General features: G+C 64.3%; 49 protein-coding genes, 2 tRNA genes and 1 pseudogene. 32 read left to right on the forward strand and 20 right to left on the reverse strand.

Translation table 11 applies throughout. The features are described from left to right. The 10 genes and pseudogenes from GTP77_RS25690 to fliE form a co-directional block, all read right to left on the reverse strand. A pseudogene (locus GTP77_RS25690) lies at positions 1-299 on the reverse strand (hypothetical protein); the annotation flags it as partial. Next, a complete protein-coding gene (locus tag GTP77_RS25695) occupies positions 296-604 on the reverse strand; it encodes a hypothetical protein (protein WP_187358855.1) in 309 nt (102 codons plus the stop codon). The gene GTP77_RS25695 and the pseudogene GTP77_RS25690, both read right to left, overlap by 4 nt. A gap of 31 nt (positions 605-635) precedes the next feature. Then, the gene (fliS, locus tag GTP77_RS25700; RefSeq protein ID WP_161075007.1) at positions 636-1025 is read right to left on the reverse strand and encodes a flagellar export chaperone FliS; all 390 of its coding nucleotides are present in this window, start codon (positions 1023-1025) and stop codon (positions 636-638) included. 27 nt (positions 1026-1052) lie between these two features. Beyond that, the gene (gene fliD / locus GTP77_RS25705) at positions 1053-2465 is read right to left on the reverse strand and encodes a flagellar filament capping protein FliD (RefSeq protein ID WP_161075008.1); all 1413 of its coding nucleotides are present in this window, start codon (positions 2463-2465) and stop codon (positions 1053-1055) included. An 81-nt stretch (positions 2466-2546) separates the two neighbouring features. After that, positions 2547-3002: a flagellar export protein FliJ gene (fliJ, locus tag GTP77_RS25710; protein ID WP_161075009.1), complete on the reverse strand. Its 456-nt coding sequence runs from the start codon at positions 3000-3002 to the stop codon at positions 2547-2549. Beyond that, positions 2999-4309: a flagellar protein export ATPase FliI gene (gene fliI, locus GTP77_RS25715; RefSeq protein WP_161075010.1), complete on the reverse strand. Its 1311-nt coding sequence runs from the start codon at positions 4307-4309 to the stop codon at positions 2999-3001. Before fliI ends, fliJ begins: the two co-directional genes overlap by 4 nt. After that, the gene (fliH, locus tag GTP77_RS25720) at positions 4306-5007 is read right to left on the reverse strand and encodes a flagellar assembly protein FliH (protein ID WP_161075045.1); all 702 of its coding nucleotides are present in this window, start codon (positions 5005-5007) and stop codon (positions 4306-4308) included. Before fliH ends, fliI begins: the two co-directional genes overlap by 4 nt. Then, a complete protein-coding gene (locus GTP77_RS25725) occupies positions 5007-6029 on the reverse strand; it encodes a flagellar motor switch protein FliG (protein ID WP_161075011.1) in 1023 nt (340 codons plus the stop codon). The genes fliH and GTP77_RS25725 overlap by 1 nt, the downstream gene beginning before the upstream one ends. Next, a complete protein-coding gene (gene fliF, locus GTP77_RS25730) occupies positions 6013-7782 on the reverse strand; it encodes a flagellar basal-body MS-ring/collar protein FliF (protein WP_161075012.1) in 1770 nt (589 codons plus the stop codon). Before fliF ends, GTP77_RS25725 begins: the two co-directional genes overlap by 17 nt. A 73-nt stretch (positions 7783-7855) precedes the next feature. After that, a complete protein-coding gene (gene fliE / locus GTP77_RS25735; RefSeq protein WP_161075013.1) occupies positions 7856-8209 on the reverse strand; it encodes a flagellar hook-basal body complex protein FliE in 354 nt (117 codons plus the stop codon). 528 nt (positions 8210-8737) lie between these two features. On the opposite strand from fliE, the gene GTP77_RS25740 reads away from it, so the two are divergent. From GTP77_RS25740 to GTP77_RS25775, 8 genes are all read left to right on the forward strand, one after another. Then, positions 8738-9631 (forward strand): FliM/FliN family flagellar motor switch protein, encoded by an 894-nt coding sequence (locus GTP77_RS25740; protein WP_187358856.1) that lies wholly within the window; start codon positions 8738-8740, stop codon positions 9629-9631. Positions 9632-9635: 4 nt separating this feature from the next. Beyond that, positions 9636-10019 (forward strand): FliM/FliN family flagellar motor switch protein, encoded by a 384-nt coding sequence (locus tag GTP77_RS25745; RefSeq protein WP_161075014.1) that lies wholly within the window; start codon positions 9636-9638, stop codon positions 10017-10019. Continuing rightward, positions 10016-10768, forward strand: coding sequence for a flagellar type III secretion system pore protein FliP (gene fliP, locus GTP77_RS25750; RefSeq protein WP_161075015.1), 753 nt, complete (start codon positions 10016-10018; stop codon positions 10766-10768). The genes GTP77_RS25745 and fliP overlap by 4 nt, the downstream gene beginning before the upstream one ends. 16 nt (positions 10769-10784) lie before the next feature. Beyond that, positions 10785-11057, forward strand: coding sequence for a flagellar biosynthetic protein FliQ (locus GTP77_RS25755; protein ID WP_161075016.1), 273 nt, complete (start codon positions 10785-10787; stop codon positions 11055-11057). Positions 11058-11069: 12 nt separating this feature from the next. Next, positions 11070-11849, forward strand: a complete 780-nt coding sequence (locus GTP77_RS25760) for a flagellar biosynthetic protein FliR (protein ID WP_161075017.1) — start codon at positions 11070-11072, stop codon at positions 11847-11849. After that, positions 11842-12978 (forward strand): EscU/YscU/HrcU family type III secretion system export apparatus switch protein, encoded by a 1137-nt coding sequence (locus GTP77_RS25765; RefSeq protein ID WP_161075018.1) that lies wholly within the window; start codon positions 11842-11844, stop codon positions 12976-12978. Before GTP77_RS25760 ends, GTP77_RS25765 begins: the two co-directional genes overlap by 8 nt. Next, positions 12978-15065, forward strand: coding sequence for a flagellar biosynthesis protein FlhA (locus tag GTP77_RS25770; RefSeq protein WP_161075019.1), 2088 nt, complete (start codon positions 12978-12980; stop codon positions 15063-15065). Before GTP77_RS25765 ends, GTP77_RS25770 begins: the two co-directional genes overlap by 1 nt. A 77-nt stretch (positions 15066-15142) precedes the next feature. Beyond that, positions 15143-16162 (forward strand): Rpn family recombination-promoting nuclease/putative transposase, encoded by a 1020-nt coding sequence (locus GTP77_RS25775; RefSeq protein ID WP_161075020.1) that lies wholly within the window; start codon positions 15143-15145, stop codon positions 16160-16162. A 16-nt stretch (positions 16163-16178) separates the two neighbouring features. Here GTP77_RS25775 and GTP77_RS25780 read toward each other — a convergent pair whose 3' ends face one another. From GTP77_RS25780 to GTP77_RS25790, 3 genes are all read right to left on the reverse strand, one after another. Next, on the reverse strand, positions 16179-17126 hold the full coding sequence (locus tag GTP77_RS25780; RefSeq protein ID WP_187358857.1) for a hypothetical protein: 948 nt from the start codon (positions 17124-17126) through the stop codon (positions 16179-16181). Between the two features lie 98 nt (positions 17127-17224). After that, positions 17225-18118, reverse strand: coding sequence for a flagellin N-terminal helical domain-containing protein (locus tag GTP77_RS25785; RefSeq protein WP_161075021.1), 894 nt, complete (start codon positions 18116-18118; stop codon positions 17225-17227). Between the two features lie 215 nt (positions 18119-18333). After that, entirely contained in the window at positions 18334-20010 is a 1677-nt protein-coding gene (locus tag GTP77_RS25790; RefSeq protein ID WP_187358858.1) for an electron transfer flavoprotein-ubiquinone oxidoreductase, read from the reverse strand. 171 nt (positions 20011-20181) lie between these two features. Here GTP77_RS25790 and GTP77_RS25795 point away from each other — a divergent pair, with 171 nt between their 5' ends. Further along, a complete protein-coding gene (locus GTP77_RS25795) occupies positions 20182-20958 on the forward strand; it encodes an SDR family oxidoreductase (RefSeq protein WP_161075022.1) in 777 nt (258 codons plus the stop codon). Positions 20959-20982: 24 nt separating this feature from the next. Here GTP77_RS25795 and GTP77_RS25800 read toward each other — a convergent pair whose 3' ends face one another. After that, positions 20983-21543, reverse strand: coding sequence for a LuxR C-terminal-related transcriptional regulator (locus tag GTP77_RS25800; RefSeq protein WP_161075023.1), 561 nt, complete (start codon positions 21541-21543; stop codon positions 20983-20985). A gap of 106 nt (positions 21544-21649) precedes the next feature. On the opposite strand from GTP77_RS25800, the gene GTP77_RS25805 reads away from it, so the two are divergent. The 4 genes from GTP77_RS25805 (at position 21650) to GTP77_RS25820 (ending at position 25643) form a co-directional block, all read left to right on the forward strand. Further along, on the forward strand, positions 21650-22348 hold the full coding sequence (locus GTP77_RS25805; protein WP_161075024.1) for a CoA transferase subunit A: 699 nt from the start codon (positions 21650-21652) through the stop codon (positions 22346-22348). A gap of 10 nt (positions 22349-22358) precedes the next feature. Continuing rightward, positions 22359-23006 (forward strand): CoA transferase subunit B, encoded by a 648-nt coding sequence (locus GTP77_RS25810; RefSeq protein WP_161075025.1) that lies wholly within the window; start codon positions 22359-22361, stop codon positions 23004-23006. A 214-nt stretch (positions 23007-23220) separates the two neighbouring features. Then, positions 23221-24957: a rhamnogalacturonan lyase B N-terminal domain-containing protein gene (locus tag GTP77_RS25815; RefSeq protein WP_161075026.1), complete on the forward strand. Its 1737-nt coding sequence runs from the start codon at positions 23221-23223 to the stop codon at positions 24955-24957. Beyond that, positions 24954-25643, forward strand: a complete 690-nt coding sequence (locus GTP77_RS25820; protein WP_161075027.1) for a VPLPA-CTERM sorting domain-containing protein — start codon at positions 24954-24956, stop codon at positions 25641-25643. Before GTP77_RS25815 ends, GTP77_RS25820 begins: the two co-directional genes overlap by 4 nt. Before the next feature lie 3 nt (positions 25644-25646). On the opposite strand, the gene GTP77_RS25825 is transcribed toward GTP77_RS25820, so the two are convergent. Next, positions 25647-26960 (reverse strand): dicarboxylate/amino acid:cation symporter, encoded by a 1314-nt coding sequence (locus GTP77_RS25825; protein ID WP_321170369.1) that lies wholly within the window; start codon positions 26958-26960, stop codon positions 25647-25649. Positions 26961-27099: 139 nt separating this feature from the next. Further along, complete coding sequence (locus GTP77_RS25830; protein ID WP_161075029.1) at positions 27100-27894, reverse strand: 3-hydroxybutyrate dehydrogenase; 795 nt, start codon at positions 27892-27894, stop codon at positions 27100-27102. 115 nt (positions 27895-28009) lie between these two features. Here GTP77_RS25830 and GTP77_RS25835 point away from each other — a divergent pair, with 115 nt between their 5' ends. The 3 genes from GTP77_RS25835 to GTP77_RS25845 all read left to right on the forward strand — a co-directional run bounded on the left by GTP77_RS25835 (position 28010) and on the right by GTP77_RS25845 (position 31572). Continuing rightward, the gene (locus GTP77_RS25835; RefSeq protein ID WP_161075030.1) at positions 28010-28891 is read left to right on the forward strand and encodes an alpha/beta fold hydrolase; all 882 of its coding nucleotides are present in this window, start codon (positions 28010-28012) and stop codon (positions 28889-28891) included. Between the two features lie 19 nt (positions 28892-28910). Continuing rightward, the gene (locus GTP77_RS25840; protein WP_161075031.1) at positions 28911-29261 is read left to right on the forward strand and encodes a RidA family protein; all 351 of its coding nucleotides are present in this window, start codon (positions 28911-28913) and stop codon (positions 29259-29261) included. Between the two features lie 61 nt (positions 29262-29322). Then, complete coding sequence (locus tag GTP77_RS25845) at positions 29323-31572, forward strand: RelA/SpoT family protein (RefSeq protein ID WP_161075032.1); 2250 nt, start codon at positions 29323-29325, stop codon at positions 31570-31572. A gap of 96 nt (positions 31573-31668) precedes the next feature. On the opposite strand, the gene GTP77_RS25850 is transcribed toward GTP77_RS25845, so the two are convergent. Further along, positions 31669-32577, reverse strand: a complete 909-nt coding sequence (locus tag GTP77_RS25850) for a cation diffusion facilitator family transporter (protein WP_161075033.1) — start codon at positions 32575-32577, stop codon at positions 31669-31671. 3 nt (positions 32578-32580) lie between these two features. Next, entirely contained in the window at positions 32581-33027 is a 447-nt protein-coding gene (locus GTP77_RS25855; RefSeq protein ID WP_161075034.1) for a cache domain-containing protein, read from the reverse strand. A gap of 108 nt (positions 33028-33135) precedes the next feature. Here GTP77_RS25855 and GTP77_RS25860 point away from each other — a divergent pair. The 12 genes from GTP77_RS25860 to GTP77_RS25915 all read left to right on the forward strand — a co-directional run bounded on the left by GTP77_RS25860 (position 33136) and on the right by GTP77_RS25915 (position 43663). Beyond that, a tRNA-Val gene (locus tag GTP77_RS25860) sits at positions 33136-33212 on the forward strand. A gap of 52 nt (positions 33213-33264) precedes the next feature. Then, a tRNA-Val gene (locus GTP77_RS25865) sits at positions 33265-33341 on the forward strand. Between the two features lie 199 nt (positions 33342-33540). Then, entirely contained in the window at positions 33541-35448 is a 1908-nt protein-coding gene (gene thrS / locus GTP77_RS25870; protein ID WP_161075049.1) for a threonine--tRNA ligase, read from the forward strand. 29 nt (positions 35449-35477) lie between these two features. After that, positions 35478-36023, forward strand: a complete 546-nt coding sequence (gene infC, locus GTP77_RS25875; protein ID WP_267478653.1) for a translation initiation factor IF-3 — start codon at positions 35478-35480, stop codon at positions 36021-36023. 165 nt (positions 36024-36188) lie between these two features. Beyond that, positions 36189-36386, forward strand: coding sequence for a 50S ribosomal protein L35 (gene rpmI / locus GTP77_RS25880; RefSeq protein ID WP_161075035.1), 198 nt, complete (start codon positions 36189-36191; stop codon positions 36384-36386). A 25-nt stretch (positions 36387-36411) separates the two neighbouring features. Then, positions 36412-36771, forward strand: coding sequence for a 50S ribosomal protein L20 (rplT, locus tag GTP77_RS25885; RefSeq protein ID WP_028833836.1), 360 nt, complete (start codon positions 36412-36414; stop codon positions 36769-36771). A 100-nt stretch (positions 36772-36871) separates the two neighbouring features. Further along, the gene (gene pheS, locus GTP77_RS25890; RefSeq protein ID WP_161075036.1) at positions 36872-37888 is read left to right on the forward strand and encodes a phenylalanine--tRNA ligase subunit alpha; all 1017 of its coding nucleotides are present in this window, start codon (positions 36872-36874) and stop codon (positions 37886-37888) included. 12 nt (positions 37889-37900) lie between these two features. Then, positions 37901-40327, forward strand: coding sequence for a phenylalanine--tRNA ligase subunit beta (gene pheT, locus GTP77_RS25895; RefSeq protein ID WP_161075037.1), 2427 nt, complete (start codon positions 37901-37903; stop codon positions 40325-40327). Between the two features lie 159 nt (positions 40328-40486). After that, on the forward strand, positions 40487-40834 hold the full coding sequence (locus GTP77_RS25900) for an integration host factor subunit alpha (protein ID WP_056391332.1): 348 nt from the start codon (positions 40487-40489) through the stop codon (positions 40832-40834). Between the two features lie 13 nt (positions 40835-40847). Next, positions 40848-41252, forward strand: a complete 405-nt coding sequence (locus tag GTP77_RS25905; protein WP_161075038.1) for a MerR family transcriptional regulator — start codon at positions 40848-40850, stop codon at positions 41250-41252. A 144-nt stretch (positions 41253-41396) separates the two neighbouring features. Continuing rightward, the gene (locus tag GTP77_RS25910; RefSeq protein WP_161075039.1) at positions 41397-42029 is read left to right on the forward strand and encodes a response regulator; all 633 of its coding nucleotides are present in this window, start codon (positions 41397-41399) and stop codon (positions 42027-42029) included. Positions 42030-42151: 122 nt separating this feature from the next. After that, positions 42152-43663, forward strand: coding sequence for a CHASE3 domain-containing protein (locus tag GTP77_RS25915; RefSeq protein ID WP_161075040.1), 1512 nt, complete (start codon positions 42152-42154; stop codon positions 43661-43663). Here the strand turns inward: GTP77_RS25915 and GTP77_RS25920 are convergent. Further along, the gene (locus GTP77_RS25920; protein ID WP_161075041.1) at positions 43566-44378 is read right to left on the reverse strand and encodes a Crp/Fnr family transcriptional regulator; all 813 of its coding nucleotides are present in this window, start codon (positions 44376-44378) and stop codon (positions 43566-43568) included. The genes GTP77_RS25915 and GTP77_RS25920 overlap by 98 nt on opposite strands. Positions 44379-44659: 281 nt before the next feature. Here GTP77_RS25920 and GTP77_RS25925 point away from each other — a divergent pair, with 281 nt between their 5' ends. Continuing rightward, positions 44660-44968, forward strand: coding sequence for a hypothetical protein (locus tag GTP77_RS25925; RefSeq protein WP_223149400.1), 309 nt, complete (start codon positions 44660-44662; stop codon positions 44966-44968). Here the strand turns inward: GTP77_RS25925 and GTP77_RS25930 are convergent. Then, complete coding sequence (locus GTP77_RS25930; protein ID WP_161075042.1) at positions 44965-47019, reverse strand: methyl-accepting chemotaxis protein; 2055 nt, start codon at positions 47017-47019, stop codon at positions 44965-44967. The two genes, GTP77_RS25925 and GTP77_RS25930, sit on opposite strands and share 4 nt — an antisense overlap. Before the next feature lie 226 nt (positions 47020-47245). Here GTP77_RS25930 and GTP77_RS25935 point away from each other — a divergent pair, with 226 nt between their 5' ends. The 3 genes from GTP77_RS25935 to GTP77_RS25945 all read left to right on the forward strand — a co-directional run. Beyond that, complete coding sequence (locus GTP77_RS25935) at positions 47246-47554, forward strand: hypothetical protein (protein ID WP_161075043.1); 309 nt, start codon at positions 47246-47248, stop codon at positions 47552-47554. A gap of 108 nt (positions 47555-47662) precedes the next feature. Continuing rightward, positions 47663-48343, forward strand: coding sequence for a response regulator transcription factor (locus GTP77_RS25940; RefSeq protein ID WP_161075044.1), 681 nt, complete (start codon positions 47663-47665; stop codon positions 48341-48343). Next, on the forward strand, positions 48336-48714 hold a 379-nt coding region (locus tag GTP77_RS25945; RefSeq protein WP_187358860.1), incomplete at its 3' end, for a sensor histidine kinase N-terminal domain-containing protein. The genes GTP77_RS25940 and GTP77_RS25945, both read left to right, overlap by 8 nt.

A 48714-nucleotide genomic window follows, 5' to 3' on the forward strand; every position in this document is an offset into this window, starting at 1 on the left:
GGCGGCAGGACCAGGGCCAGCATGGCGTTCATGGCGTCCAGGCCGGCGCTGCCGGCGGCGCTGTCCGCGCCTTCATCGGCAGCCGGGACGCCGGCATCCGCCGCGCCGCCATCGGCGGCCGGTTCGGCGTCGCCCAGCAGCTGGGAAAACAGCGGCAGCGCCACGGCGGCGGCGCCTGGCAGGGCGGCGCCCAGCAAGGCCAGCGCGGCATCGCCCGCGCCTGCGGCCGGGACTGCGGTGTCCAGCAGGGACGGGGCGGGGGTGGGGGCGCCAGGGGCGCCGTTGGAGATCATAGTCATGCAGTGGTTCCGGTGACCGCAGCTTCGCTGCGTGTTGCTTCGCTGGGCTCGTGCCCGCTGGTCATGGCGTAGGCCATCCAGCCTTCCTTGTTCGCTTGCATTTCGCTCAATTTGGCCGCCAGCTCGGCGCTGGCCAGGCCGGCGCAGTGCTCGGCTTGCCGGTGCAGCTGGCGCAGCGCCGCCAGCGCGGCGCGCTCGGCCGGGCTCCACGGGCCTTGCGCGGCCATGGCCGGCAGCGAGGCGGCCATTAACGTATTAATCGCCGCCAGCGCATTCCAGTCCGAGGAAGCGGTGGCGGCGCTCATTTTTTGCGCCATCTGCAGCAATGTTTGTTGCCTATCCATTCTTGGCCTGCACTCCGAGCCAGCCCTGCTTGATGGTGGTCAGCAGGCCGGTCACCTCGTCCACGATGGCCGGGTCCATATCCACGCCGGCGCGGTACAGCCGGGCCACGCAGTAGTCGTACAGTCGGCCCAGGTTGGCCACCACTTCGCCGCCCTGGTCGTAGTCGAGCGAACTGGACAGGCCGTTGATAATCTCGGTGCACTTGTTCAGGCTGGCGGCCTTCAGCTCGTAGCGCTTGCCCACCACGTGGCCGCGCGCGCGCGCCAGTTCCTCCAGCAAGCCGTCGGTCAGCACCAGCACCAGCTCGATCGGCGAGGCGCGCGCGGTCTGGGCGTCCAGATTAACGGAGTGGTAACTGCTATAGGCTTCCTGGTTCATCATATTCTCTGGTGTGGGCGCGGCGCCCGGTTAGGAGCTCGATTTGTCGGCGAACAGGGCGGAGAACAGGCCGGTGTTCTGGGACATCTGGTTTTGCAGCGACTGCAAGGCGGTGAACTGCTGCAGATAGCGCTTGTAGGAGTTGTTGAACAGGTTGTCCAGCGCGTCCTGGCGGTCGCTCAGGGTGCGCTGCAGGCGGTCGTTGGTCTGGCGGCGTTCGCCGATGTGGCCGTCGACGCTGTTGGTCCAGGTGCTCATCAGCTTGTCCAGGCCGCCCAGCAGCGCGGACGTGTTGTTCAGGCTGCTGGTGCCGAAGATCTTGTCCAGCGCCGCCGGGTTGGCGGCGATGGCCGTGGCCAGGCGGTCGGCTTTGACGGCCAGGCTGCCGTCGCGCTGGGCGGTGATGCCGAACACCGGCAGGCTTACGCCGTCGGTGCTCTTGCGCAGCATGTCCTGCATGCGGCTGCGCAGCGCCTTCAGGCCGGCGTCGTTGGCGAAGGGGCCGGGCGGCTTCTTGTTCGGGGTGTCGCCGACAAAGGTCAGCTCGTCCAGCACCTTGTTCAGCGCATTGTAGGCGTCGACGAAGGACTGCACATTGCTCTTGGTGCCGGCGTTGTCGGTCGCCACGGTCAGGGTGGCGGGCACGCCGCCGGTCTGGGCCTTGGTGAAGGTCATCTTCACATCGTTGACCACGGCAAAGGTGTTGGACGCCTGCTCGATGCGGTTCTGGCTGAGCGGGTTGCCGTCCGGCGCGCCCAGCCACACCACGGCGTTCTGCGCGGTGACGATCTGGGTCTGCTTGCTGGTGTCTTCCAGCATGCCTTTCAGCGCCAGGTTGGTCACGCCGCTGGCGTCGATGGAGGCAGCATTGTCCTTGCCGGTGGCGTTCGAGGTCAGCACCAGGGTGGTGGCGCCGTTGACGGTCAGGGTGGAGGCGGTGACGGTGGAGTCGTTGTCGGCCGCCAGGTTGATGGCGGTGGCCACCTCCTGCGCCGTCAGCGTGCCGTCCAGGTTCTTGTCGGCGTTGACCAGGTTGACGTTGAAATTGGTGCCGTCGGCCAGCACCACGTTCAGGCTGCCGCTGCCGGCGGCGACCGTGTCGGTGATGCCGCCATAGGACACCTGGCCGGCCGTGGCCAGCTGCTCGACATAGAAGCTATACGTGCCGGCGGCCGCTGCCGAGCCGGCGGTGGCGGTGCCGATATCGCTGCTGAAGGAGGCGGTGTTGGCCAGCACGCTTTTCTTGCCGGACAGGGCCAGCAGGGCGCTGCTGAAGGTGCTCATGGCCGAGCTCAGCTTGCTCACGCCGCTGACGCCGTCGGCGGCGGCCTTGGTCTTGGTGTCGAGCAGGGTCTGCGAGGCTTCCGTATAGCGGGTCGCCAGCTGCGTGGCCATATAAGCCGGGTAGTCTGGGCTACTGCTGCCTGGGACGGTGGTTGCCATGATGTGTGCTCCGGAGAATGAGAGGGAAGTGTACAGTGCTAGAAGGCGACCGAAAATGTTTCCCTATGAAATTTTTGTGGATTAGCCGGGTTTTTGACTGCGCAACCACAATTGCGTTGCCAGTTCGTCATGCTGTTTGCGTTCCTGGGCGCGTTCATGGTGCACGGCGGCCTGCTGCTTCTTCTGCAGCACCTGGTCCAGCACCTCGCGCTTGACATAGGCCGCGTTGAGGGCGCGCTGCGACACGGCCATGTCGGCCTCGTGCATATTCAGGTCGAGGCGGTGGCTGTCGGCCATCTGCATGACGGCCTGCTTGTAGTCGCCGCAGTTGGAGGCCAGCGCCATCGGCAGCTTGCCGCTGGCGCCGCTGTTCTGGTACAGGCCGGTGAGCCGGTCCAGATTTTTCTGGTAGCGGTCGCGCACGCTTTCCTTGGCCGCCATCTCCGAGCGCAGGCGCTCGACCTCGGTGGTGCGCAGGTCCACCAGGGTGGACAGGTTGCGTATCATGTGGGACGGGTTTTTCGGGGACTGGGTCATGCCATCAGCCTTTCCAGAGTGGACACGCATGCCGCGTAGGGCGCCGCTTCCTTGGTGCCCTGGCACAGGTAGTCTTCAACATGAGGGTGCAGATTGACCGCCTTGTCGGTCACCGGGTCGGCGCCGGGCACGTAGGCGCCCAGCGGGATCAGGTCCCGCACCCGGTCATGGCGCGCCATCGACGCCTTCAGCGCGCGCGCGGCCAGCATGTGCTCGTTGCTGATCACCTGGTTCATGCAGCGGCTGATGGAGGCGGCGATGTTGATGGCGGGATAGTGGCCGCGCTCGGCCAGCTCGCGCGTGAGCACGATGTGGCCGTCCAGGATGGCGCGCGCGGTGTCGACCACCGGGTCCTGCTGGTCGTCGCCCTCGGCCAGCACGGTGTAGATGGCGCTCATGCTGCCGTTCGGGTTTTCGCCGTTGCCGGCCGACTCCACCAGCTGCGGCAGCGCCGAGAATACCGACGGCGGATAGCCCTTGGTGGCGGGCGGCTCGCCCAGCGCCAGCGCCTGCTCGCGCAGCGCCATGGCGTAGCGCGTCAGCGAGTCCACCAGCAGCAGCACATTCTTGCCCTGGTCGCGGTAGTGCGCCGCTATCGAATGGCACAGTTCGGTGGCCATGATGCGCATCAGCGGCGATTCGTCGGCCGGGGCGATCACCAGCACGGCCTTGCGCAGGCCCTCGGGGCCGAGCGACATCTCGACGAATTCGCGCACCTCGCGCGAACGCTCGCCGATCAGGCCCACCACCACCACGTCGGCCACGGTCTGGCGCGTGAGCATGCCCAGCAGCACGGACTTGCCCACGCCGGAGCCGGCCATCAGGCCGACGCGCTGGCCCTTGCCCAGGGTCAGCATGGCGTTGATGGCGCGCACGCCCACGTCCAGCGGTTCGGTCACCGGCTTCTTGCGCAGCGGGTGGATGCGGGGCGGGGTGTAGTCGAGCGGAAAATCGCCGCCCAGCTTGCCCAGCCCGTCGATGGGTTCGCCCAGGCCGTTGACCATGCGGCCCAGCCAGCCGGGACCGATGGTCAGGCTGACTTTTTCCGCCGACGGCATCACGCGCGCGCCGGTGGTCAGGCCCACGGCCTTTTTGAACGGCATCAGGAAGGACAGCTTGTCGCGGAAACCGACCACTTGCGCATCCAGCCATTCGCCGCTGACGGTTTCAATTTGGCAACGCTGGCCTGTGTGCATGGGGCAACCCATGGCTTCCAGCAGCAGGCCGGACGCCCCCACCAGCCGCCCGGTCGGGGTGGCCATGGGGACAGCGTCCAGCTCCAGCTTGCGCAAGGCATCGGCTATCATTCTTCGCTTTCGGACTCGTCGCCGCCGTCGGCGGCCTGGAGTTGATTATCGACCTGTTCCATGACAGCGGCAAGACGTTGATGGCATCCGGCATCAACTTCATTGTCGCCGGCGCGGATGCGGCACTCGCCGATGTCGAGGCGGGCGTCCGGAATCAGGTTCCAGCGCTTGGTGCGCTTGGGGTCGAGATCGGCGATGCGTTTCAGTTCTTCCGGATTCAGGTAGACGTCGATGTCCTCGCGGGTGGGCGGCATCGAGGCCAGGGTCTCGTCGACCAGGGCCATGATCTGCACCGGCTGCAGCGCCAGCTCGGCGCGGATCACCGAGCGCGCCACCTTGGCCACCAGGTCCACCACCTCCTTGCGCTGGGCCGCGCGGTAGTCGGCGCGCAGTTTTTTCAGGCCCTTGAGCATGGACTCCACGGGACGGGCCATGGTGTCGAAGCCGACCAGGGTCTCGTTGCGGCCTTCCTCGCGGCCCTGCTCGAAGCCGGCGTTGCGGCCGGCCTCGAAGCCGTCCTCCTGGCCGCGCTGCAGGCCGATCTCGTAGCCGTCGCGCTGGCCCTGTTCAAAGCCTTCGCTGACCGAGGCCTGCCACTGGGCGCTGTCGGTGCTCAGGCCGGCGCTGCCGCTGCCGCGGCTGGGCGGCGGGGCGAACTGCGACAGGGGCGGGAAGCGGTAGGGGCGGAATTGCTTCATCATTCAACCACCGTTTCGGCGAACAGCTGCACTTCGACTTCGCCGGCGTCGGCCAGCGCCTTGACGGTGGCCATGATTTCCTGGCGCGTCTGTTCGATGCGCGACATCGGCACGGGGCCGGCGCGGCGCATCATGTCCTCGAAGGCCTGGGCCTGGCGTTTCGGCATGGTTTTCAGCACCGCGTCGCGGATCGCCAGCTCGGCGCCCTTGAGCGCGATGGCCCACTGTTCCAGCGGCACTTCCTCGATCAGGCGCGACAAGGTGGCCTCGGTCTGGGTCGACAGGATCAGGAAGTCGTACATCGACAGCTCGATCTGGTTCACCACTTCCGGGTCGTGCGCGCGCAGCAGTTCCACGATCTGGGCGCGGTTGCCCGGCAGGCGGTTGAGGATCTCGGCGGTCTGGCGTATGCCTTCCACGCTGGTGCTCTGGCTGTCGAAGCTGCCCAGGCAGCGGTCCACCAGCTCGTCGAGCTCCTGCAGCAGATCGCGGTCGATCTCGTCCAGGCGGGCCAGGTTCAGCAGCACCAGGTCGCGGCCTTCCAGCGGCAGTCCGTCGATAATCTGGCCGGCCAGGGCCGGCGGCAGGAAGGCCAGGAAAACGGCCTGCATCTGCACATGCTCGTTGGCAATATATTCCGCCAGCCATTTCGGCGAGGCCCACTGCAGGCGCGCCATCTTCGGGCGCAGCTCGTCGCCGTAGATGTTGTTGAGCACGGTATTCGCGATATCGTTGCCCAGCGCCAGGTCCAGCGAGCGCTTCAGGTAGGCGCGCGAGGCGCCGTGCACGCCGGACTGCTCGCGGTAGTCGTCGAAGAAGGACTGCATGGCGGTCTTCACCGCTTCGACCTTGATGCCGCTCATGCGCGACATCACCTGGGTCACCTCCAGCAGCTCCTCGCGCGACAGGCAGCGCAGCACGGCGGCGGCCGGCTCCTCGCCTATGCTCAGCAGCACGATGGCGGCCTGTTCAACCGGGGTCAGCCCCGTACCGTCGGGCAGTTCGTTATTGAGATCGGCCATTTTTCTGCATCCATTGTTTGACGACTTCGGCTACGCGTTCCGGCTCTTTTTCGGCCAGAATCTTCAGGTGATCGACCATCACGTCGACCGAGGAACCGGTCGGCGGCAGATCGTAGTTTTCCAGCAGCGGCACCACCGGCATGCCCGGCTTGGCGACCGGCTGGCCTTCCAGCGTCTGGGCGCCGGTCTCCTGCAGCGCTTCCGGCGTGCCCAGCGCGGGCGCGCCCGGGGCGGGCTGGGTGCCCGGCGCGCCGGCGGCCTGGCCGCCCACCACGGTGGCTTCGGCGGTGGCGCCGGAGCGGCCGCTGGCATTGCCGCGCAGCGCCACATTGGCCGGCGCCGGCGGCGCGAAGCGCGCGGTGAGCAGGCGCATGATGGGGCGCAGCAGCAGCAGATAGCCGAGCAGGGCGCCCACCGCGTAGGTCAGCCAGGCGCTGAAGTCGACCACGGTGTCGCGCTCCTGCCACCACGGGGTGACTGCGGCCTTGGGCGGGAAGTTCATGGCGGTGACCACCAGCGCGTCGCCGCGCTCGGCGTTGATGCCCAGGCCGTTGCGCAGCACCTTGTCGATATTGGCCAGTTCGGCCGCGGTCCAGCCGGTTTTCGGGAAGGGGGCGGCGGCCTGCGCCAGCACCACGGCGATGCTTTGCTTCTCCAGCGTGCCGCGCGCATGCTTGGTCTGCACGATGCTGCGGTCGTAGGCGTACTGGCGGGTGGTGGCGTTCTTCTTGGCCGAGCCGTCGGGCTGCTGGTTGGGATCGGTGGCCTTGGCCGCGTCGGCCGCCGGCGGGCGGTTCGACAGGGTGCCGGGCACGCCCATCACCAGGCGGTTGCGGTCCTGCTCCTCGCGCATGGCTTCGCTGGTCACCTTGGGCGTTTCGCCGTATTTCTCCACCGTTTCCTCGACCTTGTCGTTGTTCACGGTGGCCGTCACGCTGAGGCGGAAATTGTCTTCGCCGACGATGGGGCCGAGCAGGCCGCGGATATTGTTGCGGATGTCGTCCTGCAGGCGCTTGCCGTTTTCATTGGTGGCGGCCGAGGACTCGAAGCCGTCGGCCAGGTCCACGTGCGAGGACAGCAGGTTGCCGGCCTGGTCGACCAGGCTGACGCGGCCCGGGCTCAGGCTGGCCACGCTGCCGGCCACCATATTGACCACGGCGGCGATGGTTTCCGGCGACAGCTTCTGGCCCGGCTTGGTGGCGATCACCACCGAGGCGGACGACTTGTCGCCGTCGCTGGTGACGAAGGAGGTCGATTTGGCGATGGACAGGTGCACGCGCGCCGTGGCGATCGCGTCCAGCGTCATGATGGACTGCGCCAGTTCGCCTTCCAGGCCGCGCCGGAAGCGCACGTCCTGCACGAACTGCGACACGCCCAGCGGGTCGTTCTTGTCCATCAGCTCCAGGCCGGCCGGCAGCTGGGCCGTCACGCCTTTCGAGGCCAGCAGCATGCGCACCTTGCCCAGCATGGACTCGGGCACCAGCACCTGGCCGCTGTCCGGATGCACGCGGTAGGGGATGTGCTCGCCGTCGAGCACCGTCATCATGTCGGCCGCCACCACTTTTTCGCGCGCGCCGAACACCGGCTTGTAGGCCGACTGGTCTTTCCACAGCACCATCAGCACCAGCGCGGTCACGCCTATCGCCAGCAGCAATATGGGCGTGAGGTTTTTCAGCAGGGCGGGCGGCAGGGCGGGCGCGGCGCCGTCGCCGGAGCGCCAGCGTCCAAAAGCGGACTTGATGGTGTTGATCACTGTGGACTTTCGCTTGGAAAGGTTTTATTCGAAACGGGAAGACGCCGGACTGCGCTGCCGCGGCAGCGCGGCCTCACAGCGGCAGTTTGATGAGTTCGTCGACCGCGCCCATGACCTTGTTGCGCACTTGCATCAGCATCGAGAAGGACAGGCTGGCTTCCTGGCTGGACAGCATGGCGCCCACCAGGTCGTCGCTGCGGCCGGCGTCGACGTCGGCCATTTTCTGGGCCGCCATCTGGTCGTCGGCGTTGACGCGGGTGACGGCGTCGCGCATCGACTGGGCGAAGGAGAAACTGTGGTTGCCGGCCGCGCCCGGCAGCGCGCCGAACTGGGCCGCAGGGGCGATGCTGCTGGCCGACAGGTCGGCGGCGGCGTTCGTCAGGGAAGCCAGATCCGCCTGAATCAGGCTGGCAAATTCATTAGCCATGTTACCTCCACTTAATTGCAACGTTGCTTACACATGGCTACCATAGCCCCATGTCGGCCATATTCGGACAGTGCCCGGCGCCAATGCCCGGTTGCGACGCGTCTAAAAGCGGACTCAGGAGAATGATACATGCTGGAAATTAGTTCGGTGTGCCGACGTGCGGCGAAACAACAAAAAAGACGTGCGCGGACTGCGGCGTGGCGCGGGAAAACGACAGAATTTCCTTTTTAATCATAGACTAAGCGGGTAGTGGGAGCGGCGGCGGCATTTTTTGTTGCATTGCGGCTGCAAGACCGTCATGCTACGAATAAGCTTACCCGTTAGCAACTTTCCTGTAAAGCCCCAAGGCGAGAAAACGTTTTATTGATGCGTAGCAATAGTGTCGGTTTTGCTGTAAACTCCGGCTCCGCTGCGGCGGGTACAACGCCCTAGCTAAACACCTGCGATTTAAGCTAGGATATGGCATGCGGTTGTGCAACAATCTGCGTATCGCCAGCGTACCGATAGCGTACCGACCAGACCACTGAAATGACCATCACACAACAGACTGCGCAACATCAAGTTCTGGACCCATGCCTGCTGGGCAGGCCTGTGCACCGGCTGCCGGCGTTCGCCGCCCAGCTCAAGGAAGACCTGGCGCAGGCCATGCGGCTCAACGTCAACCGCCGCTACTGGGGCAGCTTCCAGGTCGACAGCGTGGCCTTTGCCCGCCTGGACGGCGAGGAGATCGCGCTGCGCTGGGCCAATTTCTCGGCGCCGGCCGGGCAGATCGCCTTCTCGCTGGAGCGCAAGGTGCTGCTGGCGGTGCTGAACTACCGCTACGGCCGCGCCAAGAGCAATGCCGCCGCCGACGAGACGGCGGTGAAGGTGACCGCTACCGAGGAGCGCCTGGCCGTGGTGCTGGGCCTGCAGCTGGCGGGCACGCTGGCGGCGCGCATCGAATCGAACTTGCCGGCCTCCAATCCCGCGGCGGCCGGTGCGGCGGAGCAGGCCGAGGCCGGCGACCAGGGTTTCAAGCCGGTCGGCGGCGGCCTGCCGTCCAAGGGCGGCTGGGTGATCGCCGTCACGGTCAGCGATCCCGACAGCGCCAGCCCGGAGCCGCTCACCGGGCGCTTCCTGTTCGCGCTCGACAAGAATCTGATGGCCAGCGTGCTGCGCGGCCTGCAGCCCGAGCGCGACACCGCGCGCCGCGCCGCGCGCAACCAGGCGCCGCTGGGCGCGCGCCTGCAGGTGGGCCTGCAGGGCCGCCTGGTCAGCAAGGAAATGGAACTGGGCAACCTGTTCGACTTGCGCATCGGCGACGTGATCCCGATCAGCATGCACCGCGCCGAAGTGCTGCTGGACGATTCGCGCCTGTTCACGGCCGCTGTGAGCGAGCACAAGGGCAAGCTCTGTTTAACCTCTTTTGAAGACGTCGACTAACTCCATGATGAACATCAACGCAAACAGCACCAGCGATGCGCTGCTCGAAGACCTGTCGGAAGAAATGATTATCGACCAGGTCAGCAACGATCTGGCCGACGTGGCCCAGCCCCGCAGCGGCGGCGGCCGCCGCGACCTGCCGCAGATGATGCGCAAGATCCCCGTCACGCTGACGCTGGAGGTGGGCTCGGCCCGCATTTCGCTGCAGGACCTGATGGCGATCGGCCCGGACAGCGTGGTGGAACTGGACGTGCTGGCCGGCGAGCCGCTGGTCATCAAGGTCAACGGCACCGCCATCGGCCGCGCCGAAGTGGTGGTGGCGGGCGAAAACTATGGTTTGAAGGTAATCGACCTGGACGGCCTGAATCTCGACATGATGGCGCCATGACGCTGGCTGCGCGCCGCGCCTGCGCTGCGGCAGGTGCGCTTGCCGCCTGCGTGCTGGCGAGCGCCCCCGCGCACGCGGTCGACCTGCTGGCCAATGTGGTGCCGGGGGCGAACACGGAACTGACGGTCAAGACCCAGATCCTGATCATCATGACCTTGCTGGGCTTGCTGCCCATCCTGGTCATGATGATGACCAGCTTCACCCGCTTCGTGATCGTGCTGTCGCTGCTGCGCCAGGCCCTGGGCCTGCAGCAGGGCTTGCCCAACCGCGTGGTGACGGGCGTGGCCCTGATCCTGACCTTGCTGGTGATGCGCCCGATCGGCGACCAGGTGTGGAAGGACGCCTTCGTGCCCTACGACCAGGACAAGATCGGCCTGCAGGAGGCGCTGAAGATCGCCGAGCAGCCGATTTCGCGTTTCATGCTGGCCCAGACCAGCAAGGCCGCGCTCAAGCAGATCGCCCACCTGGCGGGCGAGGACAATGTGGCCAAGCCGGCCGACCACGCCTTTACCGTCAAGCTGGCCGCCTTTGTGCTGTCGGAGCTGAAGACCGCCTTCCAGATCGGCTGCCTGCTGTTCATCCCTTTCCTCATCATCGACCTGGTGGTGTCCTCGGTGTTGATGGCCATGGGTATGATGATGCTGTCGCCGCTGGTCATTTCACTGCCGTTCAAGCTGCTGCTGTTCGTGCTGGTGGACGGCTGGACCCTGACCGTCAACACGCTCGTCACGAGCATCCAGGCCTATTAGCGATGGGGGCCGACCTATGCTGACCCCCGATATCGCGGTCGACCTGGTGGTCGAGGCGCTGCACGTCGTGATGGTGCTGGTGCTGGTGCTGGTGGTGCCGGGCCTGATCATGGGCCTGCTGGTGGCGCTGGTGCAGGCCGCCACCCAGATCAATGAACAAACCCTGAGCTTCCTGCCGCGCCTGATGGTCACGCTGCTGGCGCTGATACTGGCCGGGCGCTGGATGGCCGGCTACCTGATGGACTATTGCGTGTCCATCTTCACCCGCGCCGCCACACTGGTAGGGTAGGGCGGAGCGGCCATGGAATCCCTACTGGCCCAGTTGCTGCCGCTGCTCAATGCCTGGTGGTGGCCTTTCGTGCGCGTGCTGGCCATGCTGAGCGCGGCGCCGGTGCTGGGCGACGCCATGGTGCCGGTGACGGTGCGCGTGCTGACCGCGCTGGTGCTGTCCATCCTGATGCTGCCGCTGACCGGCAACGCGCTGGCGATCGACCCCATTTCAGTCCAGGGCGTGGCGGCCACGCTGGAGCAGGCCGTGATCGGCGGGGTGCTGGGCCTGGCCTTCCATTTCAGCGTGTCGGTGATGATGGTGCTGGGCTACCTGGTGTCGAGCCAGATCGGTTTCTCCATGGCGGTGATGAACGACCCCGTCAACGGCCAGTCCTCGGACGTGGTGTCGGCGCTGCTGTCCATGCTGGTGATTATTGTGTTTTTCGCCATCGACGGCCACCTCGTCATCGCCGGCGTGATCGGCGGCAGCTTCCAGGCCTGGCCGCTGGGCGGCGGCTACAGCCCGCTGCTGCTGCAGACTGTGGCCTGGAACGTGGCCTGGATCTTCGCCGCCGCCATGCTGCTGGCCGTGCCCATCGTCTTCTCCACCATGGTGGTGCAGGTCGGCTTCGGCTTCCTGAACCGGGTGGCGCCCTCGCTGAACCTGTTCGCGCTGGGCTTTTCTGTGATCACCATTTTCGGCCTGCTGATGCTGGGCCAGGTGGTGCGCTTCATCCCCGAGCACTATGTCCGCATGACCGGGCGGGTGCTGGAAATGATACGGCAGCAGATGCAGGTGGCCCATGGCTGAGAACAGCACCGGCGACAAGTCAGAAAAGGCTTCACAGCAGAAGCTGAAGAAGTCCCGCGAGGAGGGGCAGGTGGTGCGCTCGCGCGACCTGGCCACCGCGCTCGGCATCCTGGTCACGCTCAAGCTCTTCATCTGGCTGCTGCCGTCCTACCTGAGCGATTTCCGCGAGCTGTTCCACCTCAGTTTCGCCGAGTTCGACAGCCAGGGTTCGCTGGACAACACCCTGTCCATCGTCTTCAGCTCGTCGATGGCGCTGCTGATCAAGATGCTGCTGCCGCTGTTCGTGGTGCCGCTGGCCATCGTGCTGGGCGGCCTGTTCCCGGGCGGCTGGGTGTTTTCCAGCAAACACTGGGAGCCCAAGCTGGAGCGCTTCAACCCGGTGGCCAACCTGGGCCGGCTGTTCGGCGGCAAGCACGCCTTCGAGTTCGCCCTGTCGCTGGCCAAGTCCGGCGTGCTGATCTGGGTGCTGGTGCACGTGGGCAGCACCAGCGTGCAGGACTACACGCGGCTGCAGGGCATGCCGCTCAACGAGGCGCTGCTGAGCGGCTCGGCGCTGATGCTGGACGGCCTGATGGCGCTGGTGTCGGTGTTCATCCTGTTCGCCCTGGTCGACGTGCCGGCCCAGGCTTTCTTCTACGCCAAGAACCAGCGCATGAGCAAGCAGGACCTGAAGGAAGAATACAAAAGCAGCGAGGGCCGGCCGGAAGTGCGCCAGCGCGTGCGCCAGCTGCAGCGCGCGCTGGCCCAGCGCGCCGCGCGCAAGACCGTGCCGAACGCCGACGTGGTGATCGTCAACCCCGAGCACTACGCGGTGGCGCTCAAGTACGACGAGCAGCGCGCCGAAGCGCCTTATGTGCTGGCCAAGGGCGTGGACGAGATGGCGCTGTATATCCGCCAGATCGCGCAGGAACACCAGATCGAGGTGCTGCCCCTGCCGCCGCTGGCGCGCGCCATTTACAATACCAGCCAGGTCAACCAGCAGATCCCGGTGCAGCTCTACCAGGCCGTATCGCAGGTGCTGAACTATGTGCTGCAGCTGAAAGCTTTCCGCGCCGGGCGCCGCAATGCCGAGCCCGGCCTGCCGACCGATGTCGCCGTGCCATCTTCCATGAGTGAGGTAATACCGTAATGAATTTCCTGAACCGTATCGTCGCAGAACTGCGCCGCCACAAGTTCGCCACTCCGCTGTTCGTGATGGCCATCCTCGGGATGATCATCCTGCCGCTGCCGCCGGTGCTGCTGGACGTGCTGTTCACGTTCAACATCGTGCTGGCGCTGATCGTGATCCTGGTCAGCGTGTCGGCCAAGCGGCCGCTGGACTTCTCGGTGTTCCCGACGGTGATCCTGGCCACCACCCTGATGCGGCTGACGCTGAACGTGGCGTCGACCCGGGTGGTGCTGCTCAAGGGCCATGAAGGCACGGGCGCGGCCGGCCGGGTGATCGAGGCCTTCGGCAATGTGGTTATCGGCGGCAATTTCGTGGTCGGCCTGGTGGTGTTCGTGATCCTGATGATCATCAACTTCATCGTGGTGACCAAGGGCGCCGAGCGGATCTCCGAGGTGTCGGCGCGCTTCACGCTGGACGCCTTGCCGGGCAAGCAGATGGCGATCGACGCCGACCTGAACGCCGGCCTGATCAACCAGGAAAAAGCCCAGGCGCGCCGCCGCGACGTGGCCATGGAGGCCGACTTCTACGGCGCCATGGACGGCGCCTCCAAGTTCGTGCGCGGCGACGCGGTGGCCTCCATCCTGATCCTGATCATCAATATGGTCGGCGGCGTGGCCATCGGCTCGCTGATGCAGAACATGTCCTTCGGCGACGCCTTCCGCCAGTACGCGCTGCTGACCATCGGCGACGGCCTGGTGGCGCAGATCCCGGCGCTGCTGCTGTCGGCCGCCTCGGCCATCCTGGTCACCCGCATCAGCGATTCGGGCGACTTCGAAGACACCGTCAAGCAGCAGCTGCTGACGTCGCCAAGCGTGATCGGCGGCGCGGCCGGCTTGATGGCCATCCTGGCCGTGGTGCCGGGCATGCCGTGGCTGATGTTCATGACCTTCGCGGCGGTGCTGGGCTATGTATCCTGGCGCCTGAGCAAGCGCGTGTCCGCACCGGACACCAGCGCGCTGCAGGCCATCGAGGCCGCGCTGCGCGAAGAGAAGGTGCCCGAGCTGGAATGGCAGAACCTGCCGGCGGTGCAGCCGCTGCAGCTGACCCTGGGCTACAAGCTGGTGAGCCTGATAGACAAGGCGCACGGCGAACCGCTGACCAAGCGCGTGCGCGGCGTGCGGCAAAGCCTGTCCGAATCGATGGGCATGGTGCTGCCGCCGGTGGCGGTGCGCGACGACCTGGGCCTGAAACCCTCGCAGTACGCGGTGGTGCTCAGCGGCAGCGTGGTGGCGCAGGCCGAAGTGTTCCCTGACCGGCTGATGGCGATTCCTTCGCCCACCGTGTACGGCAAGCTGGACGGCATCCCGGGCGTGGAGCCGGCCTACGGCATGCCGGTGATCTGGATCGAGAGCAGCGAGAAGGCCAATGCGCTGGGCTTGGGCTACCAGGTGGTGGAGGCGCCGAGCGCCATCGCCACCCATGTGTCCAAGCTGATACGCGAATACCTGCCCGAGCTGTTCCGCCACGAGGACGTGCCCGCCATCCTGGAGCGGCTGACGGCGCTCTCGCCCAAGCTGGCCGCTTCGCTGGACAAGGCGCTCACGCACACCCAGCTGCTGCGCGTGTTCCGCGTGCTGCTGGCTGAAAATGTGTCGCTGAAGGACATCGTGCCGATCGCCACCACCTTGCTCGACAGCTCGGAAACCACCAAGGACCCCATCCTGCTGGCGGCCGAGGTGCGCTGCGCGCTGCGGCGCCAGATCGTCACCGGCCTGTTCGGGCAGAAGTCGGAGATGCTGGCTTTCAACCTGGGCGGCGAGCTGGAAAATATGCTGCTGGGTTCCCTGAACCAGGCGCGCCAGAGCGGCAAGGTGGTGCTGGACAACTACCCGATCGACCCGCATCTGCTGGCCCAGCTGCAGGTCAATATGCCGGTGGCGCGCGAGCAGATGAAGCAGCAGGCCACGCCGCCGCTGCTGCTGGTGCTGCCGCAGATCCGTCCGCTGCTGGCGCGCTACGCCCGCCTGTTCGCGCCCGGCCTGAGTGTGCTGTCCTACAATGAAGTGCCGGAAAACCGCGAAGTGAGCATTATCGGCACGGTGGGCTAAGCGCCTGCCTTTGCGCGCGCGCAAACCTTGCGTGCATGGGGCCGCGTCCGCCGCGCCGCCCGCATTACACTGCGCTCATGAGAGCGGACCACGACACCGGCTACAAACAGCTGTTCGCGCATCCGGAGCTTGTGCGGGAACTGCTGGCCTTGGTGTTGCCCGGCCTATTGCTTCAGCCGCCGGCAGACTGCCAACGCATCAGCGCAAGCTATACCACGGACGCCGGCCGTCAGCGGCATGGCGACATGGTCTGGCGCGTTCACTTGGAGCCGGGTGCCCGGGTGCTCTACGTCTTGCTCGAATTCCAATCCACGCCGGATCGCTGGATGGCGCTGCGCATGCATGTGTATGCCGGCTTGCTCTGCCAAGAGTTGCTCAAGCAAAGCGCGTCGCTGCGGCATGGCTTGCTGCCGGCAATACTGCCATTGGTGCTCTATAGCGGGGAGGAGCACTGGCCCGGCAGCGTAGAGTTGGCCGATATGTTTGAGACGCCGCCGCCTGGCCTGGAGGAGGTACAGCTTGCGCAGCGCTATCTCTTGATCGATCAGTCATTTTGGGCGCGACATGCTGGCGCTGACGGCAGCGTGGTGGCGGCCTTGTTCGCCCTTGAGTGCGGCAGAAACCTTGGGCCTGTGCTGGCGTGTATTGCACATTGGCTTGAGGAGCAGGGGAACCAATCATTGCGCCGCACGGTCTCACGCTGGATAGTGCTTACATTGCGCGGCAGATTTGCTCATTTGAAAGTACCGCTGCGCTACACGCCGGAGGAGGTGCAAATTATGCATGACCAGAGATTCGGAACATTTGAAGAAATGTGGGAATATGATGCCATCCAGAAGGGCATTCAGATAGGCATTAAGCAGGGAATAGAGCAGGGAATAGAGCAGGGAATAGAGCAGGGAATAGAGCAGGGCCAGCGCGCCGGCTTGAGGCTGGCGGTGCTCTCTATGCTCAGACGCGGCGGAGACGCCGTGCCGGAGGCCGTGCTGGCAAAGGTTGAAGATGGCAACGCCGCCCAGTTGCAGGGCTGGATGGACCTGTTGCTTGACGGGGCGGCGGCCGCCAGCGTTTTCGGCTCGCCGGACAAGCAACGCTAGCTGCGGTCCCGGTGCCTCAGGCCGATTCGGAGAACAGGTCTTTGGGCTGCGGCGGCTGCGATAGCAGCACGGCCGTTTCGGCCATGGCCTTGAAGATGGACTGGGTCAGCATGGCGGTCTGCACCCGGGTGGGGTTGTTGTATTCTTCGCGCACCGGCGCCAGTTCGCGCATCAGGTGGCAGCGCACCAGCGCCAGGCCGTTGCGGCTGACGATGGCGGCCAGTTCCGGCAGCATGTCGCGCATGAACTGCATGGTGGCGTTCTGGTTGGCGCCGATCTCGAGCACCACGCCGTCGCCGGCCGGCTCCATCTGCACCAGCACCTTGCCCATGCCTTCAATAAACAGTTCCAGCCGTATCGCCACGCGCGCGCGGCGGCGGCGGGGCTCGTCTGGCTGGCCAGGGTCGCGCGAGACCACGCGCAGCACCAGTTTCTCGGCGCCCCAGGCGTAGACGGCGAAACGCCACGACTCCATTTCGCTCAGCATCATGGGCGCGGCGCGGCCGTCGCGCATGGCCGACTGGCCCTGCTCGGCCATGAACAGGCCGGACGGCAGATGGCGCCCGCGCGCCTGCTCCATCAGCGCGGCGCGTTGTTCGCCGTAGGTGCGTACCATGATGGCCCAGGACATGGCCATGGTGGTGGCGTCCGGCTGCTGCCAGACCAGCTGGCGCGACATTTGCAATTGATCGGGGCGCAGCGCCGCCGGCTCGGCCATATTGGCCGCCTGCGCCTGCGCCGCATTGGCGAGCGACTTCAGGCCCTGCTGGACCAGTACCGCCTCCTGCGCGTCGGCCACGCCGTTCAGCGCCTGGGACAGGCCGGGCGGCAGCGAGAAGCTGGCTTCCTCGCCGGGCACATGGGCCACCGGCGGGATAGGCGGGGCCTGGCCAGGCTGTTCGCGCATCACCCGCTCGGGGATGTTGAGCGAGGAGCTGATCGGTGTAAGTCGGTCTATTGCCATAAAGCAATCTTATCTTGCGCTTAAACGAAAAAAGCCAACCGGAAGTCCGGTTGGCTCTTGTACTCCCGAGCGCGTCAGCGCCCTGGAAGCCCTTGCTATTATTGCAGCAGGGACAGAACCAGCGAGGACTGGCTGTTGCTTTGTTTCAGCATTGCGGTACCAGCTTGCAGCAGCATCTGGTTCGAGGTCATTGCCGCGGATTCGGAAGCGAAGTCCACGTCCATGATACGGCCGCTTGCGTTTTTGGTGTTGGTCGATACGTTCGACAGGTTGTTGTACACGTGGTCCAGACGGTTCGAAGCAGCACCCAGGGCGGAACGGGTTTTTGCCACGGAGTCGATCGCGGTTTTCAGCGTGTCGATGTTGGTGTTGGCGGCGGTTGCGGTAGCAACTTCGCTGCCGGCGGTGGCGGTAGCGGTGCCGTCGGACTTGTAGTTGGCGGCGGCGGCGACGATGTCTGCGTGCATCTGGGTCAGCGAGTTGTCGCCGGCAGCGGTCAGGTCGACGTCCATCGTTTCGCCTTTGGACGAACCGATCTGGAAGGTCACTTTGGCGTTGAATTTCGAGTCGGCCTTGGTGCTCAGCAGGGTGGTGCCGCCGAACGAGGTGTTCGACAGGATGTTGCTCAGTTCCATGGTCAGTGCGTCGTACTCGGACTGCATCGCGGTGCGGTCGTCGTCGGTGGAGGAGCCGTCGGCCGACTGGGTGGCCAGATCCTTCATACGAACCAGAATGTTGGTGGTCTCGTCCAGCGCGCCTTCGGCGGTCTGCATCATCGAGATCGAATTCTGGGTGTTGCGCATTGCAACAGCCATACCGCTCGTTTGCGCTTTCAGACGGGTGGCGATCTGCAGGCCAGCAGCGTCATCCATTGCCGAGTTGATGCGGTAGCCGGTGCTCAGGCGAGTCATCGACGTCGACAGGCTGTTCTGCGTACGGGTGATCGAGTTTTGAGCGGACAGCGCCGCGTTGTTAGTGTGAAGACTCAGCATGAATAACTCCTGATAGGTGGGTTCGATTCTAGAGCAGCGTTGCTTTGTTTGCGCTCTCCCAAGTACAAGACGACCGTTTCAGCCCGGGCATTAAATGCTTTTGAGAAATTTGTGAAAATTATTTGTTTTTCCTATGATCGGACAGCTGACCGCCCCTGATTATGTTCCTAAAAGCACAACAGCGCAGTCCCTGGGGCGCTGCGCTGTTGTTTATTTTACATATTCGGATAGTTCGGACCGCCGCCGCCTTCCGGCGTGATCCAGACGATATTCTGGGTCGGATCCTTGATATCGCAGGTCTTGCAGTGCACGCAGTTCTGCGCATTGATCTGCAGGCGGTCCTGGCCTTCGTCGGTCTTGACGAATTCATACACCCCGGCCGGGCAGTAGCGCGCCTCCGGTCCGGCGTACTTGGCCAGGTTCACGTCCACCGGCACGCTGGCGTTCTTCAGCGTCAGGTGGACCGGCTGGTCTTCCGCGTGGTTGGTGTTCGAGATGAACACCGAGGACAGGCGGTCGAAGGTCAGCTTGCCGTCCGGCTTGGGGTAGACGATAGGCTGGAAGTTCGCGGCCGGCTTCAGGCATTCATGGTCGGCATGGCTATGGTGCAAGGTCCACGGCGCCTTGCCGCGGAAGATGAGCTGGTCGATGCCGGTCATCAGCGAACCCAGATACAGGCCTTTTTTCAGCCACGGCTTCACATTGCGCGCCACGTGCAGCTCTTCATGCAGCCAGGACTGCTCGAAGGCGGCAGGGTAGGCGGCCAGTTCGTCGTGCTGGCGGCCCGCGCCCAGGGCGTCGAAGGCCGCTTGCGCGGCCAGCATGCCGGACTTGATGGCGGCGTGCGAACCCTTGATGCGGCTCATGTTCAGGAAGCCGGCGTCGCAGCCGATCAGCGCGCCGCCCGGGAAAGTCAGCTTGGGCAGCGATTGCAGGCCGCCGGCCGTGATGGCGCGCGCGCCGTAGGAAATGCGCTTGCCGCCTTCGAAGAAGCTGCGGATGGCCGGATGGGTCTTGTAGCGCTGGAATTCCTCGTACGGCGACAGGTAGGGATTCTCATAGTCCAGTCCGACCACATAGCCCACCATGACCTGGTTGTTTTCCAGGTGGTACAGGAAGGAGCCGCCGTAGGTCTTGCTGTCCAGCGGCCAGCCGGTGGTGTGGATCACCAGGCCGGGCTGGTGCTTGGCCGGATCGATTTCCCACAGTTCCTTGATGCCGATGCCGTAGGACTGCGGATCCTTGCCCTTGTTCAGGTCGTACTTGGCCATCAGCTGCTTGCCCAGGTGGCCGCGCGCGCCTTCGGCGAACAGCGTGTACTTGCCGTGCAGTTCCATGCCCAGCTGGAAGTCCGGACCGGCTTCGCCGTCGCGCTTGACGCCCATATTGCCGGTGGCAATGCCTTTGACGGAGCCGTCGTCGTTGTACAGCACTTCGGCGGCGGCGAAGCCGGGGAAGATTTCGACGCCCAGCGCCTCGGCCTGCTGGCCCAGCCAGCGCACCACATTGCCCAGCGAGATGACGTAGTTGCCATGGTTTTCGAAGCAGGCCGGCAGCGCGAAATTGGGCGTCTTGTAGGCTTTCTTCTCGGTCAGGAACAGCACGCGGTCTTCGGTGACTTCGGTATTCAGCGGCGCGCCCAGTTCTTTCCAGTTCGGGATCAGTTCGGTCAGCGCCTTCGGGTCCATCACGGCGCCCGACAGGATGTGCGCGCCCAGCTCGCCGCCTTTTTCCAGCACCACCACGGACACTTCCTGGTTCTTCTCCGCCGCCAGTTGCTTGATCTTGATGGCGGCCGACAGGCCGGCCGGGCCGCCGCCGACGATGACGACGTCATACTCCATCGCATCGCGCGGGCCGTACTGCTCTACCAGATTGTTAGCTTGGGTCATGTTTTATACTTTTATAAGAATGAGGTGAAAAATTAGCACGAGTGTGCTTCTTTCTCGCCAGTTTAGCAATATGGGCGCCATTTTGCGTGACAATCTTAGACGCCGCAATCTAATACTGGCATTTTGTGTAATCATTACGGACATGCTATCAACCGAAACAGGAGCAGCGCCGTGGGCATAGAAGTGAACTTTGAAGGAAAAATCGCGCTGGTGACCGGTGCCTCGAGCGGACTCGGCGCCCGCTTCGCCAAAGTGCTGGCGCAGGCCGGCGCGCAGGTGGTGCTGGCCTCGCGCCGCATTGAGCGCCTGAAGGAGCTGCGCGCCGAGATCGAGGCGGACGGCGGCGCGGCCCACGTGGTGGCACTGGACGTGACCGATTACGCCAGCATCAAGTCGGCCATCGCGCACGCGGAGACCGAGGCGGGGCAGATCGACATCCTGGTGAACAATTCCGGTGTCTCCACCACACAACGCCTGGTCGACGTCACGCCGGAGGATTACTCCTTCGTCATGGACACCAATCTGCGCGGCGCCTTCTTCGTGGCGCAGGAAACGGCCAAGCGCATGATCGCGCGCGCCAAGGGCGACCCGAAAAAACAGCACCGCATTATCAATATCGCCTCGGTGGCGGGGCTGCGCGTGCTGCCCCAGATCGGCGTGTACTGCATGAGCAAGGCCGGCGTGGTGCAGATGACCAAGGCCATGGCGGTGGAGTGGGGCAAGTACGGCATCAACACCAACGCCATCTGCCCCGGCTATATCTCGACCGAGATCAACGAGGATTATTTCGCCAGCGAGCAGGGCCGCAAGCTGATCGACATGCTGCCGCGCCGCCGCCCCGGCAAGCCGGAAGACCTGGACGGCCTGCTGCTGCTGCTGGCCGGCGAGGATTCGCACTTTATCAACGGCGCCGTGATTTCCGCCGACGACGGCATGACGGCGATGTGAAAAAAGCGGCCAAGGCCGCTTTTTCTACAACTGCACGCCCACCAGCTTGTGCACCAGCTCCGAGGAGGTGGCCGCTTCGAATTTGCGCATCAGCCTGGCGCGGTGCATTTCCACCGTGCGCGGGCTGAGGTCGATCTGGCGCGCGATGACCTTGCTGGTCTTGCCTTCCACCAGCAGGGCGGCGATTTCGCGCTCGCGCGGCGTCAGTTCCGCCGTCACCGGCCGCTTTTCGCTCACATCCTCAAAGGTCCAGATGCCCGCGCCCAGCGGCTCTTTCGCCTTCAGCGCGTGGCCGCTCACATGGCACCAGAACAGCTCGCCGCTCGCGCGGCGCATGATGCGCTCGTCCGAATAGCGGCCCTTGGCGTTCATGATGGGGATGATGCGGTCGCCGGTGCGCAGGAACTCGTCGGCCGAAGGGTAGAGCTGGCAGAAGGACTTGCCCACCAGGTCCGCGCGCGCGTAGCCGAACATGGCGGCCAGCGCCTCGTTGCAGGACTGGATGGTGCGGTTCTCCGAGATGCACATTCCCACCGGCGCATGCAGGAAGATGGTTTCGTAGTCGATTGCGAGTGGTGCGTTCATCGTTGCGGGCCGGTAGTTCTACGGTATTGTGGAAACACTAGGCGTATTCTATGCTGATACCCCATGTGAACAACAGTGCAAGCTTATCAAAACATAAGGGAGATGTATGAATAAAGTTTATCCCGATGCCGCCGCCGCCCTGGCTGGCATTGTGCAAGATGGGCAAACCATTGCCGTCGGCGGCTTTGGCCTGTGCGGTATCCCGGAGGCGCTGATCGCCGCGCTGCGCGACAGCGGCGCCAAGCAGCTGACCGCGATCTCGAACAACGCCGGCGTGGACGGCTTCGGCCTGGGCCAGCTGCTGGAAACCCGCCAAATCCGCAAGATGATCGCCTCTTACGTGGGCGAGAACAAGGAATTCGCGCGCCAGTACCTGGCCGGCGAACTGGAGCTGGAATTCACGCCGCAGGGCACGCTGGCTGAAAAGCTGCGCGCAGGCGGCGCCGGCATCCCGGCCTTCTTCACCAAGACCGGCGTGGGCACCATCGTGGCCGACGGCAAGGAGATCCGCGAATTCGACGGCGAGCAGTACGTGATGGAACGTTCGCTGGTGGCCGACGTGTCGCTGGTCAAAGCATGGAAGGCCGACAAGGCCGGCAACCTGGTGTTCCGCAAGACGGCGCGCAACTTCAACCCCAACGTGGCCGCCGCCGGCAAGATTACTGTCGTGGAAGTCGAGCAGCTGGTGGAGATAGGCGAGATCGATCCGGACGAAGTGCATACGCCGGGTATTTTCGTGCACCGCATCGTGGTCAACGCGGCGCCGGAAAAACGCATCGAACAGCGCACCGTGCGCGCCAACTGAGGAGACGGACATGGCATGGACTCGTGATGAAATGGCCGCCCGCGCGGCCAAGGAACTGCAAGACGGTTTCTATGTAAACCTGGGCATCGGACTGCCCACGCTGGTGGCCAACTATGTGCCCTCGGATATCGAAGTGTATCTGCAGTCGGAAAACGGCCTGCTCGGCATCGGCCCCTTCCCGACCGAAGACGAAATCGACGCCGACCTGATCAACGCCGGCAAGCAGACCGTGACGGCGCTGCCCGGTTCGGCCTACTTCAGCTCGGCCGATTCCTTCGGCATGATTCGCGGCGGCAAGATCAACCTGGCTATCCTGGGCGCGATGCAGGTGTCCGAGCATGGCGACCTGGCCAACTGGATGATACCGGGCAAAATGGTCAAGGGCATGGGCGGCGCCATGGACCTGGTGGCCGGCGTGAAAAAAGTGGTGGTGCTGATGGAGCACGTGGCCACCGCCAAGGACGGCAGCACCTCGCACAAGCTGCTGAAGAAATGCGACCTGCCGCTGACCGGCGTGGGCGTGGTGGACCTGGTGATCACCGACCTGGGCGTCATGGAAGTGACGCCGTCCGGCCTGAAAGTGACCGAACTGGCGCCCGGCGTGACGAAAGAGCAGATCGCCGCCGCCACCGGCACCGAGCTGGACTTCGCGCTGTAATCCGGCGCAGTCCGCCCGGAAAGCACGCTGCGGCGTGCTTTTTTTACGCCCGCGCCGGCAAAGCGTGGCTGCGCCGCCACGCCGGCGAGGCGGGCAGGGCGTGGGCCAATCAACAAGCTGATTCTTTTGGCAATGTGCGCCGCGCGCCGTTGACCTTGCCAAGACGACAAATCGATACTTGGTGCTCCTATAAAAATTAACAAACGGAGACACCATGAATATGTTGAAACACCCTGCGGCCGGGCTGGCCGTGCTGTTGCTGGCTGCCGGCTGCGGCGGCAGCGATCCCGTGGCGGAACAAGGCCAGGCCAAGTCGGCCCTGCGCATGGGGCAGGCCGGCCCCGCCGCGCTGGCCGAAGCAAGCAGCTTCGGCCTCACGTCGGACGCCAACTTCTACACCATCGACACCGGCGCCGGCCTGGTGTTCAAGATCCGCCGCCTGGACAACGGCGTCAGCACGCAGTCGGCCGGCGACATCGCGTCCATGATCTACAACGGCGTGCAGTACCAGGACCAGTCGCGCGGCAGCCAGGTCAATTCGGGCTTCGACTACCTGTACACCGGCGTGTCCGCCGTCAGCGTGAACGCCGAGGCGGTCGGCAGCGAGACCATCAAGGTCACGGTGGTGGCCGGCAACCTGACGCACTATTACATCGTGAAGAAGGGCGTCAATAACATCTACATGGGCACCTACTTCACCAGCGAGCCCAACACGCTGAACCTGGCGCGCTTCATCCTGCGCGTGCCGATAGGTGCGCTGCCCAACGGTCCGGTGCCGTCCGACCTGCGCGGCACCACCACCACGGTGGAGTCGGGCGACGTGTTCGGCCTGCCGAACGGGCAGACCCGTTCCAAGCACTACTCCAATATGCGGCTCAAGGACTGGCAGTACATCGGCGCCACCAGCGCCACGGCCGGGCTGTGGGTGGTGCGGGACAACAACGAAGGCAATTCCGGCGGCCCGTTCTACCGCAGCCTGCTGAACCAGGCCACCGCCACCAACCAGGAGCTGACCTATATCGTCAATTACGGCGAGGCGCAGACCGAGGCGCTGCGCACCAATATCCTGAACAGCTACACTCTGGTGTTCAACGACGGCAGCGCGCCGGCTGCCGTCGACACGTCCTTCTTCAGCGGCCTGGGCCTGACCGGCTATGTCGGTCCTGCGGGGCGCGGCCGTGTGGCCGGCGTGGGCATCACCGGGCGCGATCCGGGCTATGAATATACGGTGGGTTTCGCCAACGCCACCGCGCAGTATTGGGCCAAGGCGGACGCCGCCACCGGCCACTTCGACAGCGCAGGCATGCTGCCCGGCACTTACACGATGAAGGTCTACAAGAACGAATACGCGGTGGACACGCGCAGCGTGACGGTGGCGGCAGGCGGCACGGTGGCGCTGAACACCATCGCCATCGCGGGCGACCCGAGCGCGGCGGCGCCCCTGTGGCGCATCGGCGACTGGGACGGCACGCCGGCCGAGTTCATCAATGGCGACAAGGTCACCACCATGCACCCGTCCGACGTGCGCATGGCGTCCTGGACGCCGGCCGACTACCAGGTGGGCACGTCTAGCGCGGCCACCGGCTTCCCGGCCTATCAGTGGAAGGACGTGAACGGCACGCTGACCATCAGGTTCAACCTGACCAAGAGCCAGATCGCCGACTACCAGCTGCGCCTGGGCATCACCGCCGCTTTCGCCGGCGGCCGGCCCAAGCCGCAGATCAACGGCTGGATCCCGGCCAACCCGGCCGCGTCCACGCAGCCGTCCACGCGCACGCTGACGGTGGGCACCTATCGCGGCAACAACACCATGTACACCTTCAGCGTGCCGGCGTCGGAACTGCAGGTGGGCCAGAACGTGCTGACGCTGACGGCCATCAGCGGCTCCAGCGGCGTCACCTACCTGAGCCCCGGCTACGCCTACGACGCCGTGGACATGATCAAACAATGAAGGGAATGAATGTGAAAAAAATCCTGCAATGCGTGCTGGCCCCGGCCGGCGCCGCCATGCTGTTGTCCTGCGCGCTGCCTGGCGCGGCGGCCGCCGCCGTGATCGCCACGCTGGGCAGCGGCACGGCCGTGAAAACCGTCACCAACGCCGCCCATTTCGAGCTCAACACCGCCATGGCCAGCGGCTATGTCGAGGATGGCCTGCTGTTCAGCTACACCGGCTCGTCCAGCAACAACGGCTGCGGCTACGCGGGGGTGGACTGCTACGACGCGCCGTCCGACCTCAGCCCCGCCTTCAGCGGCAACTACATGGCCTCGTCCGGCAACAACGCCTACATCAGCATCCGCCTGGCGAGCGGGCTGGACTTCTACAAGGTGGAGTTCGCGGCCGACAGCAGCTATCTGAACCTGAACGGCTACTGGAAGACTTTCAACAATGGCGTGCAGACGGCGGCGGGCAATTTCAGCCAGCCGCACGGCGCGGTGCTGGGCCTGGCGGACGCGGCCGGCTTCGACGAGGTGCGCTACTACGCTTTTTCCACCGCGAACAAGCAGAGCGGCTTCAGCGGCAGCGCGATCGATGAGGTGAGGGTGGGGGTGCCGGAACCGGCGTCGGGACTGCTGATGGCCGCGGGCCTGTGGGGACTGGCGGCGGTGCGCAGGAGGCGCACCGCCGGGGGGAACTAAGGCTTAGGCTGCCTTGGCGGCGGCCGGGGCAGTGACGGTGGCCGGCTCGTCATTGATGGGCGACGGGTTGGCCAGTTCGCGGTGCATGGTTGCCACGTCCAGCTCGTTTTCCCACTTCGACACCACCACGGCGGCCACGCCGTTGCCGATGAAGTTGGTCAGCGCGCGGGCTTCGCTCATGAAGCGGTCTATGCCCAGGATCAGCGCCATGCCCGCCACCGGGATGGTCGGCACCACGGCCAAGGTGGCGGCCAGCGTGATGAAGCCGGCGCCGGTGATGCCGGATGCGCCCTTCGAGGTCAGCATGGCCACCGCCAGGATGGTCAGTTCCTGGCCCAAGGTCAGGTCGGTATTGGTCGCTTGCGCCACGAACAGGGCCGCCATGGTCATGTAGATATTGGTGCCGTCCAGGTTGAAGGAGTAGCCGGTAGGGACCACCAGGCCCACCACGGGCTTGGCGCAGCCCAGTTTTTCCAGCTTGCGCATCAGCGAGGGCAGGGCGCTTTCCGACGAGCTGGTGCCCAGCACGATCAGCAGTTCTTCCTTGATGTAGTTGATGAAGCGGCCGATCGAGAAACCGGTGAACTTGGCGATCGAGCCCAGCACGATGAAGATGAACAGGAAGCAGGTCAGGTAGAAGGAACCCATCAGCTTGGCCAGCGGCAGCAGCGAGTCGATGCCGTATTTGCCGATGGTGAAGGCCATGGCGCCGAACGCGCCCAGCGGGGCCAGCTTCATGACGATGTTGACGATGCCGAAGATGGCGTGCGCCAGTTCATCGATCAGCTTGGCCAGCGGACGGCCTTTTTCGCCCAGCAGCGACAGCGAGAAGCCGAACAGCACGGAAATCAAGAGCACCTGCAGGATGTCGCCCTTGGCGAAGGCGTCGATCACCGTGTTCGGGATGATGTTCATCACGAAGTCGATGGTGGACTGGTGCTTGGCTTTTTCGGTGAACTGCGCGATGGCCTTGGTGTCCAGCGTGGCCGGATCGACGTTGAAGCCGGCGCCCGGACGCAGGATGTTGGCCACGAACAGGCCGATCACCAGCGCGAAGGTGGACACCACCTCGAAGTACAGCAGGGCCTTGCCGCCGACGCGGCCGATTTTCTTTACGTCCTGCATGCCGGCGATGCCGGACACCACGGTGCAGAAGATCACCGGGGCAATGATCATCTTGATCAGCTTGATGAAGCCGTCGCCGAGCGGCTTCATGGCGACGGCGTCGCCGGGCAGGTAAATGCCCAGCAGCACGCCGCACAGAATGGCAAACAAGACCTGCACATACAGGACTTTGTAGAATGGTTTTTTCATGATCGTTCTCCCTAAAGGCTCTCCAAGTGGAGCGATCATGCTGGAAACCTTATATTGCAGCTATTGTGGGCTTCCCCATTGCGGTTAACCACAATGCGGCAATCCACAATAGCGGACGGCGCCGGCGCCGCTTACGGCAAGCTTATTGCGCCACCCAGCCGCCGTCCATATTCCAGGCCACGCCGCGCACCTGCTTGGCCGCGTCCGAGCACAGGAACACGGCCAGCGCGCCCAGTTCCTCGGGCGTGACGAACTCGCCGGAAGGCTGCTTGTCGGCCAGCAGCGCGCGCTTGGCTTCGTCGTTGCTCAGGCCGTCCTTGACGGCGCGCGCGTCCACCTGCTTCTGCACCAGCGGGGTCAGCACGAAGCCGGGGCAGATGGCGTTGGCGGTCACGCCGGTCTGCGCGGTTTCCAGCGCGGTCACCTTGGTCAGGCCCACCAAGCCGTGCTTGGCGGCCACATAGGCCGATTTGCCGGCCGAGCCCACCAGGCCGTGCGCCGACGCCAGGTTGATGATGCGGCCCCAGTCCTGCGCGCGCATATGCGGCAGCGCCAGGCGCGAGGTGTGGAAGGCCGAGGTCAGGTTGATGGCGATGATGGAGTCCCATTTCTCGACCGGGAAGTCTTCCACATTGGCCACGTGCTGGATGCCGGCGTTGTTGACCAGCACGTCGATGCCGCCGAACTTGTCGGCCGCGAAGGCGAACAGCGCCTCGATTTCGCCGGCTTTCGACATGTCGGCGTTGTGGTAGGCGGTCTGCACACCGAATTCGCGCGCCGTGGCCGCCTGCAGCTGGGCGATTTCGGCGGCGTCGCCAAAGCCGTTGAAGACGATGTTGGCGCCCTCGGCCGCCAGCGCGCGGGCCATGCCCAGGCCGATGCCGGAGGTGGAACCGGTGACGAGTGCGGTCTTGCCGCGGAGTAGGGTGCTGGCCATAGTGATCCTTCTAGAGAGAGACAGGTTGTCGGATGGGAAATGCGTACGCTACACTTCTTCAAGATTTTAAGCGCAACGCCGGGTAAAATGTCGTAGTTGAAAAAAAGGAATCAGCATGATCGAGCCAAGAATAAAGTCTGTACAGTGCATTTCTCCCAGCGGCTTGCACCAGATGTCCTACAAGGAATGGGGCGACGAGGACAATCCCGACGTGCTGCTGTGCGTGCACGGCGTGACCCGCGTGGGCGACGATTTCGACAATATGGCGCGTGCGCTGGCCGGCGACTACCGCGTGGTGGCGCCGGACGTGGTGGGCCGCGGCCGCTCCGGCCGCCTGCGCAACCCCGAGCTGTACCGCCTGCCGCAATACGTGGCCGACATGGTGACCCTGGTGGCGCGCGTGACCGCGCGCGGCCCGCGCAGCACGGTGGACTGGTTCGGCACCTCGATGGGCGGCCTGATCGGCATGGGCCTGGCTTCGCTGCCGGACAGCCCGATCAGCAAGCTGGTGCTCAACGACATCGGCCCGGTGCTGGACCCGGACGCCTTGCAGCGCATCGGCGACTACATCGGCCAGCACCTGCGCTTCCCCACTTTTGAACAGGGCGCCCAGTTCGTGCGCGACGTGTCGGCGCCGTTCGGCGAACACACGGACGAGGAATGGCACAAGCTGGCCGCCGATGTTTTGCGCCAGGACAATGACGGCCAGTGGGTGCGCCACTATGATATGGGGCTGGCCCAGCCGTTCCGCTCGGCCACGCCGGAGTCGGCGCGCGCCGACGAGGCCATGCTGTGGGCCGCGTATGATGCGATCCGCTGCCCGACCCTGCTGGTGCGCGGCGCCAATTCGGACCTGCTGTCGCCCGCGACGGCTTTAAGCATGACGCAGCGCGGGCCAAAAGCCACGCTGGTGGAGATACCGGACGTCGGTCACGCTCCCACCTTCCTGCATGACGACCAGATCGCCATCGCCAGGAAATTTTTACTTGACCTATAAACCTTTAGAAAGAAATAGTATGGAAATCACCCGCCTGCACGTTGGCAAACGCCTGTCCGAAGCCGCCATCCACAATGGCACCGTCTACCTGGCCGGCCAGATTGCCGATGATCCCAGCAAGGACATCACCGGCCAGACCCAGGAAGTGCTGGCCGCCGTCGACCGCCTGCTGGCCGAAGCCGGCAGCGACAAGACCTGCATCCTGAGCACCGCCATCTACATCAAGGACATGGCCCTGTTCCCGGCCATGAACGAAGTGTGGGACAGCTGGGTAGCCCAGGGCCACACCCCGCCGCGCGCCACCGTGGAAGCCAAGCTGGCCAACCCGGCCTGCCTGGTGGAAGTCGTGGTCGTGGCAGCGCAGCGTTAATTGAAATGCCGCCGTCCCCGCGCCTGCGGGGATGGCATGATTCAACAAAGTAAGAGGTAACATGGTTTCTATCGCAGCGCTGAACAGCGCAACGTCGGACCAATTGGTCCAGGGCCTGTCGGCCGAAGACGGCGCGCGGGTGCTGGCCGCGCTGGACATGGCAAGCGCAGCGTATGGCGACAAGACCTGCAGCAGCGGCCAGGGTGCGTTCGAGTTCGCCGTGGGCGTGGCGAGCACGCTGGCCTTCCTGCGCATCGACGCGGAAACCCGCATCGCCGGCCTGATGTTCGAGGCGACCCTGCTCGACCCCGCCCAGGCCCCCCATATCGAACCCAAATTCGGCCCCGCCGTGGCGGAGCTGGTCAGCGGCGTGCGCCAGCTGATACGCCTGCGCGAGCTGACCCAGAGCCAGCCCGCCAGCGCCCCCGGACGCGGCCGCAACGCCGCCCAGCAGGCCGTGGCGCAGGTGGAAACGCTGCGCAAGATGCTGCTGGCCATGGCCAGCGACATGCGCGTGGTGCTGGTGCGCCTGGCCTCCTGCGTGACCACCTTGCGCTATTTCGCCGAGATCAAGCGCTTCGACGACATGACGCGCGACTACGGCCGCGAAACGCTGGACCTGTACGCGCCGCTGGCCAACCGCCTCGGCATCTGGCAGTTGAAGTGGGAACTGGAAGACTTGTCCTTCCGCTTCATCGAGCCGGAAACCTATAAGCGCATCGCCAAGATGCTGGAAGAAAAGCGCATGATGCGCGAGGGCTTCGTCACGTCCTCCATCACGCGCCTGCAGAACGAACTGACCAGCGCCGGCATTTCGGCCGAAGTGTTCGGCCGGCCCAAGCACATCTACTCCATCTGGAGCAAGATGCGCGGCAAGGAGCTGGACTTCACCGAGCTGTACGACGTGCGCGCCTTCCGCGTCATCGTGGCCGACGTGAAGACCTGCTACACGGTGCTGGGCGTGGTGCACAATATCTGGACCCCGATCCCGAAGGAATTCGACGACTACATCTCGCGGCCCAAGCCGAACGGCTACCGCTCGCTGCACACGGTGGTGACGGCCGACGACGGCCGCCCGCTGGAAGTGCAGATCCGTACCCAGGAAATGCACAACTTCGCCGAGTACGGCGTGGCCGCGCACTGGCGCTACAAGGAGGAGGGCGGCTCCAACTTCCAGGGCCAGAAGTACGACGAGAAAATCGCCTGGCTGCGCCAGTTGCTGGCCTGGAAATCCGACGTGGCCGACACCGTGGTGGGCCAGGAGGAAGTGCAGCGCGAATGGGTGGAAAAGCTCAAGTCCGCGTCGCTGGACGACCGCATCTTCGTGCTCACGCCCCAGGCGCGGGTGCTGGAACTGCCGGTGGGCGCCACGCCGATCGACTTCGCCTACCACCTGCACAGCGACGTGGGCCACCGCTGCCGCGGCGCGCGCGTGGACGGCGTGATGGTGCCGCTGAACACGCCGCTGAAAAACGGCCAGACCTGCGAGATCATCACCGCCAAGGGCGCGCCCGGCACTGCGGGGCCGTCGCGCGACTGGCTCAATCCGGAATACACGGTGGCCACCCGCACGCGCTCCAAGATACGCGCCTGGTTCCACGCCATCGACCAGCAGGAGACCTTGTCCCACGGCCGCACGCTGGTGGAAAAGTCGCTGCAGCGCGAAGGCAAGACGGCGGTCAACCTGGAGGCGCTGGCGAACAAGCTGGGCTTCGCCAAGGTGGACGACCTGTTCATCTCGGTGGGCAAGGAGGAATTCAGCCTGCGCCACGTGGAGCAGGCGCTGCACGACACGGGCGAGCCGGTGGAGGTCGAGGATGCCGTCGTGCTCGGCAAGAGCCGCGCGTCCAGCGTGGAGCAGGGCGCCAAGTCGGGCGTGCTGGTGGTGGGCACGGACGGGCTGATGACGCAGCTGGCCAAGTGCTGCAAGCCGGCGCCGCCGGACAGCATCGTCGGCTTCGTCACGCGCGGCAAGGGCGTGTCCATCCACCGCGCCACGTGCAAGAACTTCGCCGAGATGCGCGCCAAGGCGCCGGAGCGGGTGATCGTCACCGAGTGGGGGCGCGCCGTCAACGAGACCGTGTACCCGGTCGGCATCTTCGTGCTGGCGGGCGACCGCCAGGGCCTGCTGCGCGATATTTCCGAGATCTTCTCGCGTGAAAAGCTCAACGTGATCGGCGTGAACACGCAGAGCGCTAAAGGGCAGGCGCGCATGACTTTTACCGCCGAAATTGGCTCCACGGCGCAGCTGCAAAAAGCCTTGTCGGCGATTGCGGAAGTGAGCGGCGTGCTGGAAGCGCGCCGGTCCTGACGCAATGGCGGGTTACGGCGCTGCGCGCCTAACCCGCCCTACGATGCTCCGCTATACGCGTAGGGCGGGTTAGGCGCGCAGCGCCGTAACCCGCCGTCAAGGCGCCAGCTCGGCCTGCAGGGTGACGTGGTCGATCCCGTGCCGCGCCAGCAGCACGGCCTTGATGTCGGCCAGGATGGCGGGCCAGGCCTGCAGGTCCCGCACTTCAATGTGCCCGATCAGCGCAGGATGGCCCGGCGACATCGACCACACGTGCAGATCGTGCACCGAGACCACGCCCGCCACCTGCTCCAGGTCGGCGCCCACCTGCGGATAATCGATCTGCTCCGGCACGCCCTCCATCAGGTGGTGGTAGGACTCGCGCAATATCGCCACCGTCGACTTCAATATCAGCAGCGACACCAGTATCGACAGCAGCGGGTCGATCTGCATCCAGCCCGTGTACCAGATCACCGCGCCGGCGATCAGCGCCGCGACCGAACCCAGCAAATCGCCCATCACGTGCACCAGCGCGGCGCGCGTATTCATGCTTTTCGTATCGTGCGACAGCACCCACGCCACCACCACGTTGACGGCCAGGCCGATGGCCGCCACCACCATCACCATGCCGCCCCGCACCTGCTGCGGCGCGCTGAAACGCTGCACCGCCTCGAACACGATCCAGCCCACCACGCCCAGCATCAGCAGGCCGTTGACGAAGGCGGCCAGCGCCTCGGCGCGGCCAAAGCCGAAGGAGTAGCGCGCCGACGGCGGCCGCTTGGCGATCAGCTGCGCCAGCAGGGCCAGGCCCAGGGCGGCGGCGTCGGTCACCATATGGCCCGCGTCCGAGATCAGCGCGAGGGAATTGGCGAGGAAGCCGGACACCGCCTCCACGCCGGCAAAGCCCAGCGTCAGCGCCACCGCCCAGCCCAGCACTGTCAGGCTGCGGTCGCCCACATAGTGTTTATGCTGGGCGTCGCCGTCGTGGTGGGCGTGCAGATGGGTGGTGTCGGTATTGGTGTGCATGGATTATTTATAGGTGCCGCAAGTGATGACGTAGGAACCCACCTGGCGGAACCAGGCCGACTTGGCCTGCAGCTGCCGCGTCAGCGGGTGTACCCATTTATAGTCGACCGGACCTTGCTGGCCTTTGCTGGCTTTGTCCAGGATCTCGCGCACGAACAGCTTGTCGTCTTCGTCGCGGTAGTCGAGCACGTTGATGCCCGCCAAACGCGGAATCGCGCCGTGCGCCATTACCTTACCATGCCTGTCGTAAATAACAATATACAGGTCGCGGTGGATGAAGCGGCCTTTGGGATTGCTGATCTCGAAGAAGGTCTTGTCGGCGCCTTCGTCGGCCAGGTAGGCGGCGGTCTTGTTGATGAGGGAAATGGCTTCGTCGGGCGTGCCGTGTTCGGCGGCGCCTGCGCTCAGGCTGAACAGCGCCGCCGCGAGGAGAGTTGACAACTGTTTCATGTTCTTGGTGTTCTGTATAACAACTGAATATAGCATAGTGGGCTAGAGCAATGTTTTCACATTTGCCCCTTGCGGAGTCGATTTCCACTCTCTATAATGCTGGTCTTCGGGCGGTTAGTTCAGCTGGTTAGAATACTTGGTCGACATCCAAGGGGTCGGGGATTCGAATTCCTCACCGCCCACCAGAACATGTAGTAAGATTTGTTTTCGCAGTAAAGCAGTACGAGCAGTAGCAAAGGGCGGTTAGTTCAGCTGGTTAGAATACTTGGTCGACATCCAAGGGGTCGGGGATTCGAATTCCTCACCGCCCACCACCAACACTATGTAAGAGCGAGAAAGGCAATCCGGTTATGACACCGCGAACTACTACCACGGTTAGTAAGTAACGCTAGTCTCCGGCTTTCTTTTGCTATCACATTGAGAAAAACGCGGCTAGCCCGCGTTTTTTTTCGTCCGCATTTTCCTATACTTCTGTTTTATCTATTTTCCGGCTTCCGCCGACTGGAGAGCATGATGGTTGCAGTCCGACTTCCCGATGGTTCCGTTCGTCAATTCGACGCCCCAGTGACCGTGGCCCAGGTGGCCAGCAATATTTCCACCAGCCTGGGCAAGGCCGCGCTGGCCGGCAAGGTGGGCGGCAAGGTCGTCGACACGTCCTTCCTGATCGAAAAAGATTCCGACGTCGCCATCGTCACCGACCGCGACGCCGAAGGTCTGGACGTGATCCGCCACTCCACCGCCCACTTGCTGGCCTACGCCGTCAAGGAACTGTTCCCGGACGCGCAGGTCACCATCGGCCCGGTGATTGAAAACGGCTTCTATTACGACTTCTCGTACAAGCGCCCGTTCACCCCGGACGACCTGGTCGCCATCGAAAAGAAAATGGCCGAGCTGGCCAAGAAGGACGAGCCGGTCACCCGCAAGGTGCTGCCGCGCGACGAGGCTGTGGCCTACTTCAAGTCCATCAACGAGCACTACAAGGCCGAGATCATCTCCTCCATCCCTGCGGACCAGGATGTGTCGCTGTACTCGGAAGGCAATTTCACCGACCTGTGCCGTGGCCCGCACGTGCCGTCGACCGGCAAGCTGAAAGTATTCAAGCTGATGAAGCTGGCCGGCGCCTACTGGCGCGGCGACTCGAAGAACGAGATGCTGCAGCGCGTCTACGGCACCGCCTGGACCAAGAAGGAAGACCAGGAGCAGTACCTGTTCCAGCTGGAAGAGGCGGAAAAGCGCGACCACCGCAAGCTGGGCAAGCAGCTGGACTTCTTCCACTTCCAGGACGAGGCGCCGGGCCTGGTGTTCTGGCATCCTAAGGGCTGGACCATCTGGCAGCAGGTTGAGCAGTACATGCGCAACAAATACCAGGTGAACGGCTACCAGGAAGTGAAGGCGCCGCAGATCCTGGACTCCAGCCTGTGGGGCAAGACCGGCCACTGGGACAACTACCGCGAAAACATGTTCGTGACGGAATCTGAAAACCGTTCCTACGCGCTCAAGCCGATGAACTGCCCGGGCCACGTGCAGATCTTCAACAGCAATATGCGCTCCTACCGCGACCTGCCGCTGCGCTACGGCGAGTTCGGCCAGTGCCACCGCAACGAGCCGTCCGGCGCGCTGCACGGCATCATGCGCGTGCGCGGCTTCACCCAGGACGACGGCCACATCTTCTGCACCGAAGAGCAGATCGAGCCGGAAGTGGTGTCCTTCCACACCCAGGCCATGGAAGTGTATTCCGACTTCCACTTCGACAATATCGAAGTCAAGCTGGCGCTGCGCCCTGAAAACCGCATCGGCACCGACGAGGTGTGGGACGAGGCGGAAGAGGCGCTGCGCTCCGGCCTGCGCGCCTGCGGCGTGACCTGGACCGAGCTGCCGGGCGAGGGCGCGTTCTACGGCCCGAAAATCGAATACCACCTGAAGGATTCGCTGGGCCGCCCATGGCAGGTCGGCACCATGCAGGTCGACTTCTTCATGCCGCAGCGCCTGGGCGCCGAATACGTGGCGGCGGACAACTCGCGCCAGGTGCCGGTCATGCTGCACCGCGCGATCGTGGGTTCGATGGAGCGCTTCATCGGCATCCTGATCGAGAACTACGCCGGCGCGCTGCCGATGTGGCTGGCGCCGGTGCAAGTGTCGGTGCTGAACATCTCCGACGCGCAGGCCGATTACGTCAACGATGTGGCCGCAAAGCTGCGTAAACAGGGCTTCCGCGTGCAGACCGATTTGCGCAACGAGAAGATTACGTATAAAATACGCGAACATTCCGTCCAAAAACTGCCTTACATTCTGGTTGTGGGCGACAAGGAACGGGATGCCAATACTGTGGCCGTGCGGGCGCGTGGCAATGTCGATCTGGGCGTAATGACCCTCGACGCACTGGTAGAGCGGCTCCAGCAGGACGTCGCCGCCAAAGCCTGATTCTGGGGAAACCCACATACCGGCCATTCATCGAATTTTTAAAGGAAACTACAATAGCTACTGACAAGTCGCATCGCATCAATGGCGAAATCACCGCTCCCGAAATGCGTCTGAGCGGGGTTGACAACGAACCGCTCGGTATCGTGAGCCTGGCCGAGGCCTTCCGCATGGCGGAAGAATTGAACGTCGACCTGGTGGAGATCGCCCCTACGGCGGTTCCACCGGTGTGCCGTCTGATGGACTACGGCAAGTTCAAGTATTCGGAGCAGAAGAAAGCCCACGAAGCGAAGCTGAAGCAGAAGATCATCGCCGTGAAGGAAGTCAAATTCCGTCCGGGGACCGATGACGGCGATTACAATATCAAGCTGCGCAACCTCATCAAGTTCCTCGATGAAGGCGACAAGACCAAGATCACGCTGCGTTTCCGCGGCCGTGAGATGGCGCACCAGGATATTGGTTTCCGCATGCTGGAACGTCTGAAGGCCGACCTGGAGCCGTATGGCCAGGTCGAGCAGTTCCCGAAGATGGAAGGCCGCCAGATGATCATGATCCTGGCCCCGAAAAAGAAGAAATAAGAAGAATTTGCGGAATCTGATATATAATCACGTTCCGCAAAATGTAGTGGCCGTTGCAAGGCTGGCCGCTGCATCAACAAGTGAAAGCAGGCCTCTAAGCGCAGCGTAGTGCTGCCACCTGCAATCCTGTTAATTTGGAGCTGCCCGTAAGAGGGCAGATGTGTTATGCCAAAAATGAAGACCAAAAGCTCCGCGAAAAAGCGTTTTCGCGTGCGTCCAGGTGGTACTGTGAAATCGGGTATGGCTTTCAAGCGCCACATCCTGACCAAGAAAACCACCAAAAACAAGCGTCAGCTGCGTGGTACCCGTAACGTCAACGCGTCGGATGTAACGTCCGTCATGCGTATGATGCCTACCGCTTAATCTCACACTCATTTAAGGAGCTAATATGCCTCGAGTAAAACGTGGGGTTACTGCGCGTGCCCGTCATAAAAAAGTACTGAACCTGGCCAAGGGTTACCGTGGTCGCCGTAGCAAGGTATACCGTATTGCCAAGCAAGCAGTTATGCGCGCTGGCCAGTACGCTTACCGCGATCGCCGTAACAAGAAGCGCGTCTTCCGCCGCCTGTGGATCGCCCGTATCAACGCCGCTTCCCGTGAGCATGGCGTGACGTACAGCGTATTCATGAACGGTCTGAAGAAGGCGAACATCGAGCTGGACCGTAAGGTTCTGGCCGATATGGCTGTGATGGACAAGCCGGCCTTCGCCGCGATTGTCAACACCGTCAAAGCACAAATCGCTGCCTAATATCAGCGTTTGATGCGTAGCGCTGCTTCCGGCAGCGCATGAGAGCGGGGCAAGGTGTGAACCTGTGCCCCGTTTTTAATTTCCAAGACAGGAATATTGCATGAACTCCCTGGAAGAACTGGTTGTCTCGGCACGTGCTGACTTTATCGCCGCCGCGGACGCCGCCGCACTTGAAAACGCCAAAGCCAAGTATCTGGGCAAGACCGGCCAGATCACCGAATTGATGAAGGGCCTGGGCAAGCTCGACCCCGACGCGAAAAAAGCGCAGGGCGCGCTGATCAATGCCGCCAAAGTGCAGATCGAGGCCGCGCTCACCGCGCGCCGCGACGCCATGGCCGAAGCCCAGCTGCAAGCCCGCCTGAACGCGGAAGAAATCGACGTCACTTTGCCAGGCCGCGGCCGCGCCGGCGGTGGCCTGCATCCTGTCATGCGCACCTGGGAGCGCGTGGAGGAAATCTTCCGCTCTATCGGCTTCGACGTGGCCGGCGGCCCCGAGATCGAAACCGACTGGACCAACTTCACCGCACTGAACAGCCCGGAAAACCATCCGGCCCGCTCGATGCAGGACACCTTCTACGTGGACGGCAACGACAGCACCGGCAAGCCGCTGCTGCTGCGCACCCACACCAGCCCGATGCAGGTGCGCTACGCGCGCAGCCACACGCCGCCGATCAAGGTGATCGCGCCGGGCCGCACCTACCGCGTCGACAGCGACGCCACCCACTCGCCGATGTTCCACCAGGTCGAAGGCCTGTGGATCGCCGAGGACATCAGCTTCGCCGACCTGAAGGGCGTGTACCTGAACTTCGTCAAGGCCTTCTTCGAGACCGACGACCTGCAGGTGCGCTTCCGTCCCTCGTATTTCCCGTTTACCGAACCGTCGGCCGAGATCGACATCGCCTTCGGCAGCGGTCCATTGAAGGGCCGCTGGCTGGAAGTGTCCGGCTCCGGCCAGGTGCACCCGTCGGTGGTGCGCAACTTCGGCCTCGATCCCGAGCGCTACATCGGTTTCGCGTTCGGCTCCGGCCTCGAGCGCCTGACCATGCTGCGTTACGGCATCAACGACCTGCGCCTGTTCTACGAAGGCGACCTGCGTTTCCTGAAACAGTTCAACTGAGGCACCACGAATATGCAATTCTCTGAAAATTGGCTGCGCACTCTCGTCGATCCGAAAATGACGTCGGATGAACTGGCGCACATGCTGACCATGTCCGGCCTGGAAGTGGAAGAAGTCGAACCGGTGGCGCCGCCGTTCTCCAACGTGGTCGTGGGCCACGTGCGCGAAATGGCCAAGCATCCGGACGCGGACCGCCTCAACGTCTGCCAGGTGGACGTGGGCACCGGCACCCTGCTGAACATCGTCTGCGGCGCGCCGAACGTGCGCCCTGGCCTGAAAGTGGTGTGCGCCATGGCCGGCGCCGTGCTGCCGCCGGGCGCGGACGGCAAGCCGTTTGAAATCAAGGTGGGCAAGCTGCGCGGCGTGGAATCGCAGGGCATGCTGTGCTCGGCCAAGGAACTGAAGCTGTCGGAAGAGGGCTCGGGCCTGCTGGAACTGCCGGACGATGCGCCGGTGGGCCAGAACTTCCGCGACTACTACGCGCTGAACGACCTGAAATTCACCATCAAGCTGACCCCGAACAAGGCGGACTGCCTGTCGGTGCTGGGCGTGGCGCGCGAAGTGTCCGCGCTGACCGGCGTGCCGCTGACCGTGCCGGTGTTCCGCACCGTGCCGGTCACCATGCAGGAAGTGCTGCCGGTGAAAATCTCGGCGCCGGACCTGTGCGGCCGTTTCTCGGGCCGCGTGATCCGCAACCTGAACGCCAAGGCCGCCACCCCGGAGTGGATGAAGCAGCGCCTCGAGCGCAGCGGCCAGCGTTCGGTGTCGGCGCTGGTGGACATCTCCAACTACGTGATGCTGGAGCTGGGCCGTCCCACCCACGTGTTCGACCTGGCCAAGATCCACGGCGGCCTGGACGTGCGCTGGGGCAAGGCCGGCGAAACGCTGAAGCTGTTGAACGGTAACACCGTTGCGGTGGACGAGTGGGTCGGCGTGATCGCCGACGACAAGGAACTCGAATCGCTGGCCGGCATCATGGGCGGCGACGCCACCGCCGTGTCGCTGGACACCGAGTCCATCTACCTGGAAGCCGCATTCTGGTGGCCGAACGCCATCCAGGGCCGCGCCCGCAAGTACAACTTCTCGACCGACGCGGCGCACCGCTTCGAGCGTGGCGTGGACTACGCCACCACGGTCGAGCACATCGAGCGCATCACCGCGCTGCTGGTGGAAATCTGCGGCACCCCGGCCACGCAGGTGGGCCCGGTGGACGACCAGGTCGTCAACGTGCCGCAGCCCAAGCCGGTACAGATGCGCACCGCGCGCGCCCAGAAAGTGATCGGCGTGCCGCTGACCGACGAGCTGGTGGCCGACATCTTCAAGCGCCTGGGCCTGCAGTTCACGCTGGAAGCCGGCGTGTTCAGCGTGACGGCGCCGTCCTACCGCTTCGACATCGAAATCGAGGAAGACCTGATCGAGGAAGTGGCCCGCGTGTACGGCTTCGAGAACATTCCTGCCGTGGCTCCGGTGGCGCCGAACACCATGCGCATCGCGCCTGAAAACACGCGCTCCCTGTTCGCCGTGCGCCACCAGCTGGCCGACCTCGGCTACCAGGAAGTGGTGAACATGAGCTTTGTGGAAGCCCAGTGGGAACTGGACTTCAGCGGCAACGACAATCCGATCAAGCTGCAGAACCCGATCGCCAGCCAGCTGAGCGTGATGCGCTCCTCGCTGATCGGCAGCCTGGTGGCCAATGTGCGCTACAACCTGAACCGCAAAGCCAGCCGCGTGCGCGTGTTCGAGCTGGGCGCCATCTACCAGCGCGACGCCTCGGTGCAGGACGGCCCGCTGAGCGTGGCCGGCTACAGCCAGCCGCAGCGCGTGGCCGCGCTGGCCTACGGCCCGGTGGCCGACGAGCAGTGGGGCCAGGACAGCCGCGTGGTCGACTACTTCGACGTGAAGGCCGACCTGGAGCACCTGTTCGCGCCGCAAACGCTGCGTTTCAGCAAGGCTGCCCATCCCGGCCTGCACCCCGGCCGCTCGGCAAATATCGAGCTGGACGGCAAAGTGATCGGCTTTATCGGCGAACTGCACCCGCGCTGGCTGCAAAAATACGACCTGCCGCAAGCGCCGGTGCTGTTCGAGGTGGATGCTATTGCCTTGCAGCAACGCAATGTGCCAAAATACAGCGAGATCTCCAAATTCCCCGGCGCCACGCGCGACCTGGCTTTGGTGGTGAAGCAGGCTGTGCCGGCACAGGATCTGCTCGACGCTTTCGCTGCCGCGCAGGCCGCGCATGCGCACGGCAAGTTTGTGCAAGCCATTGTTTTGTTTGATGAATATCGCGGCAAAGGGCTGGAGTCGGACGAGAAATCGCTTGCTTTCCGCTTTAGCTTGCAAGATACTCAAAACACCCTGCAGGACGATGTGGTGGACGCGCTGATGAGTGCGCTGGCCGAGTCGGCGCAGCAAAAACACGGCGCCAAACTGCGCAGCTGACAGCGTAGCTGAGCACATCGCCAACCAGGCACAGGCATCCCAGGAATCCGGCCCTTGCCGGATTCCGGTTCTTTTTATAGGCAGGGCAGCAAAATTAATAATAACGACGTTGATACCGCCGTACTCGAGTCCGCTCTGGACGCCGAGCTGCACAGTGCGATGCTGGTGGCCAAGGTGCGCCAGGAAGCGGAAAAGGACATGCCCACGCTGACCAAGGCGGAGCTGGCGGAGTTGCTGTTCGAGCAGGTCGGCCTGAACAAGCGCGAAGCCAAGGACATGGTGGAAACCTTTTTTGACGAGATCCGCAACGCGCTCGAGCGCGGCGAGGCCGTCAAGCTGTCCGGGTTCGGCAATTTCCAGCTGCGCGACAAGCCGCAGCGACCCGGCCGCAATCCCAAGACCGGGGAAGAAATTCCCATTACCGCGCGCCGCGTGGTGACTTTCCATGCCAGCCAGAAGCTCAAGAGCATGGTCGAGGAAAGCAGTCCCATGGCGCGTGCCGCCTGAATGAGGCCGCAGCATGAACGATAGGCCAGGCAAGTCCGAACTGGTGGTGCTGCCGCCCATCCCCGCCAAGCGCTATTTCACGATAGGCGAGGTGAGCGAGCTGTGCGGCGTGAAGCCGCATGTGCTGCGCTACTGGGAGCAGGAATTCACCCAGCTCAAGCCCGTCAAGCGGCGCGGCAACCGGCGCTACTACCAGCATCATGAGGTGTTGCTGATACGCCGTATACGCGAATTGTTATATGAGCAGGGTTTTACCATTAGCGGGGCGCGCAACAAACTCGATAGCCGCAGTGCCGATCCGGCGCAGGCAGGGTATGATGAGTATGAGCACCAGGCGCCGCCAGTACAGGCGCCGCCGCCGCTGGACCGGGACATGATACGCAGTGAACTGCAGGCCATTCTTGCCCTGCTGGGCTGAAGGCCCTGCGGCCAGCAATGGCGGCACCAACGGGCGCGGACAGCGCCTTTTTTTTGCGTACAATAGCCATGCTACAGTAATAATATTATTATTTTGTAAGCGGAGCGCGGGACTTTCCCATACACGGAAGACACGAGGGAGCACATGATACGCGTTGCCATATGTGACGATCATCAAATAGTCAGGGCTGGCTTCAAGCAGATTTTTTCGTCCGAGGACGACTTTAATGTGGTGGCGGAAGGCAGCACCGGGCGCGAAGCGCTGGATATTGCCCGCCGCGAGATTTGCGACGTGCTGCTGCTGGATATCGCCATGCCGGACCAGTCCGGCATCGATACGCTGCGCACCATACGCCAGGGCCAGCCGGACCTGCCGGTACTGATACTGTCCGGCTATCCGGCGCAGCAGTATGCGCTGAACCTGTTCAAGATGGGCGCCAACGGCTATCTGAACAAGGAATGCGAAGCCAACGAACTGATCACGGCGGTGCGCACCGTGCACCAGGGCCGCCGCTATGTGAGCTCGCAGGTGGGCGAACTGCTGGCGCAAAGCTTCGACCGCGACCCCAACACGGCGCTGCACACCGAGCTGTCGGACCGCGAGTTCCAGGTCTTTCTGCGCCTGGCGCGCGGCGCCACGGTGAGCGATATCGGCGTGGCGCTGTCGCTCAGCATCAAGACCGTCAGCACCTACCGCACCCGCATCATGGAAAAAATGGGCCTGCAATCGAACAGCGATCTGACCTATTATGCAATGAAGAACAACTTGCTGGACTAAGCACGGGTCGAGCAGACCTGGGGCGCGCACGTTAGGAAACTGGTGCGGCGCAGCAAAAAACGGCAGGGTCTATAATGGCCCTGCCATAAACGCTGCTCATCTAGCGAAGGATGCCTATCAGGATGTATTTCACCGTCGACGCGGCGCCCCACCACAGACTGCCCCTGTACAAGACCGTACTGTGCGTCACCTGCGCACTGATACTGATCGTGAACGGCTTCAGCCTGTTTCACAACCTGCAATCACTCAGGGGCGCCAACTTCCAGTTGAGCCAGTCCTCGCGGGTGGCGGAACGCCTGCAATACCTGAACGTGCTGGTGCTCGACGCCGAGAGCAGCATGCGGGGCTATTTCGTGTCCGGCAAGGAGGCCTACCTGGGGCCGACGCGCACCGTCACCGCCGAGACCGAAGCCGAATTCAAGGAACTGGAACTGCTGCTGGCCGACAGCCCCTCGCAGCTGAAAAACCTGGCCCAGCTGCACACCATCGTGCGGCGCAAGCTGGCGCTGATGGGGCAGTCGATCGAGGTCTACCGGCATGGCGGACTGGACGACATCGTCAACATCGCCAAGGTCAGCGACGACCGCGCTTCGATGGACGAGCTGCGCCTGCTGGTCGTCATCATGGTGCAGGAGCAGAACGAAACGCTGGCCGCGCGCAGCGCCAGCTTCTACCAGCAATACCAGAAGACCGTGCTGCTGGGCATGGGCATCAACGCCGTGGCCATTTTCGTGCTGGTGATGTTCTACCAGCTGGTGCGGCGCAGCTTCCGCAACCAGGCGGCGGTCGAGCACGCCTTGCAGATGTCGAACGACAATCTCGAATCCATGGTGGCGCAGCGCACCGAGCAGCTGTCCGTGCTGTCGCGCCACCTGATCAGCATCAGCGAGGAAGAAAAAGTGCGCCTGTCGCGCGAGCTGCACGACGAAATGGGCGCCCACCTCACGTCCATCAGCATGGACCTGGGCGCCGTCATGCAGCAGCTGCAAAAGACCGATCCGGAGCTGGCGGGCCAGCTCAAGCGCGCCCGCGCCACCTTGCTCGACGCGGTGGAAATGAAGCGCCGCATTATCGAAAACCTGCGCCCCAGCCTGCTGGACAACCTGGGCCTGTGCGCCGCCATCGAAAGCTATTGCGAAGAATTCAGCCGCATGTCCACGCTGCCCTGCGAGACCGATATCGCGCGCCATATCGACGGCGTGGCCAAGGCGCGCGACGCCAGCCTGGCCATCGCCTTGTTCCGCATCGTGCAGGAATCGCTGACCAATATCCGCAAATACGCGCGCGCCACCAAGGTGACGGTGACGCTGACGTGCAGCGAGGAGTTGCTGGTGCTGCGCGTGATCGACGACGGGGTGGGCATCGAATCGAACACGCTGGTGAAGCCGATGTCGCATGGCCTGCTGGGCATGCGGGAACGCGCGCTGCTGCTGGGCGGCACCCTGACCATCAGGCGCGGCCGCAACGACAAGGGGACGTGTATCGAGGTGCATATACCGCTGCGCGTCAAGGCCGATCTTGCCGAAGCGGGCCAGCCTAGCAGCCTGCCACGTCCACCAGCAGGCGGTCGTACTCCGTCTTCGCCACCTTATAGCACTCGCCCGCATAGCGTTCCAAGCCTGAACGATCAATAACGGTGATGTTGCCGCGGCGGTAGGTGATCAGGCCGTCTTCCTGCAGCTTGCCGGCGGCGGCGGTGATGCTTTCGCGGCGCACGCCCAGCATGATGGAAATCATTTCCTGGGTCACTTTCAGCTCATTGCTCAGCGAGCGGTCCAGGCGGTCCAGCAGCCAGCGGCACAGCTTCTGCTCGATGGAGCTGTGGCGGCCGCCGACGGCGTTCTGGGCCATCTGCGCGAACAGCGCGTGGTTGTAGCGCATCAGCAGCTGGGGCAGGGCGCCGCCCTGGTTGAAGGCCTCGCGCAGATGCTGGGCTTTCAGGCGGTAGCCGTAGCCGGCGCTCTGCACCACGGCGCTGCACATGGCGCGCTCGCCGGGGAACATCGACACGCCCACCACGCCTTCATGGCCCACCACCGCGATCTCGGTGGTGGCGCCGTCCTCCATCACGTACAGCAGCGAGACGATGGCGGTGGTGGGGAAATACACATTGTCCAGCTTGCTGCCGAACTCGAACAGCTCCTTGCCGAAGGGCAGGGTCACCAGTTCCAGGTGTTCGAACAGCGATTCCAGGACTTCACGAGGCAAGGCGGCCAGCAGTTCGTTCTGCTGTGTACCGCTATAGCTGACAACCGGCCGGGACGCAACTTTGAATTCCCGCGAGCCGACGGGCATCGTCTGGGAGAGCGACAGTTTTGCGGTATCGCTGCTAAGTTGAGTGTTGTTCATTTTGTTCCTCACAGGCTAAGTACAGGGCCGCAAGGGATGCCGGTTTGCTATCTCCGGGTGGGCTTCTGTTCTCGCTCCACTTTATCCATCGCGTTGTTAGCACTTTAGGCTCGTATGTGCCTGGCGAACATAAGACGGGGCACCGCTCCCGTGTAGGCTCCTTGCATGGAGCCTTGTCAGCCCAGTCCTACCGCAGCTAACCGCGGCGGCGCATGCGGAACGCATACTGGCTTCACAAAACCGGCCCAGGATGGCTGCACTTGGTCAAAAGGAGAAGGCAAATGGGAAGATATGCAGGCATGCAGCAGTTCGGCCGGCAGCTAGGCCTGGTGGCGCTGGGCACGGCGCTGATACTGCTGGCGCCGCTGCTGGCGATGCAGTTCACCGATGAGGTGGCGTGGGACGGGTTTGATTTTGCCGCCGCCGCCGTGCTGCTGGCGGGCACCGGCCTGGTCTATCTGATCCTGGCGCGGCTGTTCCGCACCGCGCGCAGCAGGCTGCTGCTGGGCATGGCCATGGCGGCCGTGCTGCTGCTGGCGTGGGCGGAGCTGGCGGTGGGCGTGTTCGGCACGCCCTTCGCGGGAAGCTAGCCCAGCAGGCGCTCGCGTTTGCGCGACACGATGGTGGGCTGGTTGGCGCTCCACTCGCGGGCCGGGGCCACGGTTTCCAGCACGGCGGCGGTGCGGACGGGGGCGGCAGCCTCGGCGGCGTGGCCGTCCAGGCGGAAGCGGCTCACCGCCTGGCCCAGCTGGGCGGCCTCCTCGTGCAGGCGGTCCGCGCCGGCCGAGGCCTGCAGCACCAGCGTGCCGTTCTGGCGCGTCATGTCTTCGATGCGCGCCAGGGCGTGGTCCACTTGTTCGATCTCGCCGCGCTGCACCGCTTCGGCGGCGCTGATCTGCTCGATGATGGCGGCGGTCTGCTGCACCGACTGCACCACCTGCGTCATGGTGGCGCCGGCCGAGTTCACCAGGGCGCTGCCGGCTTCCACCTGCTTGACCGAATCGCCGATCAGTTTCTTGATTTCCAGCGCGGCCGAGGCCGAGCGCTGCGCCAGGCTGCGCACCTCGCCGGCCACCACGGCGAAGCCGCGCCCCTGCTCGCCGGCGCGGGCCGCTTCCACCGCCGCGTTCAGGGCCAGGATATTGGTCTGAAAGGCGATGCCGTCGATGACGCCGATAATGTCGCTGATCTTGTCCGAGCTGGCGCGGATGCCGGCCATGGTGTCGACCACGGCGGCCACGCTGCGCCCGCCCTGCAGCGCAATGCCGGAGGCGCTTTGCACCAGCTGGCGGCCGCTTTCGGCGTGGGCCGCGTTGCGCTGCACGGTGGCGGTCAGGGCGCGCATCGAGGCCACGGTGGCGGACAGATCGTCCGCCTGCGCCTCGGTGTGGCCGGACAGGGCGGCGTTGCCGCTGGCCAGTTCGTCGGCGCCGTCGGCGATGCGGCCGGCGCCGCTGCGGATATCGTCCACCAGCAGGGCCAGCGACTGCGTCATGGCGCCGAAGGAGTTCACCAGGCTGCCGATCTCGTCGCGCGCCGGGGAGCGGACCTCCACCGCCAGGTCGCCGGCGGCGGCGGCTTGCACGGCGCGGTTCAGGCTGGCCACGTCGCGCGAGAAGGACAGGTAGAAGCCGGCGAACAGCACGGCCGCCACCGCCAGCGCGGCGGCCACGCCGGCCAGCATCAGCTTGCGGCGCCACTGGTCGCGCGCCATGCGCTCGGCCAGCAGCTGGTCCAGCGCGGCGGCGGACGCGGCCGCGAAGCCGTACAGCTTGACTATGGCCTCGTTGCCGGCGGCGCTGAATTCCTTGCCGCTGGTCTGGTTGTAGGAGTTGCTCACTTCGTTCTTGTTGCGCTCCAAAAAGGCCAGCGCCGCGGGCACGGCCGCCAGGTGCGGCTGCAGCGCCGTTTTCAGCTGCGGGTTGTGCTGCAGTATGGTGCCGGCTTCGGCAGGCAAACGCTCCAGCTTGTGGCGCGCCAGCAAGGCGGTGGCGTTGACCAGCTGGTCCTCGTTGCCTTCGAACAGGCCGCTGTCGATATAGGCGGCGCCGCGCGCGGCCAGCACGGACAGGTCTTCCGCCACCTCGGGCAAGGTCTGCTGGAAGGTGGAGATCAGGTAGTGGGTCTGCACTTCCGGGTCCAGGCTGAGGCTGGAGCGGTCCGCCACCAGCGTGCCCAGCTTGGCGAGCTGGCCCAGCAGCATACTGTGCGCTGCCATACTGTCCTTCGCGCTTATAGTCGGCTGATGGTCTGCCAGCGTCTTCCACGTCTGGCGCACCGCAGTCCACTCCGGCAGGGCCGCCAGGCCGGCCGCGTCCTGCTGCCAGTTGTCCAGGCGTTTCAGCCGGGTTTCGATATCGCCACGCAGCGCCGCGCCGTCCAGCGGCTGGCGCGCGGCCAGGCGCAGCCGTTCCAGCGTGCGGTGCTGCTGCACCAGCTGGCTGACCTGCTGCAGCTGGCTGATGTAGGCCACGCCGCGTTGCTCGCCTTCGGTCACGGCCAGCGATTTGTGCAGTTCGTGCATCAGCAAGGCCGTGACCACGAGCAGCGGCAGCAGGAAAACCAGCGTCACCAGTACGAATTTGGGAAACAGGCGCAGGCGCTGCATCAGGGCGATGGCTGGGCCGAATAAGGTATTCATCAATATTCCACGTTGTAAAATTTCCACGCTGCAATAATGCCTGCCGATTGTTACAGCTTCGTGAAAGAAAAACGGGCTGGTGTGATTATTCGATAGATTTTCCGCCGCGAAACGTGCCATTCTTGGTAGAATTTTCCAGGTGGGAAGTTCAATTATATTTTTATGAAGAAGTGACAAGAAGGGAGCCGTCATCGACGCCGTACTCTATTTCTATCTGGGCACTACCTTGCTGCTGCTGTTCCATTGCGTCAGCGCCGCGTATTTCGTCGCGTCGGGCAAGCGGAAATCGAAGCAGGTGAAGGCGCTTTGCTTCCTGTCGCTGGCCGTGGTGACTTGCGTGATGATCGCCTTGCTGTTCTTCGAGGTGTGTTTCGCAGGCAACATGGAACGCATCGACGCGCTGATGCTGATGGTGCCGCTGGTGGTCTGCGTGGGGGGCGATGTGCTGATGTACCGCCTGTCCTCGACCAGGGCCTACAGCACCACCGACGGCAACGGCGCGCGCATCCGCACGCGCCGCCGCACCACCATCTGAACGGCCCCGCGCCGGTTCCGCCCTCTCCCGCACGGCTGTACATCGGCCGTGCTTGCCCTTATAGTGCCTGCAGGCGCAGCCTTGACTGCGTGAAACATGAGGCAGGCTATGCACGTATTACTGGTGGAAGATGACGTGGTGCTGGCCGACGGCCTGCACCGCGTATTGAGCGGCCACGGCATGGCGGTCGACGTGCTGCGCAGCGGCACCGAGGCCGACGCGCTGCTGCAGCGCGCCGGCGCGGCCGAAGTGGCCGTGGTGGTGCTCGACATCGGCCTGCCCGGCATAGACGGTTTTGAAGTGGTGCGCCGCCTGCGCGCGCGCGGCAGCGCCATTCCCGTGCTGCTGCTGACGGCGCGCGACGCCATCGAGGACCGCGTGCGCGGCCTGGAACTGGGCGCCGACGATTACCTGGTCAAGCCTTTCGCCACCCCGGAACTGGTGGCGCGCCTGCGCGCGCTGGCGCGCCGCAACGCGCCCAAGGCCGCCGCGCTGGCCATGGGCGACCTGGTGCTGGACGGCAGCACCAAGCGCGCCCGCGTCAAGGAGCGCGCCATCGAGCTGTCGGCGCGCGAGTGGGCGGTGCTGGAATACCTGCTGCAGCACGGCGCGCGGGTGGTGTCCAAGCAGCAGATCATCGACGCCATCCTGCCCTGGGGCGAGGACATGACGCAGAACGCGGTGGAAGTGTATATCTCCCGCCTGCGCCTGAAAATCGCCGACGCCGGCGTGACCATCCGCACCATACGGGGCTTCGGCTACATGCTGGAGCTGGCGCCGCATGCCTAGCATCCGGCTGCGCCTGCTCAAGTGGCTGATCGCGCCCATCCTGCTGATCAACCTGGCGGGCGGCGCGCTCACGTATATGCTGGCCTGGCTGCCGGCCCAGGCCGCGTTCGACCAGAGCCTGTCCGACGCCGCCGGCGCGCTGGGGGCGCGCCTGTCCGAGGCCGGCGGCGCCTGGCGCATCGACCTGCCGCCGCAGGCCGAGCAAGTGCTGCGCAACGGCGACGCCGACGCGGTCTATTTCGTGGTGCGCGACGGCGCCGGCCGCCTGCTGGCCGGGGACGCGGACTTTCCCGCGCTGGCTGGCGCGAAGCCGGCGGCTGCCGGCGCGGCGCTGGCCTACGACGGCGCCATGCGCGGCGAAGCGGTGCGCA

It is taken from the genome of Pseudoduganella aquatica (assembly GCF_009857595.1).
Lineage (GTDB): Bacteria > Pseudomonadota > Gammaproteobacteria > Burkholderiales > Burkholderiaceae_D > Rugamonas > Rugamonas aquatica_A.

Excerpts from the sequence above, each read along its gene's own strand:
- GTP77_RS25780 (WP_187358857.1), bottom strand. The coding sequence starts at position 17,126 with ATGGCAATAGACCGACTTACACCGATCAGCTCCTCGCTCAACATCCCC.
- fliS (WP_161075007.1), bottom strand. The coding sequence starts at position 1,025 with ATGATGAACCAGGAAGCCTATAGCAGTTACCACTCCGTTAATCTGGAC.
- GTP77_RS25785 (WP_161075021.1), bottom strand. The coding sequence starts at position 18,118 with ATGCTGAGTCTTCACACTAACAACGCGGCGCTGTCCGCTCAAAACTCG.
- GTP77_RS25770 (WP_161075019.1), top strand. The coding sequence starts at position 12,978 with ATGAATTTCCTGAACCGTATCGTCGCAGAACTGCGCCGCCACAAGTTC.
- GTP77_RS25800 (WP_161075023.1), bottom strand. The coding sequence starts at position 21,543 with ATGAACGCACCACTCGCAATCGACTACGAAACCATCTTCCTGCATGCG.
- GTP77_RS25855 (WP_161075034.1), bottom strand. The coding sequence starts at position 33,027 with ATGAAACAGTTGTCAACTCTCCTCGCGGCGGCGCTGTTCAGCCTGAGC.
- GTP77_RS25810 (WP_161075025.1), top strand. The coding sequence starts at position 22,359 with ATGGCATGGACTCGTGATGAAATGGCCGCCCGCGCGGCCAAGGAACTG.
- GTP77_RS25845 (WP_161075032.1), top strand. The coding sequence starts at position 29,323 with ATGGTTTCTATCGCAGCGCTGAACAGCGCAACGTCGGACCAATTGGTC.
- GTP77_RS25745 (WP_161075014.1), top strand. The coding sequence starts at position 9,636 with ATGATGAACATCAACGCAAACAGCACCAGCGATGCGCTGCTCGAAGAC.
- GTP77_RS25940 (WP_161075044.1), top strand. The coding sequence starts at position 47,663 with ATGCACGTATTACTGGTGGAAGATGACGTGGTGCTGGCCGACGGCCTG.
- GTP77_RS25830 (WP_161075029.1), bottom strand. The coding sequence starts at position 27,894 with ATGGCCAGCACCCTACTCCGCGGCAAGACCGCACTCGTCACCGGTTCC.
- GTP77_RS25740 (WP_187358856.1), top strand. The coding sequence starts at position 8,738 with ATGACCATCACACAACAGACTGCGCAACATCAAGTTCTGGACCCATGC.
- GTP77_RS25900 (WP_056391332.1), top strand. The coding sequence starts at position 40,487 with ATGCTGGTGGCCAAGGTGCGCCAGGAAGCGGAAAAGGACATGCCCACG.
- GTP77_RS25775 (WP_161075020.1), top strand. The coding sequence starts at position 15,143 with ATGAGAGCGGACCACGACACCGGCTACAAACAGCTGTTCGCGCATCCG.
- GTP77_RS25930 (WP_161075042.1), bottom strand. The coding sequence starts at position 47,019 with ATGAATACCTTATTCGGCCCAGCCATCGCCCTGATGCAGCGCCTGCGC.
- GTP77_RS25790 (WP_187358858.1), bottom strand. The coding sequence starts at position 20,010 with ATGACCCAAGCTAACAATCTGGTAGAGCAGTACGGCCCGCGCGATGCG.
- GTP77_RS25850 (WP_161075033.1), bottom strand. The coding sequence starts at position 32,577 with ATGCACACCAATACCGACACCACCCATCTGCACGCCCACCACGACGGC.
- fliD (WP_161075008.1), bottom strand. The coding sequence starts at position 2,465 with ATGGCAACCACCGTCCCAGGCAGCAGTAGCCCAGACTACCCGGCTTAT.
- GTP77_RS25805 (WP_161075024.1), top strand. The coding sequence starts at position 21,650 with ATGAATAAAGTTTATCCCGATGCCGCCGCCGCCCTGGCTGGCATTGTG.
- GTP77_RS25910 (WP_161075039.1), top strand. The coding sequence starts at position 41,397 with ATGATACGCGTTGCCATATGTGACGATCATCAAATAGTCAGGGCTGGC.
- GTP77_RS25925 (WP_223149400.1), top strand. The coding sequence starts at position 44,660 with ATGGGAAGATATGCAGGCATGCAGCAGTTCGGCCGGCAGCTAGGCCTG.
- pheS (WP_161075036.1), top strand. The coding sequence starts at position 36,872 with ATGAACTCCCTGGAAGAACTGGTTGTCTCGGCACGTGCTGACTTTATC.
- rplT (WP_028833836.1), top strand. The coding sequence starts at position 36,412 with ATGCCTCGAGTAAAACGTGGGGTTACTGCGCGTGCCCGTCATAAAAAA.
- rpmI (WP_161075035.1), top strand. The coding sequence starts at position 36,189 with ATGCCAAAAATGAAGACCAAAAGCTCCGCGAAAAAGCGTTTTCGCGTG.
- fliE (WP_161075013.1), bottom strand. The coding sequence starts at position 8,209 with ATGGCTAATGAATTTGCCAGCCTGATTCAGGCGGATCTGGCTTCCCTG.
- GTP77_RS25915 (WP_161075040.1), top strand. The coding sequence starts at position 42,152 with ATGTATTTCACCGTCGACGCGGCGCCCCACCACAGACTGCCCCTGTAC.
- fliH (WP_161075045.1), bottom strand. The coding sequence starts at position 5,007 with ATGAAGCAATTCCGCCCCTACCGCTTCCCGCCCCTGTCGCAGTTCGCC.
- GTP77_RS25815 (WP_161075026.1), top strand. The coding sequence starts at position 23,221 with ATGAATATGTTGAAACACCCTGCGGCCGGGCTGGCCGTGCTGTTGCTG.
- pheT (WP_161075037.1), top strand. The coding sequence starts at position 37,901 with ATGCAATTCTCTGAAAATTGGCTGCGCACTCTCGTCGATCCGAAAATG.
- GTP77_RS25695 (WP_187358855.1), bottom strand. The coding sequence starts at position 604 with ATGAGCGCCGCCACCGCTTCCTCGGACTGGAATGCGCTGGCGGCGATT.
- GTP77_RS25840 (WP_161075031.1), top strand. The coding sequence starts at position 28,911 with ATGGAAATCACCCGCCTGCACGTTGGCAAACGCCTGTCCGAAGCCGCC.
- GTP77_RS25905 (WP_161075038.1), top strand. The coding sequence starts at position 40,848 with ATGAACGATAGGCCAGGCAAGTCCGAACTGGTGGTGCTGCCGCCCATC.
- GTP77_RS25820 (WP_161075027.1), top strand. The coding sequence starts at position 24,954 with ATGAAGGGAATGAATGTGAAAAAAATCCTGCAATGCGTGCTGGCCCCG.
- GTP77_RS25755 (WP_161075016.1), top strand. The coding sequence starts at position 10,785 with ATGCTGACCCCCGATATCGCGGTCGACCTGGTGGTCGAGGCGCTGCAC.
- fliI (WP_161075010.1), bottom strand. The coding sequence starts at position 4,309 with ATGATAGCCGATGCCTTGCGCAAGCTGGAGCTGGACGCTGTCCCCATG.
- fliJ (WP_161075009.1), bottom strand. The coding sequence starts at position 3,002 with ATGACCCAGTCCCCGAAAAACCCGTCCCACATGATACGCAACCTGTCC.
- GTP77_RS25835 (WP_161075030.1), top strand. The coding sequence starts at position 28,010 with ATGATCGAGCCAAGAATAAAGTCTGTACAGTGCATTTCTCCCAGCGGC.
- GTP77_RS25920 (WP_161075041.1), bottom strand. The coding sequence starts at position 44,378 with ATGAACAACACTCAACTTAGCAGCGATACCGCAAAACTGTCGCTCTCC.
- fliP (WP_161075015.1), top strand. The coding sequence starts at position 10,016 with ATGACGCTGGCTGCGCGCCGCGCCTGCGCTGCGGCAGGTGCGCTTGCC.
- GTP77_RS25760 (WP_161075017.1), top strand. The coding sequence starts at position 11,070 with ATGGAATCCCTACTGGCCCAGTTGCTGCCGCTGCTCAATGCCTGGTGG.
- thrS (WP_161075049.1), top strand. The coding sequence starts at position 33,541 with ATGGTTGCAGTCCGACTTCCCGATGGTTCCGTTCGTCAATTCGACGCC.
- GTP77_RS25765 (WP_161075018.1), top strand. The coding sequence starts at position 11,842 with ATGGCTGAGAACAGCACCGGCGACAAGTCAGAAAAGGCTTCACAGCAG.
- GTP77_RS25725 (WP_161075011.1), bottom strand. The coding sequence starts at position 6,029 with ATGGCCGATCTCAATAACGAACTGCCCGACGGTACGGGGCTGACCCCG.